Source organism: Kocuria dechangensis, from assembly GCF_014636775.1.
Lineage (GTDB): Bacteria > Actinomycetota > Actinomycetes > Actinomycetales > Micrococcaceae > Kocuria > Kocuria dechangensis.
In genome coordinates this window covers 1-57,671 of sequence record NZ_BMEQ01000018.1, presented here as the reverse complement: position 1 = coordinate 57,671, position 57,671 = coordinate 1, and the positions used below count along the sequence as shown (strand labels likewise).

Annotated in this window: 45 protein-coding genes (1 of these 45 running past the window's edge); 16 read left to right on the top strand and 29 right to left on the bottom strand. The window is 70.9% G+C overall.

The features are described 5' to 3' along the window. The 4 genes in view from IEW07_RS14745 to IEW07_RS14730 are tightly spaced (at most 38 nt apart) and all read left to right on the top strand, a layout consistent with a single transcriptional unit that may run on beyond the window. Positions 1-242, top strand: partial view of a polysaccharide pyruvyl transferase family protein gene (locus IEW07_RS14745; RefSeq protein WP_188538566.1) — the 3' portion only. 835 nt of this gene lie to the left of the window's left edge; 242 of the gene's 1,077 nt are visible here — the last part of the coding sequence; the start codon falls outside the window, past its left edge; its stop codon occupies positions 240-242. Positions 243-280: 38 nt separating this feature from the next. Continuing rightward, positions 281-2,062 (top strand): FAD-dependent oxidoreductase, encoded by a 1,782-nt coding sequence (locus IEW07_RS14740; RefSeq protein WP_188538564.1) that lies wholly within the window; start codon positions 281-283, stop codon positions 2,060-2,062. Then, positions 2,055-4,970, top strand: coding sequence for a polysaccharide pyruvyl transferase family protein (locus tag IEW07_RS14735; protein WP_188538563.1), 2,916 nt, complete (start codon positions 2,055-2,057; stop codon positions 4,968-4,970). Before IEW07_RS14740 ends, IEW07_RS14735 begins: the two co-directional genes overlap by 8 nt. Further along, positions 4,970-6,760 carry a hypothetical protein gene (locus tag IEW07_RS14730; RefSeq protein WP_188538561.1) on the top strand — a complete coding sequence of 597 codons (1,791 nt, stop codon included), beginning with the start codon at positions 4,970-4,972 and terminating at the stop codon, positions 6,758-6,760. The genes IEW07_RS14735 and IEW07_RS14730 overlap by 1 nt, the downstream gene beginning before the upstream one ends. Before the next feature lie 10 nt (positions 6,761-6,770). Here IEW07_RS14730 and IEW07_RS14725 read toward each other — a convergent pair whose 3' ends face one another. The 5 genes from IEW07_RS14725 to IEW07_RS14705 all read right to left on the bottom strand — a co-directional run bounded on the left by IEW07_RS14725 (position 6,771) and on the right by IEW07_RS14705 (position 11,712). Further along, positions 6,771-7,595: a hypothetical protein gene (locus IEW07_RS14725; protein ID WP_188538559.1), complete on the bottom strand. Its 825-nt coding sequence runs from the start codon at positions 7,593-7,595 to the stop codon at positions 6,771-6,773. Beyond that, entirely contained in the window at positions 7,589-8,773 is a 1,185-nt protein-coding gene (locus IEW07_RS14720; protein WP_188538557.1) for a glycosyltransferase, read from the bottom strand. The genes IEW07_RS14725 and IEW07_RS14720 overlap by 7 nt, the downstream gene beginning before the upstream one ends. Beyond that, a complete protein-coding gene (locus tag IEW07_RS14715) occupies positions 8,770-10,287 on the bottom strand; it encodes a glycosyltransferase family 4 protein (RefSeq protein WP_188538555.1) in 1,518 nt (505 codons plus the stop codon). Before IEW07_RS14715 ends, IEW07_RS14720 begins: the two co-directional genes overlap by 4 nt. A gap of 95 nt (positions 10,288-10,382) precedes the next feature. Next, positions 10,383-11,396: a polysaccharide pyruvyl transferase family protein gene (locus IEW07_RS14710; RefSeq protein ID WP_188538554.1), complete on the bottom strand. Its 1,014-nt coding sequence runs from the start codon at positions 11,394-11,396 to the stop codon at positions 10,383-10,385. Positions 11,397-11,442: 46 nt separating this feature from the next. Beyond that, positions 11,443-11,712, bottom strand: a complete 270-nt coding sequence (locus IEW07_RS14705) for a hypothetical protein (RefSeq protein WP_188538552.1) — start codon at positions 11,710-11,712, stop codon at positions 11,443-11,445. A gap of 401 nt (positions 11,713-12,113) precedes the next feature. Between IEW07_RS14705 and IEW07_RS14700 the strand changes: the two genes are divergently transcribed. After that, on the top strand, positions 12,114-12,869 hold the full coding sequence (locus IEW07_RS14700) for a DUF6270 domain-containing protein (RefSeq protein ID WP_188538550.1): 756 nt from the start codon (positions 12,114-12,116) through the stop codon (positions 12,867-12,869). 48 nt (positions 12,870-12,917) lie between these two features. Here IEW07_RS14700 and IEW07_RS14695 read toward each other — a convergent pair whose 3' ends face one another. The 18 genes from IEW07_RS14695 to IEW07_RS14610 form a co-directional block, all read right to left on the bottom strand. Then, positions 12,918-13,778, bottom strand: a complete 861-nt coding sequence (locus IEW07_RS14695; RefSeq protein ID WP_188538548.1) for a polysaccharide pyruvyl transferase family protein — start codon at positions 13,776-13,778, stop codon at positions 12,918-12,920. A 3-nt stretch (positions 13,779-13,781) separates the two neighbouring features. Next, positions 13,782-15,074 (bottom strand): hypothetical protein, encoded by a 1,293-nt coding sequence (locus tag IEW07_RS14690; protein ID WP_188538546.1) that lies wholly within the window; start codon positions 15,072-15,074, stop codon positions 13,782-13,784. Next, complete coding sequence (locus IEW07_RS14685; protein ID WP_188538545.1) at positions 15,067-16,233, bottom strand: hypothetical protein; 1,167 nt, start codon at positions 16,231-16,233, stop codon at positions 15,067-15,069. Before IEW07_RS14685 ends, IEW07_RS14690 begins: the two co-directional genes overlap by 8 nt. Beyond that, on the bottom strand, positions 16,230-18,908 hold the full coding sequence (locus IEW07_RS14680; RefSeq protein ID WP_188538543.1) for a glycosyltransferase: 2,679 nt from the start codon (positions 18,906-18,908) through the stop codon (positions 16,230-16,232). Before IEW07_RS14680 ends, IEW07_RS14685 begins: the two co-directional genes overlap by 4 nt. Further along, positions 18,905-19,306 (bottom strand): hypothetical protein, encoded by a 402-nt coding sequence (locus tag IEW07_RS14675; protein WP_188538541.1) that lies wholly within the window; start codon positions 19,304-19,306, stop codon positions 18,905-18,907. Before IEW07_RS14675 ends, IEW07_RS14680 begins: the two co-directional genes overlap by 4 nt. A 5-nt stretch (positions 19,307-19,311) precedes the next feature. Continuing rightward, a complete protein-coding gene (locus IEW07_RS14670) occupies positions 19,312-23,985 on the bottom strand; it encodes a glycosyltransferase (protein ID WP_188538539.1) in 4,674 nt (1,557 codons plus the stop codon). 107 nt (positions 23,986-24,092) lie between these two features. Continuing rightward, positions 24,093-25,403, bottom strand: a complete 1,311-nt coding sequence (gene wecC, locus IEW07_RS14665) for a UDP-N-acetyl-D-mannosamine dehydrogenase (protein ID WP_188538537.1) — start codon at positions 25,401-25,403, stop codon at positions 24,093-24,095. Between the two features lie 35 nt (positions 25,404-25,438). Next, positions 25,439-27,322 carry a glycosyltransferase family protein gene (locus IEW07_RS14660; RefSeq protein WP_188538536.1) on the bottom strand — a complete coding sequence of 628 codons (1,884 nt, stop codon included), beginning with the start codon at positions 27,320-27,322 and terminating at the stop codon, positions 25,439-25,441. Next, positions 27,319-28,239, bottom strand: a complete 921-nt coding sequence (locus tag IEW07_RS14655) for an ABC transporter ATP-binding protein (protein ID WP_188538534.1) — start codon at positions 28,237-28,239, stop codon at positions 27,319-27,321. The genes IEW07_RS14660 and IEW07_RS14655 overlap by 4 nt, the downstream gene beginning before the upstream one ends. Next, entirely contained in the window at positions 28,229-29,134 is a 906-nt protein-coding gene (locus tag IEW07_RS14650) for an ABC transporter permease (protein ID WP_229741881.1), read from the bottom strand. The genes IEW07_RS14655 and IEW07_RS14650 overlap by 11 nt, the downstream gene beginning before the upstream one ends. Beyond that, positions 29,131-30,978, bottom strand: coding sequence for a glycosyltransferase family 4 protein (locus IEW07_RS14645; protein ID WP_188538530.1), 1,848 nt, complete (start codon positions 30,976-30,978; stop codon positions 29,131-29,133). The genes IEW07_RS14650 and IEW07_RS14645 overlap by 4 nt, the downstream gene beginning before the upstream one ends. Beyond that, on the bottom strand, positions 30,968-32,287 hold the full coding sequence (locus IEW07_RS14640; protein ID WP_188538529.1) for a glycosyltransferase family 4 protein: 1,320 nt from the start codon (positions 32,285-32,287) through the stop codon (positions 30,968-30,970). Before IEW07_RS14640 ends, IEW07_RS14645 begins: the two co-directional genes overlap by 11 nt. A gap of 108 nt (positions 32,288-32,395) precedes the next feature. Next, the gene (locus IEW07_RS14635) at positions 32,396-33,442 is read right to left on the bottom strand and encodes an LCP family protein (protein WP_188538527.1); all 1,047 of its coding nucleotides are present in this window, start codon (positions 33,440-33,442) and stop codon (positions 32,396-32,398) included. Positions 33,443-33,566: 124 nt separating this feature from the next. Then, positions 33,567-34,634, bottom strand: a complete 1,068-nt coding sequence (lplAB, locus tag IEW07_RS14630) for a lipoate-protein ligase LplAB (protein ID WP_188538526.1) — start codon at positions 34,632-34,634, stop codon at positions 33,567-33,569. Positions 34,635-34,693: 59 nt separating this feature from the next. Beyond that, positions 34,694-36,448, bottom strand: coding sequence for a glycoside hydrolase family protein (locus IEW07_RS14625; protein ID WP_188538525.1), 1,755 nt, complete (start codon positions 36,446-36,448; stop codon positions 34,694-34,696). A 147-nt stretch (positions 36,449-36,595) separates the two neighbouring features. Then, on the bottom strand, positions 36,596-36,856 hold the full coding sequence (locus IEW07_RS14620) for a type B 50S ribosomal protein L31 (protein ID WP_188538523.1): 261 nt from the start codon (positions 36,854-36,856) through the stop codon (positions 36,596-36,598). A gap of 237 nt (positions 36,857-37,093) precedes the next feature. Beyond that, the gene (locus tag IEW07_RS14615; RefSeq protein ID WP_188538521.1) at positions 37,094-37,648 is read right to left on the bottom strand and encodes an AMIN-like domain-containing (lipo)protein; all 555 of its coding nucleotides are present in this window, start codon (positions 37,646-37,648) and stop codon (positions 37,094-37,096) included. Between the two features lie 184 nt (positions 37,649-37,832). Continuing rightward, entirely contained in the window at positions 37,833-38,405 is a 573-nt protein-coding gene (locus IEW07_RS14610; protein WP_188538519.1) for an AMIN-like domain-containing (lipo)protein, read from the bottom strand. A 388-nt stretch (positions 38,406-38,793) separates the two neighbouring features. On the opposite strand from IEW07_RS14610, the gene IEW07_RS14605 reads away from it, so the two are divergent. Beyond that, complete coding sequence (locus IEW07_RS14605; protein ID WP_188538518.1) at positions 38,794-40,077, top strand: MFS transporter; 1,284 nt, start codon at positions 38,794-38,796, stop codon at positions 40,075-40,077. Between the two features lie 544 nt (positions 40,078-40,621). Here the strand turns inward: IEW07_RS14605 and IEW07_RS14600 are convergent. Continuing rightward, positions 40,622-41,446, bottom strand: coding sequence for a TrmH family RNA methyltransferase (locus IEW07_RS14600; protein ID WP_188538516.1), 825 nt, complete (start codon positions 41,444-41,446; stop codon positions 40,622-40,624). Positions 41,447-41,627: 181 nt separating this feature from the next. Between IEW07_RS14600 and IEW07_RS14595 the strand changes: the two genes are divergently transcribed. Further along, positions 41,628-42,701 (top strand): alpha/beta fold hydrolase, encoded by a 1,074-nt coding sequence (locus IEW07_RS14595; RefSeq protein ID WP_188538515.1) that lies wholly within the window; start codon positions 41,628-41,630, stop codon positions 42,699-42,701. A gap of 28 nt (positions 42,702-42,729) precedes the next feature. Here IEW07_RS14595 and IEW07_RS14590 read toward each other — a convergent pair whose 3' ends face one another. The 5 genes from IEW07_RS14590 to IEW07_RS14570 form a co-directional block, all read right to left on the bottom strand. Continuing rightward, complete coding sequence (locus IEW07_RS14590; protein WP_188538513.1) at positions 42,730-43,602, bottom strand: sulfite exporter TauE/SafE family protein; 873 nt, start codon at positions 43,600-43,602, stop codon at positions 42,730-42,732. 6 nt (positions 43,603-43,608) lie between these two features. Further along, complete coding sequence (locus IEW07_RS14585; RefSeq protein WP_188538511.1) at positions 43,609-44,394, bottom strand: ABC transporter ATP-binding protein; 786 nt, start codon at positions 44,392-44,394, stop codon at positions 43,609-43,611. A 60-nt stretch (positions 44,395-44,454) separates the two neighbouring features. After that, entirely contained in the window at positions 44,455-45,372 is a 918-nt protein-coding gene (locus IEW07_RS14580; RefSeq protein WP_188538509.1) for an enoyl-CoA hydratase/isomerase family protein, read from the bottom strand. Then, on the bottom strand, positions 45,369-46,664 hold the full coding sequence (locus tag IEW07_RS14575) for a CaiB/BaiF CoA transferase family protein (RefSeq protein WP_229741880.1): 1,296 nt from the start codon (positions 46,662-46,664) through the stop codon (positions 45,369-45,371). Before IEW07_RS14575 ends, IEW07_RS14580 begins: the two co-directional genes overlap by 4 nt. Positions 46,665-46,732: 68 nt before the next feature. Next, positions 46,733-48,106 carry an SLC13 family permease gene (locus IEW07_RS14570; RefSeq protein ID WP_188538507.1) on the bottom strand — a complete coding sequence of 458 codons (1,374 nt, stop codon included), beginning with the start codon at positions 48,104-48,106 and terminating at the stop codon, positions 46,733-46,735. Positions 48,107-48,319: 213 nt separating this feature from the next. Between IEW07_RS14570 and IEW07_RS14565 the strand changes: the two genes are divergently transcribed. The 9 genes from IEW07_RS14565 (at position 48,320) to IEW07_RS14525 (ending at position 57,609) form a co-directional block, all read left to right on the top strand. Beyond that, the gene (locus tag IEW07_RS14565; protein ID WP_188538505.1) at positions 48,320-49,018 is read left to right on the top strand and encodes a FadR/GntR family transcriptional regulator; all 699 of its coding nucleotides are present in this window, start codon (positions 48,320-48,322) and stop codon (positions 49,016-49,018) included. A 67-nt stretch (positions 49,019-49,085) separates the two neighbouring features. Next, a complete protein-coding gene (gene serB / locus IEW07_RS14560) occupies positions 49,086-50,015 on the top strand; it encodes a phosphoserine phosphatase SerB (protein WP_188538503.1) in 930 nt (309 codons plus the stop codon). A gap of 146 nt (positions 50,016-50,161) precedes the next feature. Further along, complete coding sequence (locus tag IEW07_RS14555) at positions 50,162-51,955, top strand: sensor histidine kinase (RefSeq protein WP_371870235.1); 1,794 nt, start codon at positions 50,162-50,164, stop codon at positions 51,953-51,955. Then, complete coding sequence (locus tag IEW07_RS14550) at positions 51,952-52,617, top strand: response regulator (RefSeq protein ID WP_188538501.1); 666 nt, start codon at positions 51,952-51,954, stop codon at positions 52,615-52,617. Before IEW07_RS14555 ends, IEW07_RS14550 begins: the two co-directional genes overlap by 4 nt. Positions 52,618-52,905: 288 nt before the next feature. Beyond that, positions 52,906-54,375: an amidase family protein gene (locus tag IEW07_RS14545; protein ID WP_229741879.1), complete on the top strand. Its 1,470-nt coding sequence runs from the start codon at positions 52,906-52,908 to the stop codon at positions 54,373-54,375. 371 nt (positions 54,376-54,746) lie between these two features. Then, positions 54,747-55,211, top strand: coding sequence for an ester cyclase (locus tag IEW07_RS14540; protein WP_188538499.1), 465 nt, complete (start codon positions 54,747-54,749; stop codon positions 55,209-55,211). 265 nt (positions 55,212-55,476) lie between these two features. Continuing rightward, positions 55,477-55,785, top strand: coding sequence for a DUF4193 domain-containing protein (locus IEW07_RS14535; RefSeq protein ID WP_188538497.1), 309 nt, complete (start codon positions 55,477-55,479; stop codon positions 55,783-55,785). 260 nt (positions 55,786-56,045) lie between these two features. Next, positions 56,046-56,927, top strand: a complete 882-nt coding sequence (locus tag IEW07_RS14530; protein ID WP_188538495.1) for a PhnD/SsuA/transferrin family substrate-binding protein — start codon at positions 56,046-56,048, stop codon at positions 56,925-56,927. 439 nt (positions 56,928-57,366) lie between these two features. Continuing rightward, the gene (locus IEW07_RS14525; RefSeq protein WP_188538493.1) at positions 57,367-57,609 is read left to right on the top strand and encodes a hypothetical protein; all 243 of its coding nucleotides are present in this window, start codon (positions 57,367-57,369) and stop codon (positions 57,607-57,609) included. The last annotated feature ends 62 nt before the right edge of the window (positions 57,610-57,671 follow it).

Here is a 57,671-nt window from a genome sequence, read left to right as displayed (position 1 = left end):
ACGGCGCGGTGATCGCCGCCCGATACGGGATTCCCGCCCTTTCACTGCGACCGACCCACAAGATCGGTGCCTTGGCAGAACAACTGGGGGACGCCGGGCTCGTCCGGAATCCGCTGCACCTCACCGACGACCAGCTCTGGGAGACCGTCCACCGTCCAGTTCCCGCGGAAGCGGTCCGCTCCGCCGAACAGTCCGCCCGAGACACCGTCCGCCGAACCGTCACAGCGGTCATGTCCGTCTGAGCCTCATGTCGTTCATCTCCTCGCCAAGAAAGCAGTCCATGACCAGTTCCCTGGATTCCCCCGTCCACCGCAAGCTGTGGGCCACCGTGCCCACCAAACTCCCTCTCTACACCGAGCTGCTGGTGGTCGGCGGCGGGCTGTCGGGATGCGCGGCCGCGGTCGCCGCGGCCCGCCTCGGCGTCAAGGTCGTCGTGGTGGAGCCGACACACATGTTGGGCGGCCAGGCGGGTCCTGCCGGTGTCTCGGCGATGGACGTGACCATGTACTACGAGAACCAGATCAACGGCTACGGCCTCTGGTCGGAGTTCCGCGAGCGCGTCACCAACCTGTACCGGTACCGACTGCACAGGAGCGTCAACGTCTCCCAGTACCGCGACAACTCCTTCGCCCCCAATCCCGTGGTCGTGGACCGGGTACTCACACAGATGCTCACCGAATGCGGAGTCCGCGTTTTCCGCAACGTCCGGGTCGAAGGCGCCGAGGTCAGGCGCGGCAACGCGCAGGTGCAGACGTCCGCCGGCACCGTCACCGGCAAGATCGTCGTCGACGCGACCGAGGACGGGTCCGTCATCCGGCACTCCCGGCTCCCCCACCGGCTCGGCAACGCGGTCTTCGACGGCACCGCCTACAACCGCGCCGATCTCGACCGGATCGCGGTGCAGGACATCACGCAGACGGCCATGATCCGCCAGTACGCCCCGGGAACCCTTCCCCCGGAACTGCGTCTCACGGAGCCGCCGGAAGGCTACGAAAACTTCCTCCCCTTCATCCTGAACGGCTTCCCCCACGGCCCCGGCACCGCGCGGATCGGCCACATCAACGGTTTCGCCGGCTACCGCGCCGCCCCGGACCTCGCCGGAGACTCGGACTACACCGGCTCCCAGTGGGAGCTCATCACCCGGACCTCCTTGAACTTCCACAACGACCAGCCGGTCTGCGCCTCCTACTTCACTGACGAGTCCGAACGGATCCGCTTCGAGCGGGAAGCGATCGCCCGGACCCTGTCCATCCTCTACTACCTGCAGCACGACCTCGGCCTGGACTGGGGAGTCACCACGGACGAAGGCTTCGGCGAAGGACCGGTCCCGCGCGACCCACGGGTGACCGAAGGATTCCCCGAGGCTGTGGTCAGGCATCTCCCTCCGGTCCCCTACATCAGGGAGTCCGTCCGGCTCATCGGCCGGGAGACCATGACCGGCAAGACCATCTTCCGCCGCACCAACCGGAGCGTGGCCCCGTGGGACGTGACGGCCGTCGCCGTCGGCACCTACCCCCCGGATCTCCACGGCGGCCGGACCCAGCTGTTCCTCGAGGAGGACCTGGGCGAGTCCGTGTTCGACAAACCGCGGACCTGGCGCGAGGGCCCCTTCGCCATTCCCCTGGACTCCCTGCTCCCCCAGTCCCCCGTGCCGCTCATCGCCGCCGAGAAGAACCTCTCCGCCTCACGCGTGGCCGCCGCCGCCGTCCGGCTGCACCCGACCGTCACGGCCGTGGGCCAGGCGGCAGGAACCCTGGCGGCCCTGGCGCTCACACGCGGCGTCGCGCCTCACGACGTCCCCTCCGTGGTGGTCCAGGCGGCCCTTCTCCGGCAGGGCGCGCACCTGGTACCCCACGCGGTCCAGGACCTGTCACGGGACGACGACCGGTATGCCGCCGTCCAGCTCGCCGTTGCGCACCGGCTCGTGGACGTGACCGAGGTCAAGCAGCCGGACTCCGCCCCGTTGCTGAAGACGGACCTGGACCGCGCGCACCGCCTGGGCCAGGCCGTGCTCGCCGAGTACTCCCACTGGATCGACGCCTTGGAAACGCACCATGACTGACACCGCGAACGCCAACCACCCGACTCCGAAAGAGAACATGCAGACCATCGCTGAGCTCAAAGCCGACCTCGAGAACAAGGTCTTCGACCAGGGCGTCCACTGGCGGATCCTCTTCCTCGGCCGCTCCATCAACGGCACCACGGACATCGTCTCGTCGCTGTCGCGTTCGTTGCGCAACCTCGGGCACCACGTCCTCGACCTGGACATGAAGCACCACCGGATCACGGAGAACCCGGAGCGGGTCTCCGGCGGCAACGGTCCCATCTACGTCCAGGCCTATAAGCTGACCCCCATCGTCGAGCGCTTCCGCCCGCAGATGATCATCTGCTGCGCCGGTGGCCTCACGTTCACGGACGAGGACGCCGCCTGGCTCAAGGCGCAGGGCATCGTCCTGGTCGGCATCACGCTCAGCGACCCCGATGTCTTCCCCAGCGTCCACGCACACGCCCACGTGTTCGACGTGCACACGACCAACGCGGAGCTGTCCCTCCAGATGTACCGGGACAAAGAGGTGCACAACACTGTGTACTTCCCGTTCGGCATCGACCGCGGGTTCGTCACGCAAGAGGTGGACGACGAGCCCTCCATGGCGGCCGACGTCATCTGCCTGGGACACGCGAACAACAGGCCCGATCGCAACCAGACCATGACGGCGCTACACCGGCAGTTCGATGTCAAGACCTACGGCCGTGGATGGGACATCCCTGACAGCGAGCCTGTTGCCGGTGACAAGGCCCTGCAGGCGCTCAAGATGGGGCGCGTCCACGTCAACTTCCCGCTGACCCGGGCAGGGTTCATCAACATCAAGTGCGGCGTCTTCGAGTCCGTGGGAGCCGGCGCCGTCATCGCCACCGGCGAGTTCGACGAGATGGCACGCTTCTTCGACTACGGCGACGAGATCATCGGGTACAAGGACGACGAAGACCTGGCCACCAAGATCGCCGCCCTGCTCGACGACCCGGCCGAGTACGAGCGCATCAGGCTCAACGGCTTCCGCCGCCTGGTGGAGCACCACCTGTACGAGCACCGCTGGATGGAGCTCTTCGACACGGTCCGCCATGCCTCTCCCCACACCACTCCCTGGCTGAGCGAGTCCCGGGCGGAAGAGGTCCGCACCGTTCTCGGGGAGTCGGTGCCGCGAGCCCGGAAGGTGCTGCTGTCAGGGTTCTACGGTGCTGGCAATCTCGGTGACGAGCTCATCCTCCGCTCCATCGCCGCCGCGCTGCACCGCTCCGACCCCGCCGTCCAGGTGGTGGTCGCCGCAGAGAACCCACGTCATGTCGAGCTCCAGCACGGACTCCAGGCATTCAAGCGAGCCGACGTCTATGACTCGGCCTACCAGCTGCACACGGCGGACGCCGTGGTCGTCGGAGGCGGAGGGCTTTGGCACGACCTCACGTTCCACCGCGCAGGCGGTCTGGCGAGCCTGGTGAGCGGCTCGACGATGTCCATCGCGGGCTTCGGCAACCTCCCCCTCATGGGTCGAGTGCTCGGCATCCCGTACCACGTCATCGGGCTGGGGGCCGGTCCGCTCCACGACCAGGACGCCCGGGCCATGGTGCGTTTCCTCGCCCAGCAGACGGAGTCCATTCTCATCCGTGACCCGGAGTCGCGGGACCTGATCGTCGGCACCGGCGTCTCCCCCGAGAAGATCCGTCACGCCCCGGACGTGGTCTATGCCGTGGACCTCCCCGAGGGTGCCACGACGGCCGGGTCCACCGAAGAGCTGGAGCGGCTCAAGTCGGACGGATACCGGCTGGTGGGTGTGAACCTGCGCAAGTGGTCCCACGCCGACATGGACCAGGTCCTCGCGGAGGTCGAGAAGGCCCTCAACACGGTCGCCGGCTCCCAGCGCATCGCCGTCGTGGGAGTGCCCATGCAGGGCGGGGCCGCCCACGACCGCTCGATCCTCGCCTCCCTGCAGGAGCGGCTGTCGCCCCACGTGCCCTTCTACCTGATGCCCGACCCGCCCGCCTTGGACGCCTTCCACCAGTGCCTGGGGCTGCTCGACGCGCTCGTGACGATGCGCCTGCACGCGGCCCTCCTCGCGCATCGCTGCGCCGTCCCCACGGTGGGACTCGTCTACGACCCCAAGGTGGAGCGGCATTTCCAGGAGGTCCAGCGGTCACACTTCGCCGTCCCCCTGGAGAGTTCGTGGGAGACGATCCACGACCTCTTGACGACGGCGCTCGCCGAGGGAGAGATCGCGGATCGACGTACGCTCGACGCCGTGGGCGTCCTGGAACGGGACGCACGCGCGGCCCTCGAAGCTGCCGCACTGCGCGTCGCTGCTGCGGAGGTCCGCCCCGCCGTGTATGAGATCCCGGCGGAGAAGCCGGTGGCTCCGCCCAGCCCCGGTGCAGTGATCCAGAAGCCGACCGCCGCCTTCACCAAGGCCGAGTTCTCGGCCACGGGTGTCGAGCTGCCCGAACGTGCCCTCAACGTCCTGTTCGACTCTCCGCGCGCGCTGCACATCTCCCTGCCCACCACGGCTCCCGTGCCCGGACATGAGATCCACAACAGCTGCTCGTTGCAGCTCGACACCGCGGCGCCCGTCGAGGTGTCCCTGCTCGTGACCAGCAACTACGAGAGGCCGCAGAACGAAGGCAAGATCACCCTGGTCGTCAGGATCGGCGAGCACGAGTTCACCGACGACCTGGCCCGCTCCAAGGAGCCGGTCATGCTCCGGGTGCGCACCGCGGGTGTTCAGGAACTGCCCGTCGACGTGTCGCTGCGCGTCAACGGCCGCTGCTACCCCGCACAGTCCTGGCCCAGGTACAGCCGCGTCTCGGTGCGCATCACGGACGCTCACACGGTCACGGACCGGGGTCCCGTTCCGTCGATGTTCTCCTCCGCCGGCGAGCTCTCCGCCGTCCAGGAGCCGGCGGTCCTGGAACGCGCGCTCTAGTGGCGAACTACCTGCTCGTGGTCCGCCACGGACCGGTGGCACCGGCTGCCGAGGACATTCTCTCGGCCCTGTCACGCCGTCACCCCCGGGAGGTCCTGGACCGTCCTCTCGGGGGCGGGTGGGCACTGAGCTGGGTGGCCCGGGACGCTGCGGCCGACGTGGACGCCCGGGACGGGACGCTGTTCTCCGGATTCGCCGTGGACGACGAGAACGAGCGGATCGTCTTCGGGGCTTCCGGTCACAGCCGTCTTCCCGCCGAAGACCCCGGGGCCGAGGACCTCCCGGGCTGCTACACACGGGTCCGCTGGGACCAGCAGACGCTGTCCGTGAGCACCGACCTGTACCGCAGCATGTCGATGTTCGTGTCCACGGAGCCAGGACTCGTGCTGGTGTCGGACTCCGCATACGTGCTGATGTCCCTGCGCCGCCGGCTCGGTCTGCAGTGCACCGTCGACGCCACGGTGGCCGACTCGCTGCGGTGGGGCAACTCGATGTCGGCGCAGCTGATGGGTTCGCGCACTCTGGTCAAGGAGATCTCCTACGTCCCCGTCGGGCAACGAGTACGGCTGTCCCTCGCTCGTGGGCCGATCCGGTCGGAGGTCCAACGCCGTCCTCTGCGGGAGGTGTTCCAGGTGGGGTCCGACGACTACGCCGCTGAGGTACGGACGGCGGCGGTGCGCATCGCCTCGCTCGTGCACACCATCGCAGGTGGGGGACCGCAGCACGCCCGGCTCTCCCTGTCCGGGGGCAAGGACTCCCGCATCTGCCTGGCGGCCGCGCTGCTGTCCCCGGTCGCACGGGAAACCGCACGCTTCTCGTGCACGAACATGTCCGAGCAGCACCGTCGGGACTTCGAGGTGGTCTCTGCGCTCGCCGAGGAGTTCAGGTTCCCGCTGGGCACCACGGAGACCGCTGAGGACCGCAACCAGCAGCTGTGGCGCGTGGCGAACCCGGTGGGCCTCTGGTACTCGGACAACAGCCTGAACTACTACGCCCTGAAGCTGCAGGCCTACGGTCTCCGGGCCAAAGGACGGTTCGCCGTCGCCGGGTACGGTTCGGAGCTCTACAAGGGCAACTACGGGCTGCGGCCGGTGACGGCCGTGGTCGACTCCATCGCTCGCACCCAACCCGCCGTGGCCGAGAGCGTCCGAGCCGTCTGCGAGGAGGTGCTACACGAAATCGGCATCTCACCCAATGACCCCCTCAGCGCCGAATGGCACTACCTGGCACTGCGCAACGCCCTCCACGGCGGCCGGTTCACACCGGTGACCAAGTTCGGCCTGCGTCCCCTGCAGCAGCGGAATCTCGTGGGTCTGAGCAAGCTGACCCCGGACCGGTACCCCAACCGGATGACGGGGCCCCGGAACATCCCCGACGACCTGCTCCTGCTGCTCAGCCCGGCGCTGGCGACGCGGCCCTTCGACCGTGCGGAGAAGGACCGGAGCCCGCGCGAGGTCGTGGACCGGTTGCGCCGGCTGGGCGGCCCCGTGTCCTCGGCGGATCTGACGAGCTACCGGGTCTTCGGTGAGGCGGAGGACGTGGCCGACGGTCCGGTGCCGAGCCTGATGTCGTTCGTCGACCAGGACCGGCTGCGGGGCAGACTGACTCGCGCCGTCGTGGCCCCGCTCGTCGACGCCGCCGCGGACGTGGTGGAGGCGTCCGCGCTCGCGACAACGTGGGCTGCGCTCGTGGAGCAGGCGAGGAGCGACGTTCGGGACTCCGCTGTGCCGCTCGGGCAGGCCCGCGGGGTGCCCGGGAGAGTCCTGGCCCTGGCGGAGGTCCTGCGCTGAGCCCAGGGTGTCACCCCCTGCGCGGCAGCACCTTCGACAGGATCGTGCTGAGCTCCTCGGTCGGTGGCGCCTGGTGCCCCCGGCCCCAGTCGCCGCGGAGCACCTCGATCCGGTCCGGGGGAAGAGTGGCCAGGAACGGCTCCATGTGCTCCTGCAGGTGGGGATCACGCTCGTTCTGGACGTACAGGATGTCGTTCTCGTTGTGTCCCGCGAACGTCTCCCGGAGGTCGGCGTCCACCTCCGTGCCCCAGACTTCCTCGGGCGGGGCGTTCCACGCGGCGGCGCAGTAGGCGGCCTGCTGGTCGCGGTTGAAGCGCTCCAGGATGGTCTGCGGGTTCACCGGGACGATCACGGCGTCCGGGAAATGGCTCCCGTAGTAGAGAGCCGCGTACCCGCCGGCGGACGGGCCGAAGAAGACCTTGCGCGTTCCTCCGAGCTCCTCGAACAGGTGCCGGAGAACGACGACGAGCTCCTCCTGGATCGGGTGTGCGCGGGTCCCCGCGAACCACCCGATCTCCAGGTCGTCAGCGGCGTAGAGACCGGGGTCCGCGACCTGGATGAGGTTCACGGAGAACGGACGGAGCATCCGGGCCCCGGCGAAGACCGGCAGGGCTGTCCCATTGCCGGTGAGTGCGGCGTGGAAGACGACCACGGTGGTGTCCGCGCCCGCAGGACTGATGTGGATGTCCAGCGGGTGGATCCGGCCGAGGGACAGGATCTGGCGGCTCGATGCGCCGGTCTGGAGGAAGTCGGCGATCCCGGCGAACGCGGACCTCTTCCGGTCGTAGCGGTCGAGGTCGCGGCGCTGTCCTGTCATCTCTGCACTGATCACCATCCCAGGATGGTCCCCAGATCTGTGCAGAACCTGGTGCTGACCGCGGCGGAGTCGAGGTGCCCGATCGAGTCCAGGACGTCGCCCCTGTCGGTCGATGCGCCGACCTCACCGATGCTGCGAAGATGCTGAGCGAACTCTCCAGCGCTCAGCTCACCGGGCGAGTCGACGTAGCGGACGTGCTCTCCGGGCAGAGCCTCGCGGAAGACCGGGGTGTCGGTGGCCAGGACCGGCAGGCCGAAGCTCAGGTACAGCAGTGCGGCTCCGGAGTTGAGCGAGCGGGTGTAGGTGAGCAGCCCTGCGTCCGCGGCGTTGAGGTAGTACTGCGCCTTGTTGCCCGGGATCCTGTTGGGCTCGATGAGGACGTTCGGGTCCACGAGGCACCGATCGACGAACCGCCGGACCTCTGGGTCGTCGTCCGGGTGGCCGGCGACCACCAGCCGGTAGGCCGTTGCACGGTCCTGGGCGCACAGCGCCTGGAACGCGTCCAGAACGGGGTGCAAGCCCTTGTAGGCCTTGAGGGCCCCGAACAGCACGAAGACCACCTCGTCACCGTCGATCCCCAGGGCCGCCCGGGCGTCGGCGCGCGAGACGAAGTTCTCGTAGGCACCGACGTAGCTGGGGTGGGGTGCCACCACCGTGCGCTCCGTGGGGACGTCGAGGACGCCGTCCATGGCGGTGGTGGTGGCGGGCGACATCAGGTGCACCGCGTCCGACCGATCGGCCAGGCCCTGCTGGAGCATGAGCTCCTCCTCCACGAACGTCGCATCGTGGGGGTAGACGTTGTGGGCGGTCCAGAGCACCTTGCCTCCGGCTTCTCGGAACCGGTCCACCCGGCCCAGGAAGCCTCGTGCCTTGACGCCGGCGGTCTCGGCGTCCGGGGCGTTGCCGATGACCCAGTTGATCCAGTGGAAGTGGATCGTCTGCGTGGTCGTCAGCCGCCGGAACTCCGGCAGAACCTGGAAGTCGAAGCCGCTGAGGATGGGCGCGGTGGCCACCCCGTGCGAGGCGAAGGACCGGTACAGGAGAGCCTGGTAAGGATTCATGCGGGCGACGGCCGTGTACCCCAGCAGGTGCGGCGCGGGATCCGTTCCCACGGCACGGATGGCCTGGTGGATCTCCTGCACCGGTGTCGTGGCCGTCGCACGGAATCCGTTGAGATGGATGAGCACTGTGATCATGCCTCCGTTCGTGCCACGACACGTGCGAGATGCTCCCGGTACCGCGGTCCGTTGTGCGCCCACTGGCGTTCGGCACGGACCCAGTCCAGGCCGGCGCCCGCGCGGCGGACGCGCTCCTCGTCGTCGTCGAAGACCGACCGGAGCACGTCGGCGAGGCCGCGGGCGCTGTCCGCGGGGAAGTTCCACCCACGCTCGGGGGCCGGGGCGATCTCTGTCAGGGCAGGGAGATCGCTGACGACCACGGGCAGGCCCATGGCCATGGCCTCGAAGGGCTTCAGTGGGGTGACGTAGGTCGCGGCGCGCTCCCGGGTGCGCGGGACCACGAAGACGTCGATCAGCGAGTAGTAGGCCGTGATCTCGTCGTGGTCCACGCGGCCCGTGAAGTGCACGCGGTCGGCCACGCCCAGGGAGGCGGCCAGCTGTTCGAGCGACTTCCGGCGGGGGCCGTCCCCGACGAGGACACAGTGCTCCGGACGCCCGGCCCGGGCGAGGTGGGCGGCAGCCTTCACCAGGGTCTCCTGGGACTCACGGTAGTGGTCCATGTTGGAGACGTAGCCGAAGGTGGGCACGTCCCCCAGGCCCAGACGCGCCGCCAGGTCGCAGTCCCTGTCGCGCGGAGTGAAACGCTCCACGTCGACGCCGTTGGGAATGATCCCGATCTTGTCCTCCGGGAGGCCTCGCGCGACGATCTCGTCCTTCATCGACTGCCCGATCGTGAGGACGAGGTCCGCCCGCTCCATGCACTCCAGCTCCAGCCGGCAGCGCTCGTCGTAGATCTCGCCCTGCGCCTCGTACCGCACCTCACCGGTCCAGTTGCTCTCGAAGAAGGACCTGACCTCGTAGACCACCGGCAGTCCGGTCTTGTCCTTGATGGCCAGCGCGACGAGTGCGGTCTCGTATCCCCGGCGGCCTGAGCTCACGTGGATGGCAGCGGGTCGGATCTTGGCGATCCGCTCATACGCCATGTCGGCGAACAGCTGCAGGTAGCGGTCCAGGGGTAGGCTGCGGAGATCCACGTCCCCCAGATCCAGGTGGTAGTGGCCCACGCCGTCGAGCAGGATCTCCTTGCGCACCGGTCCCTTCGCCACCGACCGTGGGAACCCCGGCTCGGTCACCACGATCGGCTCGAGCCCAGCCTTCTTCTCGGCCACGAAGTTGTAGTGGCTCCGGGAGGTGAAGCCGTTGGACAGATAGGGACGGCTCTCCTTGACGAGGTGCACGATCCGCTGCGGTGAGACCGGATCCACGGGGCGGACGGGACCCTGCAGGCGCGGACCCCGCCCCTTCAGTTCCCGGATCCGGCCCTCCAGCCCTGCCACCGCGTCCGGGGAGACCTGTCGCAGTCCGATGAGCCTGTGGTTGGCGGTCAGCGCCGCGGAGAGTTCGCCGAGCTTGCCCAGCACCCCGCGGCGGGCCTTCAAATAGGCCGCGTCCCCGTCGAACCGGTCACCCCACCGAGCCATGAGATCCGCCGCCGCACTGTACTCGTGCTCCGCCAGAAGCCGCTGAACCATGGCAGTCGCCAGAGTTGCGTCGGCGGATTGCAGTGCCTCCGAGACTGCGTCGACATGCTCCTCCGGCAGACGCACGCCCGGAGCCGTGTGATGGCTCACGGGACAGGCCTCTGCGCGGGGGCGGGGAAGTCGTTGTCGATCCGCCGGACGAGCGCGCGGACGGCCGTGTTGGCCTCTGCTTCCAGTTCCTGGACTGCCAACCGGGAGACCGGGACCCGAGCCAGGTCGGCCTTGGCGAGCATGTCCGGGTCCTCGTTGGTGGAGAGCAGGGCCCGGCGGTCGAGCCGGGAGTAGAGGTTTCTGCTCTTGGTGGTCGCGGACAGCACCACGGACGACACTCCGTACATCGTGGCGACGACCGTGCCGTGGAACTTGTTGGACAGGAGCAGGTCCAGCCCGCCGAGGTACGAGCTGAGGTCGTGCATGTTCTCCGACTCCAGGACGATCTGGTCCTCGAAGGGGAACTGCCTGGCGACGTCGAGGTCCGCGGCCCGTGTCCGTCCCGTTCCCAGGACGATGTTGACGACGTCGTAGCCGCGGGAGCGCATCTCACGGCAGACGTTCACCAGCTGGGTGGGGTCCGAGTCGGCACGGTGGGTGCGGAGGTTGATGCCGACCGTCGGGTTCTCGAAGACCGTCGCCGGGGGCATGGTCATGTTGAAGACCAGATCGGCGTGGTCCTCCACGGGCACGGTCGGCTCGAGGTGGCGGCGGATCCACTCGGCGCTCTCCCGGTCGCGGGCACCGATGTGCCGCACGTTGGGGTGCTGGAAGAAGTGCCGCAACCTCTCCATCACGTCCGGAGCGTGGTGCTTGATCCACGTGGGCACACCGACGCCGCTGATGTAGATGGGACGCTGCAACCAGGCCCGGTTCCAGTAGAGCGGCGAGATCTTGTTGGGGATGACGAGGTCACCTCCGCCGATCACCAGAGCGTCGAACTCCTTGGCGACCTCGGTGGCCTGCCGCGAGAAGTACGGGGCGGACAGCTGGTCGTGGACCACGGAGACCTCGTGGTGGAGGCCGATGCTGTTCTTCCAGTTGTCCAGGAAGAGTTCGTCACCGTAGTTGCCCCAGCCGAAGAATCCGACCAGACCGATGCGAGCCATACGGGGGTGCTCCTATGAGGTGGGAGGTGGGGGGAAGTGTTCGAGACTAGCCGGTCACCTTGTCTAGGGTGGTCTGCGGGGCCACGACGACCCAGTTCTCGCCCTGGACGTAGGTGGACTGCTGCTTCTCGTAGGTTTCGATTCTCGCCTGCTTGTCCTCCGGGCCGTCGAAGACCGTGAGCCACACGTTGTCACCGCACTTGAGGGATTCCTTGTAGCCCTCGCCCCTCGAGATCTGGTCCGAGTCGCACGTCACGCCGGTTTCGGTGACCGCGCTCTTGAGGTCGACGACCGAGTCGAACGACTGCAGCGTCAAGGACTCACCGTTCGATCCGCCGCAGGCGGAGAGCAGGAGCACGGTTGCGGGAGCGGCCAAGAGGAAGGAGGGACGGCGCACGGAACAGCCTTCGGATCGGGGGATGTGGGGGACCCATGGGGAGTGGGCGCTGTCCATCCTACGTCGACCTGCCGGGTCGTGACGGCCTGGCACACCAGATGACTTGTCGTTGTCCGAGTTGGACGTCCTCAGCCTTCAAACCGACGTGCCGCGCCGGACCAAGACCGGCACCACCCGACCGATAAAGTATTCACAGTCTCCGGGCCGGGACATCCGACGAGCATTGTTAGGACATATCGGAATTTGCCCCCGCTCCGGCGGATCACATCACCGGGACGTCGAACAATGCACATCCCGTACAGCGCAGCCAAAGGAGCATTGTGTACCGCCTCTCCATATACGGCAGTTGTGTCTCTCGGGACACTTTCGAGTTCCTGGGTCCAGGATTCGAGCTGTCGACCTACGTGGCGCGGCAGTCGCTGATCAGTGCTACCACACCGGCCATCGAACTGCCCGGCGAGCTCGAGCTCACCTCGAACTTCCAGCGCCGGGCAGTCAGCGACGACTTCGCCTCCCGTGCGGTCGTGCGACTGCGGGGCAAGATCAAGGAGACCGACCTCTTGCTTTTGGACCTGGTGGATGAACGATTGGGAGTACTCTCCTGGCCGGGGAGCCGATGGGTGACCCGTTCCTCGGAGCTCAAGCACAGCGGCGTTCTGGGCTCACTGAGCCATCGCCCGGTGCACGTGGCCTTCGGAACTTCACGCCATCTTCAGTTGTGGTCGGTAGCCCTTCAGCGGTTCACGCACCGGCTTCGCCACGCCGGGCTTCTCGATCGCGTCGTTGTGGTGCGGGCGCCGTGGGCTGATGTGACGGTCCAGGGCGATGCTCTTCCGTCGTTTGCTGGACACACCATTGCCGAGGTGAACGCCATGTTCGAGAGGTACTACGCACTGCTCGAAAACCTCGGCTACCGATCTATTGAGCTCCCCTCCGAACTGGCGGTCTCGGACCGAGAGCACCGTTGGACTGCGGCCCCCTACCACTATCAGAAACCGGCCTACGAGTACCTGGCTCAGGAAATACGCCGGGTCGCCGAGATACTGCCCGACAGCCGGCAGCGCGACCGTTCTTGATCACCCGTCGGGGAACGGCTCCCCGACGGGTGACTTCACCGGATGGTGTCAGGTTGCGCTTCCGCCGCCACCGGAAGTGGCTCGTACTGGCTTGGCGCCCGTAGCCCGTCGATTTGCGGCAGCCAGCGCGTCCAGAATCGCGATGCGCTGCTTGTCCTGCAGGCCGGCCACTTGGTCTCGCGTCGGCTGGGGACAGGCCAGCACCGCAGCGCGGATCTGCTCAACGGTAGCCGGTAGATCGTCACGTCCGAGATCGATGCCGTACGACGAGTAGTAGTCGCGGAACTTGAAATCTCCGCCGAACACCTTGTCGGTCAGCACGAATGGCTTCACCGGAATTCCGTATGCGTGCGAGAAGACGCAGCCGTGCAGACTGGTAGAGGCGATGGCCTCATATTTGGAGAGCTGGTCGACGAATTCTGCCTCGGGGGCGTAGTTGTCGACGAGGCAGTCTTCCATGTGCGGATAGCGGGCCCGGAATTCGTCCCGGTCGACATCGTGGATGATGAAGCCCAAAGGCTTCCTGCGGCGCAGGGGCAAGGGGATCATTCGTGAGAGAAGCAGTCCGGGGTCACCGATGACCGGAGCGTGCTTGCCGCTGTCCCGGACAATCACTGCCTGGGTCAGGAAACCGCGCACGCCCCGGAAGTCGACATCGGGCGAGTATGTTCGCGCTGCGCCGTTGATGAGGCCACCGCCCACGACGGTGCCGGGCGTCGCACACATCGCAGCGACGAGAGAGCCCACGATGCCCACGGTGCCTGGACCGATGTCGTCCTTCTGACGCATGCCGAGCCTGCGATACGCGTTCTCGCCGAGCATCCGATCTGCGATGAGAAAGCCCATCCGATCCCCGAGGTTTCCCTTTTCTGCGTGGATCGGTGTCATGTGCGCATAGACGGAGACCACAGTTCAGCCTCCCTGGTTCAGGAATCGCGCGCTGAACAGCTCGTGGTCGAAACCGTCGAGCGCGCTGACGATAAGGTAATCCCAGTCGGCTTCGTCGGGCACGACGTAGGTGCTGCCCAGACCGCCGTACTTGGTCTCGCGCGCTGCCGTGGTGCCCACGAGTTCGTACTTGAAGCGCAGACCACCGAACTTCGAGTCGAGCTTTGCAGCCTTGGGCGTCAGTTTCTGGCCGTTGACGAAGACGAATTCGACAGCGGTCTGCAATGGCGACCGGAAGGGCCGCAGATCTCGGACGTACTGCTTCTCGAACTCGCGGGGGAAAATAGCCTGTGCGGCGGCCCACTTCGCCGTGGAAAGACTGGAAGAGTCGCTTCGGACCATGTCCGCCAGCAACGTCTGGACAGCTTCAGCGGGAGGCGGGGCGTGGCCCTCCCCTGCTTCTGTCATCCAGATAACGTGCTCGTCGTCGGAGCCGATCATCCCCGGCCACATCTCGCGGGTGCTCGACATGGCGTTGAGAAGGGGAATCATGTGGCTTCTGGTGTGCCAGTCGTTCCAGTTCTGCAACCAGATCAGGCGGCGCATGCGGAATCCATCGGCGAAGGTGGAGCCGAGTTCCGACTGCATGCCATTGGCATCCATCCGCTCCCGGGCGAGGTCCTTCCAGTCCGTTCCGCCGAGGCGGCCCGTGAGGGTGGGAAATGCTGCTTCCAGGTACAGCTTGACCAATCGAGGCGAGTACTCCAGAACGTCCGTCTGGGGATTCCAGACGAGCGCTGATGCCAGTTCGCCCAGGAGCTGCGCCTGGTGCAGTGCCGCGAACCCTCCACCGGAACCACCCACCAGCACAAGATGATTGCCACTGACCTCTGCCATGTGCCTTAGCAGTGCCGAGATGGGGCGTTGTGCGTTGGCGCCCTCACTCCCCATGTACCAGGCGAGGCCCAGTTCGGAGTTGAGCCTCAGGCTCGGGTCCGCCACGGAGATCAAGGGCACGTCCACGGCCTTCGAGACACCGGCTCCGGAGAGGAACGGGGCGGTCTTCTTCGCACGGTTGCCCACCGCCCCGTTGAAGAACACGCAGGCGGTGCCGTGCACCGGGTCCAGGGGCCGTCCTTTGAGCATGATGTCGAGGTGGGGGCCGGCCGGGAGGTGGATCGTGTGTAGTCCGTCCTCCACCGCACGACCTGCATCGACGAACGCCTCGACGCTCTCCCATTCGAAGTGCCGCAGATGCGGGGACTCGTGCTGGCACGGGGCATATGCGGCCCGCGTCTCGGTTGACGGGTCAGACAACGTTGGACACCTTTGACTCTCTGCGGCCGTCCTCGGCGCGCACGTAGATCTTGACGCGGCAGTTCGCAGGCGCATCCCGGAAGACCCCGGAAGTGCGGGCACCGTATCCCAGCTTCTGCACCGGTTCCACTCCCCGCAAGAGATGGAAGGCGAAGCGTGACTCCCCGCCGAAGACTTCCTGCACATTGGTCGAGAAGGACACGTCGCCGTTGGCTTGACGGCGCACCGAGATACGGTACTGCGCGGGGTCGATTCCGTAGTCGATCTCCATCGGCCGCGGCGGCATCATCCCGGACACGCGGTCTGCTGCAAGTGATTCGTACATGGCGGCCTCATCTGCGAAGTCCGCAGCCCCGTGCTCTGTCGTGACATAGCCGGTCTTCTGCTGCGCCGAGAGATTGTTCCCGCGCCGCATGTACACGAACCCAGGAACGTTGTGCTCCTGGATGCGCAGGTCCACCCCGGTTCTGCGGTAGCGCTCCCGGTAGTTGACCGTCATCAGCTCGGGCACGTTCCACGGTGAGAGGGTGCCGATCTGATCGAAAGCTGTCGGCGGATAGAAGTAGAACTTGTTGCCCGTCAGCATTCTGTTCATGGCGACGGACTGCGCCTTCACCCCGCCCTCGTCGGAGTATGCGATGAAGTTGTTTCGGAGGCCCACACCGACGACCTGATCCGCCGGCTCGGAGACAAGGTTCATGCACACGCGTCGGATCTCCTGCGCCTGCCAGGGCAACCACAGGTCGTCGTCGTCGAGGGTTGCCCGCGCGATGTATTCGTACGGGCGGTCGACGACGTCCTCACCCGTCGACCGGAACAGGTGGTTCCGGAGCGGGTGCTGCTTGTTGGGCCCTTTGACGGTGTCAGGGTGTGCCTGTCCCCCGCTGGAGTATCCGTTCGAGGGATGGCCGTAAGGGATCACCCTGAAGGACACGGCGGAGGTCCGGCTCAGCCGGCCGGTGAGAGTTTCCAGTTCCTGCAGCCAGCGCTTCTTGTCGACCGACACGTACAGCAGGTGCACCACGTCGAGATCTTCGGGAACTGTGATCCGGGACAGGGACAGCAGCGTCCGTTTTAGCCGGGCGAAGTAGGTCCGCTGCACCATGAGGTTCAGCTCGGCGTCGCAGAAGATCGTCTCGACAATGAGTTTGCCGGTCATGCGTCACCCTCCGTAGTGTCACGGGTCTGCACGACCAAGGGAGATCCGGCATCCGTCGGATCCTCGGGTGCCACTTGTACGTCGTAGAACGCCGCCAGCTCCAACAGCAGCGCTTGGCACTCGGCCCGGTTCTCCGGGGCCACGCTCTTGTTGAACTTGTTGACGAACCAGCCCTGGAAGTAGGCGTCGGCGCGCGTGCGGCAGTACTCCTCGTACAGGCCGTCGGCGTGGAGCCACGCGGAGCGGGCCTTCTCCAGCGGGAGGTACTTGCGGAAGAAGCCGGGCCCCACGGTGTTGACCACGGAGGTGGAGACGGCGCCGTAGTACACGTGGATGGGCATCTTCACCGTGTCGATCCGGCGGGCCCGGCCGAGCATCTGCTGGAACGCCATCGAGTCCTGGCCGAGGGCGCCGACGGGCTGGTGCAGACCGATGGCCCGCAGCCACGCGGTGTCCGCGACGAGGGCCTGGATGCTCATGGGCTGGAACCTGATCTGCTGCAGCACGTCCTCCGGCACCCGCTTGCCGCCCACGGGGTCGTCCTCGAGGACTGGATCGAGGAGGGCGACGTTGTGGACGTACCTGCGCCAGGTGGACAGCTTGAGCATGTCCCCGATGGCGAACTGCAGCCTGAGGTCCCGTGCCCGCTCGAGGAGGACGCGGAAGCCGTCGTTGATCGCCTCGTTGTCCGGGTCCAGGTAGGTGATGTACGGCGCGGTGGCCATGGCCAGGCCCTGGTTGCGGGGCCGGGACGCACTGCCCGAGCCCCCGCGCTCGTTGAAGTGCGCCCGCACGTTGGGGTGCCGCTCCGCCAGCTCCGCCACGATCTGGGGCGTGGTGCCGTCCGTCGAGCCGTCGTCGACGAGCAGGATCTCCATCCGGTCGAAGATGCTGGAGCGCTGGAGCGACCGGAAGCACTTGTGCTCCAGGTGCATGCCGTTGTTGTAGACCGGCACGACGACGGTCAGCTCCGGCTCCCGGACAGCGACCTTCACGCCGGTGCCGGGAGCGGTGTCGACGCCGAAGGGATCCACCGAGTAGCCCGAACCGGCGATGTCGGCGCCGTTCAGGTACTGGTCGAGGGCCGGTCCGTCCGCCCAGAGCGCGGTGCGGTGCCGGTCGTGGGCGAGGCCCACCGGCTCGTGGTCCTCGACGGACACCACGCGGCCGGGCTGTTCGTAGCCGTTCTTGACCACGAAGTCGACGTCCGCGTAGGCGAAGCCGTTGACCAGGTCCTGGACGTAGTGCCCCGCGTACGCGTAGCGGGGATCGACAGGGACGACGACGTCGAACTCCGCCCGCCGGCGCCGGAGCTCCTGCTTCGGCACGACCTCGATCCCGGGGAGCGACTGCCGCTGCGCCACCGCGTGGACGGCCGGGGTGATCTCCTCGGCGGTGACGGCCACCCGCTGCCGGCTCGAACGGGCCGGGAGGCCGACCGTGCGGAGGATGTCGCCCATCCGGTCGAAAGCGAGGTGGTCGGTGAAGACCCGGCGGAGTCCGCTCATCTGCGCCCGGTACAGCTCGGTGCCCTGAACGGCGTCGAGGATGCCGGGCACCTCTGCGGCGTCGTCGACGAGCTGCACCTCGGGGAAGAGGTCGTTGACGGCCAGGCTGTAGTTGGATACCACCAGAGCGCCCATGGCCTGCAGCTCCACCGCCCGGTTGGCGAACATCGTGGTGCTGTCGTTGACCGAGTTCAGATTCAGCTGCACGTCCACCATCCGCTGGATCCGCATGAGGTCGGCATGGTCTACACCGGGCCCGATGTGCGGCAGATAGGGCTCGGGATAGAAATACCTGGGGTCACCCAGCTGGCTGTTGCGATCCAGGATCAACAGGTCCCGTGAGGCCGCAAGCACACCGTCGAAGAGCGCGGCGGCGTCCTTCTGCCTGGTGGGGTACTTGTGACTGAGCCAGGACCCGGCGAAGAGCACTTCCTGCCGACGTGTCCGGCGGGAGCCCACAGGATTGTGCACGAGCGGATTGACTCCGAACGTCAAAGCCTGCACGTCGCGGGCGTCGGTGCAGTCTTCGAGATAGTCCCGGATCTTTTCGGCGGCCGACGTGAAGACGTAGTCGGCCTCCTGCGCAAGGGGGCGGAACCGGACATAGTTGGGCGGGTCCTCCTTGGAGTAGAAGGCGACCGGCACGCCCAGGGACCGGAAGTGCGGGATCACCTCGGTCCGTACTATGCCCGAGGACGTCGAGGTCCCGTGCCACTCCTCGAAGCGTCCCCGCCAGGTGGAGGCGATCAGCAGGAGGTCCATCTGCGGCGCCACCTCCCGGAAGTTCTCGGGCGTGAGGTAGGTGAGGTCGGCCGTCCCGTCGAAGGTCGACCAGAGGAACGCGTCCGCGATCACGGCGACCCGGGCGGGGTGGGGCGCGAGGCTGCGGGTGCCGAGGTGGTCGGGGAGCGACCGTGCCTGGGCGACGAGCTCCTCGACCAGGTCGGTGCGCAGGACCTCGGCGAGCCGGGCGCTGTAGTCCTCCGGCGACCGAGCACGGGTCCAGCGGACGGACGCCGGATCGGCGGCCAGCTGCGAGCGGAAGTACGCCGACCGGTAGTACGCCCGGTCCTGGCGCACCGCCTCCTCGCGCTCCTTCAGCTGTGCCAGCCGGTCGCGGACCTTGGCCTTGCGGTACTCGACGCCGGCCTTGTTCAGGGGGCTCATCGTCGTGCTCCTTGTCGCATCTTCCAGTACGAGCGCTGCACCCGGCCCATGGCCGAGTTCTGCAGGTTCCGCAGGGCGGCACGGGTCCGTGACAGCTCGGACTGCAGCCGGCCGGTCTCCTCCTTCAGGGAGTCGGCCTCCTGCTGCAGCCTGACGGTCTCGTCGCGCCGCGTGCGGAGCTCGGTCTCCAGCCACCAGATCTTCTTCAGGCGCGCGTTGTCGTGGGCCCTGGCCTGCCGATCACGCTTCTCGAGGTTCGCGAAGAACGCGAGCTCCTTCTCGTAGGACTTGATCAGCTCCTGGTGCAGGGCCGCCAGCTCGGCGGCCTGCGCCGCCAGGACGGCGGCGACGTCCTGGTCATCGGTGCCGGGCTGCGTCTCGGCGTCGTGCTCGGTCATGGTGATCACCTGTTCGTGGGAGCTGCAGAGGGGAGAGTGCGTCCCGCGAGGGCCTGGTCCAGCAGGTCGAAGACCGCCCCGCGGTCGAAGGCCGCCCGGGCGTGATCGCGGGCCTCCGTCACGAAGGACCCCCGCAGAGCCGGCTCCTCGGCCAGGGCCGCGATGCGCTCGGCCATTGCACGGACAGAGGGCACGAGCCAGTCGCGCGGATAGATCAGGTCCGATCCGGGCCAGGCCAGGGAGACGGGTGCGGCGCCCGACGCGGCCCCGTCCGGCAGTGTCAGGTGGAAGGACTCGAGGTCGCTGAGGGAGATCGCCGTGCCGACGCCCTGGTACCACTGCGGCATGTCGTCCCCGTGGCCGTCGAAGAACACGGCCTCGGCACCGAGGTTCCGGTTGAGCCGGTCAATGCGCTCGTAGGCCGCACGGTAGAAGGCCATCTCGTCCTCCCGCTTGGCCATCCAGGCGTAGTCCTCCGGGCGCTTGCCCTTCACGCGCAGGCGGAAACGGTCGTCCCGCTCCAGGAGGCTCTCGAGGAGCTCAGCGGCGAGGTCGATCCGCTTGATCTGCGGCACCATGCCCACCATGCCGAGCACGTGCTCGGCGCCGGGCTCCTTGGGCAGATCCAGGACGTCGGCCAGCACGAAGTTGGGGACCACGACGGTCTTCGCACGCGGCACCCCGTGGCTGCGCACGGCGGCGTCCCGCATGAGCTCACCCACGAACACGTACGCGGAGACCTTCGAGTGGTCGATGCGCCGGAGGTACGGACGACGCAACTCCTGGGCGTGCACCCGCACGACGAGCCGCTGGCCCGGACGCACGTTCTGCGAGTACCAGACGGCATTGCCGAGGCCCCACTCGCAGAACACGGTGTCCGCCTGCGCGAGCAGCTCCCGGGAGCGATCCTCGTCGTGGTGGGCGTGGTCGGCCCACTCGTCGAGCAGCACGGTGGCGCCCTGCTGCTGGAGGTGGTCGATCCAGGCTCGGGCGAACTTGAGGTCGTGACCGGCCACGAGGACCGTCCCGTGCCCAGCGACGTCGGGCACGTCGGCACCGGACGCGCGGTCCGGGACGGCGGGGGCGTGATCGGGGATGATGAGGAGCAGGCCGGAGACCGGCTCGGCGGCTCCTGCCGCCTCGAGGTCGCCTCCGCAGGAGGCCAGCACGTCGGCATGCACCAGCCCGTTGAGCCCGTCGGTACCGGCGCCGGAGGGGCCGTCGACCGGCAGGGCGAACGGCTGCCCCGTCTCGCCGTCGCGCAGCGGCCGGGACATCAGCCGGCCCCACTCGCCGTAGCGCGTGCCGGTGAGCAGGTCCTCGGCCCAGGTGCGCGAGACACCGGCGCGGGCCCGGCCCCACCACTCGACGTCGGAGTGACCGGACTCCCCCGGCGCCAGCACACGAGCCACCCCGGCCGTCTCGAGGCGGCGGGCGGTGGTGCCGTCCGGGTCCGATCCGGTCAGCAGCACGACCTCAGGAAGGACGGACTGGGCCGCGACGGTCTCGACCGCCGAGGCGTCGGCCGGGTCGAGCTCCAGGCCGTAGGACGGGAGGCGCAGACCCGCCACCGGGATGCCCGCGGTGCGGGCCAGGATCGTCAGGGCGGACTCGACCGTGTGGGAGCGGTAGACCGCACGCATCTGCAGCCAGGCCTCGGCCAGCCGCTCCTTGCGGTCGGTGCTCCAGGACCCGAGCAGGGCCTCCCAGTAGTCCTCGTTGTTGGTCGAGGGGATGAGCCCGTCGAACGTCTCGCTGACGCCGCGGCCCCAGGCCGAGAGCACCACGCCGCCGCAGGCAGCGATTTCCACGACCCTCCGGGAGAACATGGTGGGCGACTCCGCCACCGAGTTCACGTTGAGGTTGGCGGTGTGCGCCTTGTAGCTGTCGATGACCTCGTCGTAGGGCAGGGCGCCGCGCACGTCCTGCTGGAATTCGGCAGGGAACCGGTAGGGCGAGTCCGGCAGGGCGAGCTGCCGGTCGTAGACGGCCAGGCCGTGCCGCCGGGCGGCGTGCAGCAGCTTCGACAGCTGCGCGGAGCGGTCCTTGTACCGGTCCCCGTAGTACGTCCCGGCGTAGGCCACGGTGGACTCCACCGGACGGGCCCCCGGCAGCGGGTTGTGGATGGCCGGCTGCGCGTAGAACGGCAGGGAGGAGGCCGTGACCGCGCGACCGCCCTCGGTGCGTCGCGCGGTGTCCAGGTACGGGCCGATCATGTTGGCGTCCGTGGTGAACACGTGGTCGCACCGTGCCGCCGTGCGCTTGAACCGCTCGAAGTGGACCGGGTCCTCCTTGTTCCAGAAGACCGTGGGGAGGTTCAGGCTGCGGCACACCGCGAACAGGCGCGCGATGCGGGCGTCCTCCTCCTCGGAGTAGTACCCGACAGACCGGTGCCACTGGCCCCCGTTGCCGTTCCAGGCGGACTCGAGGAACACGAGGTCCAGCTTCTCGGCGCGCAGCTGCTCCTCGAAGCGCTCGCCGTCGAGGGGCACGACGGTCGCCGAGCGGCGCAGGGTCTCGGTGGTGAACTCGTCGGCGATCAGCCCGATGCGCAGGCCGGCGAGGGGCAGGCCCGGAGCGGACTCCCGAGCGGCGACCACACGGCGGTACACGGTGCGGACGGACTCCCCCAGCGACTTCCAGTTGCGCTCGTCGACCGTCCACAGCCGTCCGGCACGCCCCATGGCGGCACGCCGCTCGGGGTCCTCGATCAGCCGCTGCAGCGCGTCGGCCAGGGCCTTGGGGTTGTCCGGTGCTGCCAAGAGGCCGCGCTCCTCGTGCTCGCCCACGAGGGTGCGGTGGGGCGAGACGTCCGAGAGCACTACGGGCTTGGAGGCGGCGAACGCCTCGAGCGGTTTGAGCGGCGAGACCATCTCGGTCACGGGCAGGGACTTCCGGGGGCAGCAGACGATGTCGAAGCAGCTCAGGACGCGGGGCATCTCCTCGGAGGGCCGGCGTCCCAGGAAGCGGACCGACTGCCCGAGCTTCTGCTTCTCCTTGTACTCCTTGAGCTGGTTGTACACGCCGCCCTTGCCGGCGATGGCGATCTGGAAGTCGACCTTGCGGCCGCGCAGGATCCGGGCGGCCTGGAGGAGGACGTCCAGGCCCTCGTAGCCGATCAGGGAGCCGGCGAAGCCGATCACCGGGACGTCCTCGCGGATCCCCAGGGCCTTGCGGTGGGCGGTGTCCACGGGCAGGGGCTGGATGGCGCGGGGGTCCACGCCGTTGGGCAGGAGCTCGATCTTGGCGGCGTCCACGCCGCGGCGGACCAGTTCCTCCTTGACCTCCTGGGTGATGGCCAGGACCGCGTCCGCCTCCCGGCAGACGAAGGCCTCCATCTCGGACTGGGCCGCGTACCGGTCGGTGACCGTCCAGTTCTCCTTGGCGGAGGCCTCGGTGACCTCCCACAGCCCGCGCACCTCGTAGACGAACGGCACCCCGAGGCGCCGGGCCGCGACGAGGGCCGGCAGGCCGTTGAGGTAGTTGGACGCCGCGTGCAGGACCGACGGCCGGCGCAGGCGCGCTTCGCGGACGTAGGCGTCCGCGGCGGTGAGGACGTAGTCGTCCGGGGCGTCGGTGCCGAGGCTGCCCTCGGGCAGGTGCGTGTACTCGACGCCGTCGAGCCTGTTCACCCAGCGGCGCTGCTTGGGCTTGGTCGCCTCCGTGGTGACGTCCCAGGGATAGCCCGAGCGGCCGACCACGGAGACGTCGATCCCCGCCTGGCGCATGCCGGCCACGATGCCCTGGGTGCGCACGGAGTAGCCGTTGGAGTGGTACACCGGCGTGGAGTAGGCGCAGTACAGGACCCGGCGGCGCTCGGCGACGTAGGCGGCCCCGGCGGCCCGCGGCGGGACCAGCCGGGCGACACCGGTCCGCAGGGCGGCAGTGCCCCGCACCCGCTCCACGAGCTGCTGCTGCTTGGCAGTCATGCCGTCCACGAGATCCCGGTGGGCCTCGATCAGGTCGGCGGTCCGGTTGATGGCGCCGTGCTGGTACCAGAGGCGGTTCACGCACGCGGCGAGCATCGCCGGGGTGGGGTCCCCCTCGAACAGCGCCAGGAGTTCCTCGAGGGACAGCTCGGACAGCCGGGGACGCGACGGCTCGGCCCGTTGCCGTTCAGCTTCGTCCGTCGCCGTGACAGGGGCCGTCGCCGTGTGCGCGGACGCGTCCCCTGCGGCCCCGTCGGCGGGGTGTGTCGGCGGCTGCTCCATCAGTCCCACCGATGACGAGCCACGGGACCCGTCGGAAGCGTTCTCGGCCTCGGTGCGGCGGGAGGCGATGGGTGCGAGCACTGCCCGGCCGAGCCGGTAGCCCCTCGAACTCTCGACCTCGGTGAGCCGCTCGGTGAGGCGCTGGTTCTCCGCCCTGGCCGCGTCGAGATCCGCGCGGGCTGAGTCCCGGGCGCGGGCGAGCTGGCGGACCTCGGTCTGCAGCTGACGTTTTTCGACCTCGAGCTGCTGGTTCTGCCGCTGGAGCTCGCGCTCGTTGCGGGCTATCTGGCCGGTCTTCTTCGTCTGCCGGTCGAGATCCTGTCGGAGCGCGGCGGCCTGGGCTCGCCACTTTCTCTCCCCCGCGCGCGCCGCCTGGAGCTGCTCGTAGGTGCGCTCCGCGTTCGCCGCGACGTTGGCGACGATCTGCTGCTTGATGTGCTGAGGATCGCGACGTTCGTCGTGGTGCATGGGGGGACTCCTGGGGAGGGAGGGCAAGCGGGGGAAATCTGGGGGACCGAACGGGACGGGGCGGGCACGGCTGGGGAGGCCGGCCCGCCCCGCTCATCGGGCGGCGGTCAGCGCGCGGCGGCCACGATCGGGATGGAGGTGGTGTTCACGGTCAGGGCCGAGGACTTGCCCGGGCGCCACAGCCCCTTGGTGTCGACGATCTGCTTGCCGTCGAGGATGCCCTTGGGGAGAAGGCGGAACTGCTGGTGGTCGACCAGCAGCACCACGACGTCGGCGTGCTTGATGGCGTCCTGCGGCTCGGCGAACCGGACGTTCTTCCGTCCCTCCAGTGCCGGCGGGAGCTTGGCCACGTGCGGCTCCACGGCCAGGATCGTGCCGTGGGGGAACTCCTCGGCCAGGCGCTTGGTGATCTCCAGGGCCGGGGACTCGCGCAGGTCGTCGATGTCCGGCTTGAAGGCCAGGCCCAGCGCGGCGACCACGGGCGCGGCGATGCCCTCGGCGGCCTCCTTGACCTTGCTGATGACCCACTCGGGCTTGGCGTCGTTGACCTCCCGGGCCGTGCGGATCAGGCGGGACTCCTCCGGGGCGGAGGAGACGATGAACCACGGGTCCACCGCGATGCAGTGCCCGCCCACGCCGGGGCCGGGCTGGAGGATGTTCACGCGCGGGTGGTGGTTGGCCAGCTCGATGAGCTCCCACACGTCGATCCCGAGCTTGTCGGCGATCAGCGACAGCTCGTTGGCGAAGGCGATGTTGACGTCGCGGAAGGAGTTCTCGGTGAGCTTGGCCATCTCGGCGGTCACGTCGTCGGTCTCCAGCAGCTCGCCCACGCAGAAGGTCGCGTAGAGGGCCTTGGCCCGGCGGGTCGCCTCGCGGGTCATGCCGCCGATGATGCGGTCGTTGGTGATCAGCTCCTCCATCACCTTGCCCGGCAGCACGCGCTCGGGGCAGTGCGCCACGTGGATGGCCGGCTTGCCGTCGGCCCCGTCCAGGGACAGGTCCGGGCGCAGCTCGAGGATGTGCTCGGCCATCTTGCGCGTGGTCTGGGGCGGGGAGGTCGACTCCAGGATGATCAGCTCGTCCCCGTGCAGCTGCGGGGCGATGTTCGCCGAGGCGGCCCGGATGTAGGAGAGGTCCCCCTCGTAGTTGTCCTTGAACGGGGTCGGTACCGCCACGATGTACGCCTCGCCGTGAGGGGTCTCGGTGGTCGCGGAGAGAGTGCCCTCGGCCACCACGTGCGCCAGCTGCTCCTCCAGGCCCGGCTCCACGAACGGGATCTCGCCGCGGTTGATCCGCTCGACGTTGGCCTGGTTGATGTCCACGCCCACGACCCGGGAGCCGTGGTTGGCGAGGACGACGGCCGTCGGCAGGCCGATGTAGCCCAGGCCGACGACGACGACGTTGTTGTTCTCGGACATGTGCATCTCTTCCGGTAGGGGTCGGGGGTGGAGGATCAGACGACGACGTGGCTCAGGCTGTCCCCAAACATGACCACATTACCGCTGGCCAGGACGCCCGCGTCGCTCACGGACCACGTGTGCTCGCCGGTGCCCCGGTACTGGCGGAAGTTGAACCGGTCGCTGGAGTAGATCCGGTACCCCGCGTCCGTGGCGGCGGCGAGGAACGCGGAGTCCTCGCCGGTGGTGCGGGACTCGAAGGGGATCCGCTCGAAGACCTCGCGGCGGCCCATGATCGTGGGGCCCATGACGAAGTCCGTCCAGCGGTGCTCGCGGTGCCCGAAGCGCAGGAGCGTGGCGTCCCGGGACTCCACGTACATGTAGTGGGCCTGCTTGCCGACGATGTCCGCCCGGGAGTAGCGCAGCGCGTGCAGCTGGTCGCTGAGGTAGTGCGGGCCGTAGAAGTCGTCGTCGTCCATCTTGGTCAGCACGTCCCCGGTCGAGGCCCGGACGGCCCGGTTGAGGCACTCCCCCAGGCTGACCTCGGCGTTTGCTGTGAGAATCTTCACAGATGCAAGTCCGAGTGTGTCGACGAGGGACTCGACCGCGTGGGCCTCGGGGTCGAAGCCGTGGCAGAGCAGGACGACCTCCGGTGTCACCCGCACCTGGGACGCGATGGTCGTCAGGGCGTGCTCCAGCTGGTGGGGGCGGTTGGTGCACAGCAGCACGGAGACGGTGGGCTCCTCGGGGGCCCGGACCGGACCGGGGAGTGCGGCGGCCAGCACCTGGGCGACCCGGTGGGTGTAGGTGTGCTGCGCCCAGATGGTGCGCTGGGCGCGGTGCACCATGCGGTCGGCCAGCTCGGGGCTGCGGGCCAGGGCGCGCACGGCGTCCCCGGCGTGCTCGCGGGTCTGGGCGACCGGCAGCTCCTCGGGCGGGAAGAAGTTCCGGAGGGCGGCGCTGGGGGTGGAGACCACCGGCGTCCCTGACGCGGTGATCTCGAAGATCCGCCGGGCGCACATGCTGGGCGAGTCCACCACGGAGTTGACGTTGAGGAACACCTTGTACGCCTTGTAGGCGGTGAGCATCCGGTCGTAGGGCAGGGAGCCCACCACGCGCTCGTCGAGGGGGTGCGGGAACTGGTAGCGCTCGTCGTCCCCGAGGTAGCGGGAGAAGATCTCCAGACCCCGGCCCAGCTTGGGGCTGACGTCCAGGGCGCCGCCGAGCAGCAGGTCCATCTGCTCGCGCCGCTCCGGGTACTTGTGGGCGAAGTACATCCCGGCGAAGGCCACGTCCCGGGCGTGGAAGCCGTGCTGCGGCCGGACGGGGTTGTGGACCACGGGCTGGGCGGCGAACGGCAGCACGCCCACCCGGTCGTGGCCGAGGTCCCGGGCGTAGTGCTCCACCCGGTTGGCGTCCGAGGTGAAGACGTGGTCGAACAGGGCGGCGCACTCGAGGAAGTCGTCGTAGTGCGGCGGGTCCTCCTTGTTCCAGAAGACCGTGGGGATGCCCTGGTCGCGGCAGTGCGCCAGGAGGTCCTTGAACGGCTGCTTCACCCCGGAGGCGCCGGTGAGCTGGTACTGCCACTCGTCGTCGTTGCCGTGCCACGCGGACTCCACGAAGAGCAGGTCCACGGGCTGGGCGGCCAGCTCCTCGCGCCAGCCGCCGCGGGTCAAGGCGATCTGGTTCCACTCGTAGCGCAGGGCGCGCGCAGAGAAGTCGTCGAGGATCACGGCGGCAGTGACGTCGGCGAACACGGGCGGGGCGTCCGGCCACTGCGCCGGGGCGAAGGTGAGCTGCTTGTCCTGCTGCGAGGGCGCGGCGGTGATCGCGCGGGGCACGCGCAGCCGGCGCCGGTACCTGGCGACTGCGGACGGGCCGCCGTGGCGCAGGTGCCACAGGGCGGTGCGGACGTCGAAGACCTGGTCGGTCACGCTCATGCCGCGGTGCCTCCCGGCTGGGCCGCCGAGGGGCCAAGGTCCGCCACGACGGTGCGCACCAGGGCCTCCCTCGCCTCGTCGCGCATCGCCAGGGCGCTCTTGTTGTTGCCGGCGGCCAGATCCTTCATGAAGCGCTCGTAGACCGCGATCACGTCGCCGGGATCGCCGTCCATGACCAGCTCGCCCTCGTCGATCCACACGACGCGGGAGCACATGGTCCGCACCTCGGCCATCGAGTGGGAGACGAAGAGGATGCAGCCGGCCTGCTCCCGGATCTCCTGCATCCGGGCCTTGCCGCGGTCCTGGAACTGGGCGTCGCCCGTGCCCAGGGCCTCGTCGAGGATGAGGATGTGGGGGTCGGTGGCCGTGGCCACCGCGAAGCGCAGGCGGGCGGCCATGCCGGAGGAGTAGGCCTTCATGGGCCAGTGGATGGCCTTGTCCAGCGCGGCGATGTGGATCAGCTCGTCCATCTTCGCGTCGACCTCGGCGGGCGTCATGCCCTGGGCCAGGCAGCCCAGGCGCATGTTGCGCTCCCCGGACAGGGCGGGCACCAGCGACACGTTGACCCCGAGCTTGGCGGGGACGTCCGCGGCGTAGACCCGGCCGGAGGTGGGGTTGAGCTGGCCGGAGATCACGTTCATGAGCGTCGACTTGCCGGAGCCGTTGCGGCCGATGAAGCCGACCGACTCCCCCTCCTCCACGGCCAGGGTGATGTTCGTGAGGGCCTGGTTGCGCACGATGGGCGGCCGGCCCAGCGCCCGGCGGGCCAGGCGGACCGGCGCGGAGACGGGGACCTCGTCCCCGCCGCCGGTGCTCGTGACGGTGTAGACCACGGTCACGTCGTCGACGACGACAGCGGGGTTGCGCACGGTCGCCCGGCGGCGGCCGGACGGTGCGGTGCGGGGCTCAGCGCTCATTGGCGTAGCTCTCCTCGTTGCGCCAGAACACCCACAGGCCCAGCAGCCAGGTGCCGAAGGCCGCGACCACCAGGACCGTCCACTGCCACCACTCGGGGGTGATCCCGTAGATCAGGCAGTCGCGGGACATGGAGAGCACCTGGTACAGCGGGTTCGCCTCGAACAGGAGCATCCAGCGCTCGTCGGTGACGAAGCGGGAGGGGTCGTAGAAGATCCCGGAGGAGTACATCCAGATCCGCATGGCGAAGGACAGGAGGTTGCCCACGTCCGGGATCCGGTGCACCAGGGGCGCCATGAGCATGCCGAAGCCCCAGTTGAAGATCGTCTGCAGCGCCACGATGGGGATCAGCAGCAGCCAGCGCCAGCTGATGGGCTCCAGCGGCGGGATGGCGAGCACCATCACGATCATGGCCACGAGCACGAAGCCCTGGCTCATGAGGTCCCGCACGTTGATCGACAGCGGCAGCGCCGCCCGCGGGAAGCTGAAGCCCCGGATGAGGGCCCGGCCGGAGGCCATGGACCGCGCCCCCGCCACGATCGCGCGGGAGGAGTAGGTGAACATCATGATGCCGACGAGCAGGAACGCGATGAAGTTCTCCACGCCGTCCCGCGTCCCCAGCAGCAGGCCGAAGATCAGCAGGAAGGTCAGGCCCAGCAGCGCCGGGTTGAGCACCAGCCACGCCTTGCCGAGCATCGTGTGCTCCTGGCTGACGGACAGCCGCACCCGGGCGTCGTAGAGGACGAAGTGCCGGCTGCCCCAGAGCTGGACCAGGTACTCGGTCAGCGGGGGGCGGGTGCCCACCGCCTGCAGCCTCGAGGAGTCGAACACGACCGTGCGGGGCGGGGGCCCGGAGCTGAACCATTCCGCTCGCTCCGGCGTCTGGCGCACGATCACGCGCTGGCCTCCTGGGGATGTTCTCGTCGGGTCAGGAATTCGTAAGTGTCCACCGTACCGCGCGCCACGACGTCCCATGTGCGCCGTGACAGGACACGATGCCGCCCCTCGGCCCCCAGGCACTGCCGCACCGCGGGGCACTCGAGCATCATCTGCAGGACTGTGGCGAGCGTCTCGGGGTCCTCCGGGGGCACGAGCATCCCGGTGATCCCGTCCGCGACGAGCTCCGCCAGAGCGGGCAGCCGGCTGGCGACGACGGGGGTGCCGGTGGCCAGCGCCTCGACCGGCTTCAGCGGCGTCACGGCGCGGGTCACGGTCCGGTCCTTGCGCGGGACCACGAAGACGTCGAAGGCCTGGTGGTAGAGCACGGCCTGCTCGCGCGGCACCCGGCCGGTGAAGCGGACGCGATGCGCGATGCCGAGCTCGCCGGCGAGGGTCTCCAGGCCCGGGCGGGCGGCGCCGTCGCCGACGATCACCACGAGCAGATCGGCCACGTTCGGAGCCATCCGCGCAGCGGCGCGCAGCAGGTCGTCGAGGCCCTCGTAGTCCACGACGCTCGTGACGGTGCCCAGGATCCGGGCGTTCTGCGGCAGCCCCACGGCGCGCCGGGCCTCGGCGACGGGGAGGGGCTCCTCGAGGTAGGCCCCGCCGACGGCGTTGGGCGCCTGGCGGGACGGCACGGGACCGGAGGGCAGCCCCCGGGTGAGCTCGCGGACGCGGCGGCTCATGGCCGCGCCGAGGGTCACGACGTCGTCGGCGGCCGCCATGGCCTCGGCCTCCCGAGCGGTGAAGAGGCGGTAGCGCTCGCTCTCGGCGGCCTCGGCGGGGCGGCTGCCCGCCCAGGTGTCGGCGAGCTGGCCGCGGACCTCGTAGACCCACGGGATGCCGAGCACCTCGGCGACGGCCCGGGTCACCACGGCGTTCACGAAGTGGGTGGTGGTGTGCAGCACGGCGGGCCGGGTGCGCAGGGCGAGGTCCAGCACGGCCTCGGCCTCCTGCTGGAGCCGGCCGGTGGCCGTGCGGGCCAGCCGGGCCGGGAGGATGCGGTGGTACGGGATGCCGTCGACGACGTCGAGGGCGCGGGCGCCGAGCTTGCCGACCTGCACGGGGTAGCCCGGGCGGGTCACGGCGTGCACGTCCCAGCCCCGGGCGGCGGTGGCGGTGAGCAGGGAGTGGGTGCGCTGGGCGTAGCCGCTCTGGGTGTGCGGCAGGGAGTTGGTCAGCACGTGCAGCACGGAGGTGGGCTCGGGGCGGTAGCCGGCCACGGGCGGGAGGTCGGGGGTCCAGCCGGAGAAGAGCTCCAGCTCGTCCTCGAGGCGCCGCAGCTGGCGCCGCTCCCCCGGCGTGGCATGTCCGGCGGTCACCGCACGGCGCAGGCACTCCACGGCCTCGGTCATCCGGCCCAGGTGCCAGTGCCGGCGCGCCTCCGTCCCGGCGCGGCCGCGGGTGCCGGCGGGGACCTGTTCGAGCAGGCGGTCGGCCTGCTCCACCTGCCCCATGCCCAGGGCGACGTCGGCGAGCCGGCGCGTGGTCTGCGGGTCGAAGTCCCCGGCCTCGCCGCGGGCCAGGGCGTCCTCCGCCTCGGACCGGCGGCCGAGGACGTGGGCGGCGGCGGCGCCGGCGGCCGGCCAGGTGGCCTCGCCTCCGGTCAGCGCCCGGGCCGCGGGGCGGACGGCGCGGGACGGGAGCCGGCGGGAGACCTGGGACCAGAACACCACCGGGTCGTCGCCGAGGTGCTCGGCCACCGTGGAGGCCGTCACCGCGAGGTTGGCGCCCAGCTGGCGGTACGAGCGCCCGGCCCGGCCCGTGGTGCGGGCCGGACGGGCCTCCCGTTCACGCAGCATGGTGCTTGACCCTCGCCGCGGCCCGGGCGCGCCGCACCCCGGCGACCTCCAGGTCCGCGAACTCCAGCTCGGCGAGCTCCAGCTCCTCGCGGACCGGGACGGCGATGCCGGGCAGCAGCGTGCGCAGGACGGCGTCGTAGCTCGCGGCGAGGTCCCGGTAGTCCGCGTTCGCGGCCACCCAGGCGCGCCCGGTCGAGCGCTGGCGCAGCCGGGAGCGGTCGGCGATCAGCCCCTGCCACAGCGCGGCGATCTCCTCCGGGCGGCTGCCCACCACGCTGCCCTCCCCGGCGTCGGCGAGCACGCGGGCCGCCTCGCCGCGGACGATGGCGGTGATGTGCCGGCCGACCGAGAGCACCTCGTAGGTCTTGGACGGGATGGTGTCCTCGAAGGACTTCCAGTCGTCCCGCAGGGAGATCACCACGCTGTCCGCCTCGGCGTAGCGCTCGAAGACGGCTGAGCCGTACTCCGGCGGCAGGAACCGGACGGGGGCGCGCAGGCGAGCCGCGAGGGCCTCGAGGGCGGGCTTGCGGCTGCCCTGGCCCACCAGCGTCAGGCGCATCCTGTCCCCCACGAGGGCGGCGGCCTCCACGAGCCGCTCCAGGGACTGGCTCTCCCCGTGGTTGCCGAGGTAGAGCACCTCCAGCCGCTCGCGCTCCACCGGCGGGGGCAGCAGGCGCGGGGTCCGGGCGAGGATGACGCCGTTGCGGATCGTCACGACGTTGCGCACGCCGCGCTCCCGCAGGGTCTCGGCGAAGCCCTCCGTCACGGTGACCACCAGGTCGGCGTGGTTCTGCACGAACTCGACCACCTGGTTGATCATGCTCTTGCCGCCGCCGCGGACGAGGTTCGCGTCCTCGGCGAGGTTCGGCCAGGCGTCGCGCATCTCGACCACGAACGGGACCTTCTTGGCCCGGGCCAGCGCCCAGCCGGAGGCCAGGAGCGGCAGCGACGGGGCCGTGACGAGCACGAGGTCGTGCTCCCCCGTGCCCATCCCGCGCACGGCGGACGCCGCGGCGGTGAACATCTGGTCCGCCAGCTTCCAGCCGCGGTTGTGCCGGGCGCTGAGGAACGGCACCCGGTGGATGGTCTCGCCGACCGGCCCGGTGCACGTGGGCCGGCCGTGGCCGGTGGTGTCGGTGCCGGGCTCGGTGCCCCGGAACCGCGGCACGGGTGCCAGGAAGGAGACGTCCCAGCCGGTGTGACGGAGATAACGGGTCAGCGACGACCAGCGGCGCTGGGGCGGTGAGTGCTCGGGCCAGTACGAGTGGGTGAGCACGAGCAGGCGGAGTGGACGGGGGGTGGGCTGCATGGGCTCTCGCGGGGGTCAAGAGGCGCCCGTCCCAGCCGATCAAGGGGCGAGCTGGGGGGTGGGGGTTCACGCCGCCCAGCGCACCGAGGGGGTGTGTGCGAGGGCGAATTACTGATCGGCTGGGTTCAGGTTAGCAACATATTCGCTGAGAGTGTCCCCCGAAATGGCCTCGCCGATCTCTTCCATTGCTGTGTAGTCGGCCACTACGATCGACTGGCCGTCCGCCGAATAGCCCACACCCTGGTTCGGAACGGTGAACATCTGGATGTTCTCGGAGGATACGCCGACCAGATCGGGGGTCACTCCGGCGATCCAGCCGGCGTCGAGGCCGTCGCTGACCTCGAGGTAGGGCGAGAACTGCGTCACGACGTCCTGGATCCGGGCGGGGTTGGTCAGCGTCTCCCGGTTGAGGGTCTTGTCCATCACGGCCTTGACGTAGGCGCGCTGGTTCGCCACCCGCTGGTAGTCGCCGTCGGCGAAGGCGTAGCGCTCGCGCACGAACTCCAGGGCGGTCTCCCCGTCCATGAGCTGCGGGCCCTGCTCGAAGGCCACGCCGTCGTGGGAGACGAAGTCCTGCGGGACGTCGATGGTGACGCCGCCCAGGGCGTCGGTGAGGCCCTGGAAGCCGGCGAAGTCCACCGAGGCCACCTGGTCCACGCGCAGCCCGAACAGCTCCTCGACCGTCCGGACCATCAGCGGCATGCCGCCGATGTCGAGCGCCTGGTTGACCTTCGCCTCGCCCACGCCGGGGATCTCCACCCAGGTGTCGCGCATGATGGACATCACGTACACCTCGCCGCCGTCCTCGGGGACGTGGACGAGCATGATCGAGTCCGCCCGCTCCCCCTCCACGCCGGCGTCCTCCTGGCCCTCGGGGCGCTCGTCGGCGCCCAGGAGCAGGACGTTGGTGCCGCGGTCCTGCGCCGAGTCCACCGCCGGGCGGGTCGACTCCTCGGGGAAGGCGCTCTCCATGGTCTGCTTCCGGTCGTCGAACGTCCGGCCGAGGTTCCACACGTAGAACCCCACGATGAGGGCCGCGACCAGCACGAGCGCCAGGAAGGTCAGCAGCACGTTGCGGGTGGTGTGCCGCTTCCGCCGGGCCGGGGGGACGGCTCCGTAGGCGGTGGCGGTCTGGTCGCGGTCGTCGAATGACATGGGTGCTCCGGGGTCGGGGGCGGCGGGGGTCACGATCCCGGCCCGCCCTCGGACGGGGATCACTGCGGGACATCCTACGTCGCCACAGCTCAACGCATGCTGAGAACAGCCGTGACGGGCCTGGTCAGGGCACGCGGGCGATCCACTCCGGGGTGCCGAACTTGGTCTCCACGAGCCGGCGGGCCGCGGCGAGCTCGTGCTCGCCCACCGACCCCTCGAGGGCGTCGTAGCGCCCGGTGAAGACCTCCAGGAGCTTGTCGACGACGTCGGCCCGCGGCATGCCGGTCTGGCGGCGCAGCGGGTCCACGCGCTTCTTGGCCGAGCGGTGGCCCTTGTCGGAGAGCTTCTCCTTGCCGATCCGCAGGACCTCGGTCATCTTCTCCGCGTCGATGTCGTAGCTCATGGTCACGTGGTGGACCATGCCGCCGCCGGCGAAGCGCTTCTGCGCCGCGCCGCCGATCTTGCCGTGCTCGGTGGCGATGTCGTTGAGCGGGACGTAGAACGCCTGCAGACCCATCTCCTGGAAGGCCTGCATCACCCACTGGTCCAGGAACGGGTAGGACTCCTCGAAGCTGAGCCCGTCCACCAGCGTCTGCGGCAGGTACAGCGAGTAGGTGATGCAGTTGCCGGCCTCCATGAACATGGCGCCGCCGCCCGAGACGCGGCGGACCACCGAGATCCCGTGCCGCTGCGCGCCGGCGGGGTCCACCTCGTTGCGCAGCGACTGGAACGAGCCGATCACCACGGACGGCTCCTCCCAGTCCCACAGCCGCAGGGCGGGTCGGCGCCGGCCGGCGCCGACCTCCCGGGCGAGCACCTCGTCGAGGGCCAGGTTCTCCAGGGTGGGGCGGACCACCGGCGGGATGACCTCCCACTCGTGGTCGCTCCAGGTGGTGGCCTTCGCCAGGGCCCGTCGGACCGCCGTGGCGACCGACTCCGCGGAGAAGCCGAAGAGCACGGTGCCGGGGTCCAGCGCGGCGTTGACGGCCGCGACGATCTCCGCCTGAGACGCGTCCTCGCTCAGGCCGGTGAGGGCGGCGTTGATGTCGTCGAGCGCCTCGTCCGGCTCCAGGAAGAAGTCGCCGTTGATCGAGACCTCGGCCAGCCGGCCGTCGACCACGCTCAGGTCCGCGACCACGAGCTTGCCGCCGAGCACCTTGAACTCCCCGTGCCGCCGCGCCTGCTCGCCCATCGTTGTCCTCCCCGCTCCGTGCTGGTCCTGCTCTCCGGACCCGCTGCTCCGGTGCCAGGTTACTCCTGGGTCAGGGTCACGACCGTGACGGTGCCGGGGTTCAGCGACAGGCGAAGCTCGTCCGTGCTGGGCTCCGCGCCGGGGACCTTCGGTCGCTCGCTGACCGGGGTGAGGGGCAGCCCCCAGCCGTCCACGGACACATGGTCGTCGCCGATGGGGGTCAGGGCGGCGTCGACGGTCTGGGCGCGCCCGTCGGTGTCCTCGGTGCGCCGCTCCCCGTCCTCGGGCGCCACGTCGAACAGGCTCGCCTTGGGGAACTGGGCGTCCCAGTCGGGCCCGCCGAGCTGCGCCATGACGGCCTCCGCGTAGGCGAAGGGCAGGTCCACCGTGACGGGGGTGCGCCCGTCGCCCGCGGGGTCGGCGAACGTCGTGAGGGCGAGGGTGACCTGCCGCCTCCCCTGCGGGTCCTCGCCGTGGTCGATCGTGTAGGCGGTGACGTCCTCGTTGCCTGCCACCGCCGTGCCGAGGAAGTCGCCGTCAGGGATCTGGCCCACCAGGGTCATGCCCAGGTGGTTGGCGCGCAGGGAGTAGGCCCCGCTCGGGTCCTCACGGGTGCCGGAGGAGCACACCGGGGACATGGGCGGGCCGCCGGCGCACTGGTCCAGCGACGAGTGGTAGACGAGCCGCTCCACGCCCAGGGACTGGGCGCGCAGGGAGTACTCGGCGGAGAACACGGCCGAGCCCAGGCTCTCGGTGACGTCGTTGCTGCCGGTGCAGGCCGAGACGGAGGTCTCGCTGAGCCACACCGGGAGGCCGGCCTCCTTTCCCTGGTCCACCGCCAGGCCCAGGAAGCGGTCGACGTTGTCCCGGGTGTGCTCCGCGACCAGGTTCCGCATGGTGGGCTCCTGGTGCGGGGTCGAGCCGTCGCACGAGGACAGGGGGTACTGGTGGGCCGCCAGGACGACGTCCTCGATCCCGGACTCCGCCACGGCCGCCCACCAGTCCGGGGCGTACGCGCCGGGGCCGGTGATCGTCAGGTCCGGCACCGCGGCGCGCACGGCCGCCGTGTACTGCTCCAGGTCGGCGAGGTACTGCGGGATGTCCCAGTTCTCGTCCTTGACGGTGAGCCGGTGGTCCTCGCCCTTGTAGAAGCCGTTGGGCTCGTTGCCGACCATCAGGGCGATGAGGTCGTCCCCGAAGGCCGCGCGGCCGTGCTCGGCGAGCTCCGCCGCCCGCCGGGGGTCGTCCGCGGCGAGGTTGGCGCCGAGGATCACCTTGGAGCCGGTGGCCTCCGCGAAACCGGCCACGCGCTCGAGGTCCTCGGGCGTGACCGTGGTGATCTGCTCCCCCTTCTGCAGGGGCCAGTCCGTGGGCGGCTGCTCGTCCTCGGCGGTGAAGAAGAACCGGCGGTCCACGGAGTTGCCGCCGAAGCGCAGGGTGGGCTGGTCCATCTGCCGGACCAGGTGCACGAGGTCCGTGTTCTCGGCGCTGAGCCGCTCGTCCGCGAGCTCGGTGGCCTCGAAGGACAGCCCCACGCCGCCGTGGGCGTAGTCCTCCCCCGTGGGCTCCGCGTCCACGGCCACGGTGGCCGCGGGCTGGGCGGTGCCGTCCACGGCGGGCTGCCGGTAGGTCTCGGGGAGATCGCGCTGCTCGGCGATCTCGGCGGGGTCGATCTCGGTGAGCGGGGTGTCCCCGGCCGTGGCCGGGGTCGTCGCGGCGGGGTCCGGCATCGTCGTGCCGTCGCCGCACCCGCTCAGGGCGAGGGCGAGGCTCACGGCGAGCGCGGGGACGGCACGGCGGGCAGGACGGTGCACGGAGGGGCTCCTGGGGGGCGGAGGGGGAAGGCCGTCCCTACTGTATCGGCCCGGGATCCGCGGGGGCCCCGGCGCCCGGGGACGGCTCAGGCCCGGACCGATGCGGTCCGGGCCTGAGCACGTGGGTCCCGTGGACGGGAGGGAACCTCAGGCGTTCGACTTGCCGAAGTTCTTGAAGCGGGCGTTGAAGCGCTCCACGCGGCCGGCGGAGTCCATGATGCGCTGCTTGCCGGTGTAGAACGGGTGGGACTCCGAGGAGATCTCGACCTCGATGATCGGGTACTCGTTGCCGTCCTCCCACGTCTCGGTCTTCTGCGAGGTGGCGGTGGACCGGGTGAGGATGGTCTTGCCGGAGGCCAGGTCGCGGAAGAGGACCGGGTGGTAGTCCGGGTGGATGTCAGTCTTCATGGGTTCAAACCTTCTGTTGGTGCCTGGATTTTGCCAGGCACGGCTTCGCTCGGTGGATGGTGCGTCGCCGTCGTGCGGTCCCGCGGTCCGGGGAGGGCGGGGGCGTCGGGCACCAGCGGTCCAGCGTACCGGAGAACGGCCCGCAGGTCACGTGCGCCGCGGCGTGCCGAGGGGCCCGGTGCGCACCGGGCCCCTCGGCTGTGGTCTTCTCCTGTTCGCTCCCTGTCTCTCGCCGGGTCACCACCGGTGCGCGACGTCGACGACGAGCCGCGAGCCGCTGCCCGGGCCGTTGAGGATGAACGCGCGGAAGGGCAGCCGCGCGCGCACGCCGAGGCCGACGGAGGTCTGGGCCTCGAAGCTGCCGCCCCAGGCGACCTGCCGGAAGGTCCGGTAGTCCCGCACGTCCACCAGCTCACGCGGGTTGCCGAACTTGTAGGTGGCCTCCCCCTCGTCGTCGTAGGCGGGGGCGTCGACGGTGATCACCAGGTCGGTCCCGCGCAGCGGGATGGGCTCCCCGGAGCCGATGCCCGTGAACTGCCGGTAGCCGACGGAGTAGCCCCTCACCTTGCCGTCGAGGTCCACCACGAGCCGGTCGAAGCAGCGGTGCTGTCCCGCCCGGATGTCGGTGACGTGGGGGATGTGGGGCGGCGTGACGTTGCCTTCCCTGCTCTTGGGTCCGGAACCCCACGTGATGCCGCAGTACGGGGCCGCGGCACTGGCGCTGCCGGGGACGATCAGCCCCAGCCCCATGGCCAGCACCAGTGCCGCCAGCCATGAGATCAGCTTCTTCATGACGCACCTTCTCGATGACCCCTCGGGCCCCTGTTGTGCCCGATCGGGTGCTCCCATGATCCGCCTTCTCGAACGTTAAGTCTCCAGATGAGACTGAAGTGTGGTCGCAATCGTTACGGCGCCGAGCAACCAGGGACTCCCCGCCCTCCGGCCCGCGGCGACCAGGGCGTCCTGCGCGTCGCCGTCAGCGGTCGTGCGCGACGTCGATCACCACGTGGCGGGTCTCGTCCCGGCCGTTGAGCAGCAGGACCCGGAAGGGCAGCTGCGTGCGCACGCCCACGCCGATCGTCGACCACCCCTCGAAGTGCCCGGCCCAGGCGACCTGGCGGAAGCTGCGGTAGCCCTCGACGTCCACGAGCTCCCGGGGGTCGGTGGCCGCCCAGGTCTCGTTGCCGAGGTGGTCGTGGCGCGCGGCGTGGACGAGCACCTGGAGGGCGGCGCGGCCCATGAGCTGGACGCGGCCGCCCGAGCCCTGCGCCACGACCGCGGCTACGTACTCGACGTCGTAGGCGGGCTCGCCGCCGCGCACGTCCACCACGAGCCGGTCGAAGTCCTCGTGGCGACCGGCCCGGACGTTGGTGATGACCCTGCCGTCGGGAGCGCCGCCCCATCTCTGCAGCGCGGGGCGGAACAGGATGCCGGCGAGCGGGGAGCCGGGGGAAGGGGGCCGGGAAATCGTCGCGCCACGGGCCGGGGCGGTGAGTCCCAGGCCCACGACCGCCGCCATCAGGGGCGGCCCCAGAATGAGCATGCTCATGATGCACCTGCGGGGATCGGTACTCCTGGAAGCCTCCAGGGTACGCCCGGTGCGCGGCGTGGGCACCGGTGGGAGACCGCTTGACCGCCGAACCGTTATCCGCCGCCGGCCCCCTCTCCGCATCCGGCCCCTCGCCGCCGCCCCCTCGCCGCCGCCCCCTTGCCGCCGACCCCTTGCCGCCGATCCCTTGCCGCCCGACGGATCAAGTTCTGCTCAGACCTCCCGCGAGGGGTCGCCACCTGCCTCCATCAGTCGCTGATTCCGTGAGGACGAGCCCCCTCGCCCAGGGGAGCCCGCAGAACGCGACCCGCCGACCCCACTCCGCGTCCGGCCTCCGGGGCAGACATGTGTGCACGCCGCATTCCGATCCAATACCCTGGGGGGTATTATGACTCCTCGAGCCGCATCCCGTCCCCTCCGTCTGGGCCTGCGGGCCAACGCCGCCCAGTTCGCCCTGCTGGTGGCGATCAACGCCCTGGTCGGCGGCATGGTCGGCCAGCAGCAGACCGTGCTGCCCCTGCTGGCGGAGTCCGAGTTCGGGCTGACCGGCTACACCTTCATCTTCACCTACGTGGCGGCGTTCGGGGTCACCAAGGCGATCGCCAACTGGTTCGCCGGGACGTTCTCCGACCGCTTCGGCCGCAAGCCGGTGCTGGTCGCGGGCTGGCTGTTCGCCGTGCCGGTCCCGCTGATGCTGATCTGGGCCCCGGACTGGTGGTGGGTCGTGGCCGCCAACGTCCTGCTGGGCATCAACCAGGGGCTGACCTGGTCCACCACGGTGGTGATGAAGATCGACCTCGTGGGCCCCAAGCAGCGCGGCCTGGCCATGGGGCTCAACGAGGCCGCCGGCTACGGCGCCGTGGCCGTCACCTCCCTGCTGGCCGGCTACCTGGCCGCCCAGTACGGCCTGCGCCCGGCACCGTTCCTGCTGGGGCTCTTCTACACGGCCCTGGCGCTGCTGCTGTCGGGCGCCTTCGTGAAGGAGACCCGGGAGCACGCCCGGCTGGAGGCCGCCCAGCACGTGGGGCGCGCCGACGGGATCCACGACCACCTCCACGCCGGGCTCACCGACCGCCAGATCCTCGCCCAGACCAGCCTCAAGGAGCCCGCCCTGTCCTCGGCCAGCCAGGCGGGGCTGGTCAACAACCTCAACTTCGGGCTCTCCTGGGGCCTGTTCCCCCTGCTCTTCGCCACCGCGGAGCTCTCCGTGGACCAGATCGGGCTCCTGTTCGCCCTCTACCCGGCCGTGTGGGGCCTCGGGCAGCTGGTCACCGGGGCGCTCTCGGACCGGATCGGGCGCAAGCACCTGATCACCGCCGGCATGACCACCCAGGCCGCGGCCCTGGTGCTGATCGCCCTGGGCGACGGCTTCGGCGGCTGGGCCCTCGGCACGATGCTGCTGGGGGCGGGCACCGCGATGGTCTACCCGACGCTGCTGGCCGTGGTCGGCGACGTCGCCCACCCGGCCTGGCGCGGCCGGGCCGTGGGCGTCTACCGGGTGTGGCGGGACCTGGGCTACGCGGTCGGGGCGGTGCTCGGCGGGATCGTGGCCGATCTCCTGGGCCTGCACGCCGCCGTCTGGGCGGCCGCCGGCATCAGCGCCGTCTCGGCCCTGGTCGTGGCGGTGCGCATGTACGAGACCCACCGCCCGGAGCCGACCCCTGCCGCCTGACCGATCGCGTTCTGCTCAAGCCTGCCGCGAGGGGTCATCTTCTACTCGGGCCTCCCGCGAGGGGTCATCATCTGCTCGGGCCTGCCGCGAGGGGTCATCACCTGCTCGGGCCTCCCGCGAGGGGTCATCACCTGCTCGGGCCTCCCGCGAGGGGTCATCACCTGCTCGGGCCTCCCGCGAGGGGTCATCACCTTCCGCAATCAGTCTCTGATTCCGTGGGAACAAGACCCCTCGCTGAGGGGGGTGCAGAACGAGACTCCTCACTGAGGGAGGGTGCAGCACGCGACCCCTCGCTGAGGGAGGGTGCAGCACGCGACCCCTCGCTGAGGGAAGCTCGCAGAACACGACCCCTCACGCAGGGAAGCTCGCAGAACACGACCCCTCACGCAGGGAAGCTCGCAGAACACGACCCCTCACGCAGGGAAGCTCGCAGAACACGACCCCTCGCAGAGGGAAGCTCGCAGAACGCGACCCCTCGCGCAGGGAGGCTCACAGAACACGACCCCTCGCGCCGCGGGTCGGACCAGCAGTTCAGCCCATCAGCTCAGCCGCGGCCCGGGCGCGTCTCCCAGAACGCCACCGCGGAGGCGGCCGCCACGTTGAGCGAGTCCACGCCGTGGGACATCGGGATCCGCACCACCAGGTCCGCGTGGTGCACGGTCGCCGCGCTGAGCCCGTCGCCTTCGGTGCCGAGCACCAGCGCGAGCTTCTCGTCCCGGCGCGCGGAGAGCTCCTCGAGGGTGATCGAGTCGTCGCTCAGGGCCAGCGCCGCCGTCGTGAACCCCGCGTCCTTGACCCGCTGGAGGTCGGCGGTCCAGTGCTCGAGCCGGGCCCACGGGACCTGGAACACGGTGCCCATGGACACCCGGATGGAGCGCCGGTAGAGCGGGTCGGCGCAGCGGGGGGTGACGAGCACGGCGTCGACGTCCAGGGCCGCCGCGGAGCGGAAGATCGCCCCGACGTTGGTGTGGTCCACGATGTCCTCGAGGACCGCCACGCGCCGCGCCGACGCCAGCAGCTGCTCCAGGTCCACCGGCTCGGGCCGCTGCATCGCCGCGAGCGCCCCGCGGTGCAGGTGGAAGCCGGTGATCTGCGTCAGCACCTCGTCCTCGCCCACGTAGAGCGGCACCTCCGGGTGCTCGGCGAGGACGTCGGCGAGGTCCTCCAACCACTTCTCGGCCATGAAGAAGGAGCGCGGCCTGTGGCCGGCGGCGAGCGCCCGGCGCAGCACCTTGGAGGACTCGGCGATGTACATCCCCCGCTCCGGCTCGAGCTTGCGGCGCAGCTTCACGTCGGTGAGCCGGGCGTAGTCGGCCACCCGGGGGTCGTCGGCGCTGTCGAGGTGGACGAGGTGGGGGAAGTCGGTCACGGGAGCTCTCGGGGGTCGGGATCGGGGTCGCCCTGATCGTAGCCGGTGCACCGGAGCCGCTGCCGGGTCCCGCCCCGTCCGTCACGCAGGCGTGATCCGTTGTGCCGCGCCGGGCCCGGATTTACGATCGCACGACATGGTCGCCCGCTCGACCCGTCGAGACAGACAGCTGGAGGCAGCAATGAGGCGGCACCCGAGCGACGTCGACCACCCCGGCGACAGCCCCGGGCCGACCCGCCGTCGCCGTCCCTGGTGGGGGCGGCTCGGTCGCCTCACGGGGTTCGCGATGCTCACCCTCGTGGTGCTGCTGATCGTGTCGACGGTGCTCAACTACGGGCTGGTGCAGTACGAGCGCTCCACCGCCGAGCCCTACGGCGAGCGGGTCGAGATCGGCAACGGGTCGGTCAACGTCGTGGACAACGGGCGGGACGGGCCCACGGTCGTGCTGCTCAGCGGCCTGGGCACCCCGGCGCCGGCGCCGGACTTCGGCCCGCTGGTCCGGGAGCTCGGCGACTACCGCGTGGTGGTCGTGGAGGGCTTCGGCTACGGCTACAGCGACCTGACCGCCCCGGAGCGGACGGTGCAGAACGTCTCGGAGGAGCTCCACGCCGCGCTGGCGGCCACCGGGGTCGAGGAGCCCTACGTCCTGGCGGGGCACTCCCTGGCCGGCTTCTACATCCTGGACTACGTCAACCGGTATCCCGGGGAGGTCTCGGCGGTGGTCGGCATCGACACCACGGTCCCCGCCGTCGTCGAGGACGATGACGGGACGGCGGCCGAGGACGGCAGGGGGATCCCGTGGGAGCGGCTGCCGTCGATCACGGGCCTGCTCCGCTGGGTCCTGCTGGTCGCCCCGGACCTCGCGCTGCCCGAGGGGACGGCGCACACGGCGGAGGAGCGGGACCGGATCCTCCGGATGACCGTGTGGAACAACGCCAACGCGGCGGTCACGGACGAGACCCGCCGGATGGGGGACAACGCGCGCGACCTGGAGGGCGTGGGCTTCCCGGCGGAGCTTCCGGTGCTGCTCCTCCTGGCCCAGGACACGATGGACCAGATGCCCGAGTGGCTCCCCCGCCACGAGGAGCAGCTGCGCGGGGTGCGCGACCACGAGCTGGTCGTGCTCGACGGCGGGCACTACCTGCACTGGACCCGCTCCCCCGAGATCGCCGCGACGGCCACCGGGTTCCTCGAGCGCCACGGCGTCGTGCGGCGGGAGGGGTCCGGGCTCACCACCCCGTCCCCGGCCGGCTGAGTCCGGCGCGGCGGCACCCGGCGGGGGCTCAGACCAGCCGCGACACCAGGCTCACCAGGGCCACGACACCGAGCACCACGATCACCGTGCGCAGGGCCACCGGGGAGAGCCGGCGGCCGATCTTGGCCCCGGCCCAGGAGCCCACGGTCGAGCTCAGGGCGATGAGCAGCACGACCCACCAGTCGATCCGGTCGAACGCGAAGAGGATGTAGGAGACGGCGGCGACGATGTTCACCGCGGCCACCAGGACCACCTTGACGGCGTTGGCCGCCTGCAGGGAGGCCAGCAGGAACACCCCGAGGATGCCCAGCAGCAGCACGCCCTGGGCGGCCACGAAGTAGCCGCCGTAGATGCCGGCGAGGAACACCAGCACGTACAGCGAGAGGGGCTGGGCCGCGCGGTCGGGGTCGATCGGCCGCGGCCGCTCGCCGCGGGCCTCGGCCGCCGCGGCGGCGGCCTCGGCCTGCGCGTCCTTGCGACGGCGCACCACGGCCTGGAGCCGGGGCTGGAGGACGACGAAGCCCAGGGCGACGACGATCAGCGCCGGCGCGGCGTAGCCGAAGACCTCCTCGGGCAGGTGCAGCAGCAGCCACGCGCCGATCACCCCGCCCAGCGCGGAGCAGGGGATCAGCTTGAGCAGGGTCCGCTCCACGCCCCTGAGCTCGGCGCGGTAGTGCCACGCGCCCGTGAGGTTGCCCGCGATCAGGCCCATCGCGTTGGACATGGACGCGGTCACGGGCGGGACGCCCATGGTCACGAGCACGGGGAAGGTCACGAGCGTGCCCGAGCCCACGATGGTGTTGATCAGCCCGGCGGCGACGCCTGCGAGCAGGATGAGGGCGGCCTGCCACCACTCGAAGGGGAAGTCGGCGGCGAGGTCGGCGAAAGTCTCCAGCAGCACAGCGGGTCAGGACCGGCCGAACGCGGCGTAGCGGTTGCCGACCTTCACCAGCTTCAGCGGGAGGCCGAAGGTCTCGGAGAGGTTCTTCTGCGTCATCACCTTCCGGACCGGGCCCGAGGCCACCACGCGGCCCTCGCGCAGCAGCAGCGCGTGGGTGAAGGCGTCGGGCACCTCCTCGAGGTGGTGGGTGACCATGACGATCGCCGGGGACGCATCGTCCCGGGCCAGCTCGTCCAGCCGGGCCACGAGGTCCTCGCGGCCGCCGACGTCCAGGCCGGCCGCGGGCTCGTCGAGCAGCAGCAGCTCCGGGTCGGTCATCAGGGCGCGGGCGATCAGGACGCGCTTGCGCTCGCCCTCCGAGAGCGAGCCGAAGCGGCGCTCGGCCAGCGGCTCGAGCCCCCAGTCGGCCATGAGCTCCCGCGCCTGGGCCTCGTCGGCCTCGTCGTAGCGCTCGATCCACCGCCCGGTCACCCCGTACGCGGCGGTGACCACGCAGTTGAGCACGGTCTCCCCCTCGGGGATCTGGGTGGCGAGCACGGCGGAGCTGAGCCCGATGCGGGGGCGCAGCTCGAAGACGTCCACCGCGCCGAGGATCTCGTCGAGGATGTCGACCATGCCGCGGGAGGGGTGCAGGCGGGCGGCGGCGATGGACAGCAGCGTCGTCTTGCCGGCGCCGTTGGGGCCCAGGATGACCCACCGCTCGCCCTCGTTGACGACCCAGTCCACGGAATCCAGCAGGGTCTTCTGCCCGCGGACCACGCTGACGTCCACCATCTCCACCACAGCACTCATACCCGCCACTCTAGGACACCCCGTGCACCGGTCCGGCGCACCGGCCCGGCGGGGGCGTCGTCAGGAGCGGGGGGCACGGCGCGGCCAGCGGCCCCTGATGATCGAGGCGCGGTGCTCCTTCCCCGCCCCGGCCGCGCCGCTGCGGGCGGCCCAGAACCCCTCCCCGGCCCACGCGAAGCGCGGGGCCTTCTTGGCCAGGAACGCCTGCTGGCCGATGCGGGCGTCGGGCCCGTCGAGGACCTGGCGGAAGAGGGCCTCCGAGACCTCGTCCGCGCCGAGGGTGCCGGGCGCGGCCTCGGGGGCGAGCCGGAGGAGGTGCTTGTGGGCCTGCATCGACAGCTGCGAGCGCTGGGCGAGGCCCGTCACGACCTCCGCCAGGGCCGTCTCGAAGCCGGCGTCGTCGACCACGCGGGTGAGCATGCCCCACCGCTCGGCGTCGGCGGCGGGAACGGTGTCGCCGGTGAGCAGCAGGTAGGAGGCCGTGCCGGGCCCGACCAGCCGGACCAGCGCCTCGACGCCGGAGGCGGGGAAGACGATGCCGATGCGGGCCGGGGTCAGCCCGATGCGCAGCGAGGTAGTGCCGATCCGCAGGTCGCAGGCCCCGGCCAGCATCCAGGCCCCGCCCATGCAGTACCCCTCCAGCGCGGCGACGGTGGGCTTGTGCACGCCCGCCAGGGCCGCCTCCGCCTCGGTGAGCAGCCCGCCGCGGGGCAGGCCGGTGCCGGGCTCGCCCAGGCACTCGAAGACCTCGGCGATGTCGGCCCCGGCGGAGAACACGCCGCCGGCACCGCGCAGGCCGATCACGCGCACCTGCGGGTCGGCGTCGAGCCCGCGCAGCAGCTCCGGCAGGGCGGCCCACATGGCCGGGGACAGGGCGTTGCGCCGGTCGGGGCGGTCGAGGACCACCCAGGCCACGGGGCCGTCGTGCCTCACCTCCAGGGCGCCGGACGGGGCTTCGGGCAGGGGCTGGGCGGTCATCGCAGGGGCTCCTTCTGCTGGGTGGTCGTGCCGGATCCGTCGCCGGCTCCGGTGCCGGCGGCCCCGAGCCAGGCGCGCACGGCGCCGCCGTGCTGGTCGAGGACCGGCGGGGCGGCGTGGACCCGCCGCGTGGTCTCGCCGCCGTCGCCGGGGGTGAAGAAGCGCACCGCGGGGCCGGGCAGCTCGACGGGCCCGAGGACCGCGTGGTCGACGCCGACGACGAGGCCCTGCCAGCGCACCTGCTCCCAGGCGTAGACCTCGTCCAGGGTGCGCACCTTCCCGGCCGGGATGCCGATCTGCGCCAGCCGCTCCAGCAGCTCCTCGGGGCCGTGCGCGGCGAAGGCGGCCTCGACCGCGCCGATCACGGCCTGCCGGTTGCGGACGCGGTCGGCGTTGGTCGCGAACTCCGGCCGCTCGGGGTCGATCCCGAAGGCGGTGGCGAAGGTGCGCCAGAGCTTCTCGCTGCCCACGCTGATCTGCACCTTCCCGCCGAGGCAGGAGAACAGGCCGTAGGGCGCGATGGAGGGGTGGTGGTTGCCCTGGGCCCGGGGCACCTCGTGGGCCACGGTGGTGCGGGTGCCCTGGAAGGCGTGCACCCCGACCACCGAGGACAGCAGGGACGTGCGCACCACCTTCCCGGCCCCGGTGTGCTCGCGCTCGTAGAGGGCGGCCAGGACGCCGTAGGCGCCGTTCATCCCGGCCAGCAGGTCCGCGATGGGCACGCCCACCCGCTGCGGGTCCTCCGGCCCGGACCCGGTCAGCGACATCAGCCCGGCCTCGCCCTGCACGATCTGGTCGTAGCCGGAGCGCCGGCTCTCCGGCCCGTCGTGGCCGAAGCCGGTGATGGACAGCACCACCAGGCGGGGGTTGAGCCGGTGCAGCTCCTCGACGGAGAAGCCTAGGCGGTCCAGCACCCCGGGCCGGAAGTTCTCCACCAGGACGTCGGCGCGCTCCACGAGGGCCCGGAGCACCTGCACGCCGTCGTCGGACTTGAGGTCCACGGCCACGGACTCCTTGTTGCGGTTGCAGGACAGGAAGTAGGTGGCCTGCGGGTTCTCGGCCGGGCCCACGAAGGGCGGGCCCCAGCCGCGGGTGTCGTCGCCGGTGCCGGGGTTCTCGATCTTGATCACCCGCGCCCCCAGGTCGGCGAGCATCATGGCCGCGTGCGGGCCGGCCAGGGCCCGGGAGAGGTCGACGACGAGGGTCCCGGCGAGGGGCCCGTCGCCGGCCGGCGCGCCGCTGCGGGGAGCGGCCTGGGGGTCGTGGCGGCTGTCGGCGTGGATGTCGGTCATGGCGGGTTCCTCCGGGGGTCGGGGCGAAGCGGCGGGTGGTCGGGCGGCCGGCGCGAGGCGCGGGGCGGCTACAGCCAGCCGGGCGCGACCATCACGGCCCAGGCCAGCAGCGGGCCGATCACCACGACGCCGGTGGCGTAGACGAGGATCTGCTTGTAGAAGCGGTCCCGGTCCATGGACTCCGGGGCGTTGGCGAGCACCAGGGCGCCGTTGGTGGAGAACGGGGAGACGTCGACGATGGTCGAGGAGACGGCGAGCGCGCAGATCAGCCCGGCCGCGCCGATCTCGCCGCTGAGCAGGAACGGGACCGCGAGCGGGATGAGCGCGGCCAGGATGGCGGTCGAGGACGCGAACGCGGAGACGACGGCGCCGATGTAGCAGATCAGCAGTGCGGCCAGCAGGGGCACGCCCATCCCGGCCACACCGTTGGAGACGAACTCGATGGTCCCCGCCTCCTGCAGCACGCCGACGAAGGTGAGCATGCCGCCGAGCAGCAGCACGGTGGACCAGTCGATCTTGTTGACCGCGCCCTTCTGCGCCTTCGGGGAGACGAGGGCCAGCAGGACCGCGATGGTGATGGCCACGAAGCCGACGTCCACGCCGAAGCCGAGGGCCACGACGGCCAGGACGACCAGCCCGAGGACGGTGACGACCTGCGGGCCCAGGCCCTCGCGGCGGGCCGGCGGCTCGGAGGCGCCGGCCGGGTCGCGCGGGCCGTACATGCCGGAGCCGAAGCCCTTGAAGTCGACGTCCTTGTCCCCGACGTGGCCGGCGGCGACCTTGCTGCGGGACAGGCGGGCCTCGGCGGCCCGCTCCACGAAGTCCTCCGCCCGGGCCGAGAACAGGCCCTTGCCGCCCAGCACCAGGAACAGCCCGGCGGCGATCAGGGTGTTGAAGACCAGGCTGGAGAGGAACACGGCCAGGGGGCTGACGTCCAGGCCGGCCTGGGCGACGATGCCGTTGACGGTCACGCCGTAGACGGAGATGGGCGAGAACCCGCCGCCCTGGGCACCGTGGATGACCATCATGCCCATCATCAGCGGGTTGATCCGGTACTTCGCCGCGAAGCTCAGCGCGATGGGGGCGATGATCGCCACGGCCGCCGGGGAGAGGGCGCCCACGGCGGTGATCACGGCGGTGACGAAGAACATGATCCAGGGGATCAGCGCGACGCGGCTGCCCACCAGCTTCACGGCGCCCTGCACCAGCAGGTCCACCGTGCCGTTCTTCTGGGCGATGGCGAACAGGTAGGTGACGCCCACGATGGTGAGGAACAGCCCGCCCGGGAAGGCGTCGAGGATCTGGTCGGTGTCCATCCCCAGGACGAACACCCCCAGCACGAACGCGCCCACGAAGGCGAGGGCGCCCATGTTGACGGGCAGGACGGTGGCCACGACGAACATCGCGGCCAGGATGACGATCGAGAGGACTTCAGGGCCCATGGGACTGCTTTCTGACGAAGGCGGGACGTGCCCCGCGTGTCGGACCGGGGACGATGGGTGTGATCCGTGCCACAGGTTTTGGACTAGCCAATAGGACACCTGTCCCTTTGTCAACAGGTGCGGGTAGCATGGCCGTGCACGGTGCGGGGCAACGGCGCCGCGCGACGACGATCCGGGCGGCCCGCCCGGCGCAGAACGACGGGGAGACCGGAGATGGCAGTGGCCCGGGGGCTGGACCGCGTGGAGCGGCCGCGGCTGTACGAGCAGGTGGTGGAGCGGCTGCTGGACCACGTCATCGAGGGGCAGCTGCGGCCGGGCGACCGGCTGCCCCCCGAGCGGGACCTGGCCGAGCGGCTCGGCGTCTCCCGCGCCACCGTCGCGCAGGCGCTCGTGGCCCTCGAGGTGCTCGGCGTGATCGACGTCCAGCACGGCAACGGCGCCGTCCTGCTCTACCGGCCCAGCAGCGCCGCCGTCCTGCGGGGGCTGCGGGAGCACGCCGACCGGCTGCCGGACATCGTCGACGCCCGCATCGCCGTGGAGACCAGGCTCGCCGCGCTCGCCGCCGCACGCCGGACCCCCGAGGACCTCGCCGCGGTGGAGTCCGCGCTCGAGGTCATGGCCGAGGACATCGCCCGGGGCGGGCGCGGGCTGGAGGGGGACGAGCTCTTCCACGCCGCCGTCACCGCCGCCGCCCACTCGGCCGTGCTCGCCCGCCTCATGGCGCAGATCTCCGACCTGGTGCGGGAGACCCGCATCGAGTCGCTGAGCCAGGAGGGCCGCCCGGAGCGCTCCCTCGAGTCCCACCGCGCCATCGCCCGGGCCATCCGCGACCAGGATCCCGACGAGGCCTCCCAGGCCATGGTCGAGCACCTCCACCTGGTCTCCGACGTCGCCGTCCTCAAGCCCGAGTGAGGGCCGGGAGGGGCCCGCGCCGCGCCCGGGTCGGCCGTCGTCGGGCCGGGCCGATAAACTGGCGCACATGACCACCGACCTCGCCGTGATCGCGTTCGCCCAGAATCCGGACCCGGAGGCGCGCGAGCGCATCCTCACCATGGTCCGCGACGCCGGCGCCGAGGTCGAGCGCTTCTCCGCCGTCCGCGTCACGGGCTCCGGCTCCGCGGGCCCCGATGCCCAGGTCCCTGGCTACAACGCCTTCACCGCCTACGTGGCCGGAGGCGACGCCACCGCTCTGCTCGCGGCCCTGCGCCCCGACCCCCTGAGCCAGCTGCTGCCGGGCGTGGACGTCAACGTGGTGCCCACCCGCCTGTTCGACCCCGAGCGCCGGAAGTTGCTGATCGTGGACGTGGACTCCACGCTCATCCAGCAGGAGGTCGTCGAGATGCTCGCCGCCCACGCCGGGCGCGAGGCCGAGGTCGCCGCCGTGACGGAGGCGGCCATGCGCGGGGAGCTGGACTTCGCCCAGTCCCTGCACGCCCGGGTGGAGACCCTGGCCGGACTGCCGGCCTCCGTGATCGACGAGGTCCGGGCCGCGGTGCGCCTCTCCCCCGGCGCCGACGTGCTCGTGAAGGCCTTCCTGCGGGAGGGCCACGCCGTGGCGGCCGTCTCCGGCGGCTTCCTCGGCATCCTCACCCCGCTCGCCGAGCAGCTCCAGCTCACCCGGCACATCGCCAACACCCTCGAGGTCGTCGACGGGAAGCTCACCGGCAGGGTCCTCGGGGAGGTCGTGGACCGCGCCGTCAAGGAGCGCTCCCTGCGCACCTGGGCGGAGGAGCTCGGCATCGCCCTCGAGGACGTCATCGCCGTGGGCGACGGCGCCAACGACATCGACATGCTCACCGCCGCCGGCCTGGGCGTGGCCTACAACGGCAAGCCCGCCCTGCGCGCCGCCGCCGACGCCCAGATCAACCTCCCCAACCTGGACGCCGTCCGCTTCTTCGCCGACCTCTGAGCCCGGACCGCTCGCCCCGGCCACCCGTCCGGTCCGCCCACCCGGTCCGCCGTCCGGGACGGAGCCCCGCCACGCCCGGACGTCGTAGAGTGGTCGGGATCACGCGCGGCCACCGCGCACGGACGTTCCCGCCGGAGGAGAAGACAGTGACGGCACCCGGTGCGCGCCACGAGCGCCCCGGCTTCCTGGCCCGGATGACGCTGCTGCACCTGGCCGTGGTGGCGCTCGTCGTCGTCCTCTGCGGCGGCGTCTACGGCTGGCTGACCTACGAGCGCCTGGGCCGGGACGCGCAGAACCAGGCCCTGTCCATCGCCCGCTCCGTGGCCGCCGGGGCCGACGTCCGGGCCGTCGCGGCCGCCCTCAAGGACGCCGGCCCTGCCGACCTGGACCCCGAGGTCCTGGCCGCCGGTCCCCTGCAGTCCTCCGCCGAGGAGGTCCGGCGCCGCACGCAGTCGCTGTTCGTCGTCGTCACCGACGACGAGGGGCTGCGGCTGAGCCACCCGAACCCGGAGCTGCTGGGCAGGCGCGTCAGCACCGACCCCAGCGCGGCGCTGGCCGGGCGGGAGGAGACCAGTCAGGAGCGCGGCACGCTGGGCCACTCCGCCCGCGCCAAGGTCCCCGTCTACGCCCCCGGCTCGGACACCGAGGTGGTCGGCGAGGTCAGCGTGGGCATCTCCCGCGACGACGTGCTGGCCAGCCTGCGCGAGGACATCACCCCCGTGGCCGCCACCGCCCTCGGCGCGCTGGGGATCGGCGCGGCCGCCTCCACGGCGATCGCCCGCCGCCTCAAGCGCCTCACCCTGGGGCTGGAGCCCGAGGAGATCGCCACGCTCGCCCAGGACCAGGAGGCGGTGCTGCGCGGGGTCGACGAGGGCGTGATCGGCGTCTCCGCCGACCACCGGATCACCGTGTTCAACCGCGAGGCCGGGCGCCTGCTGGGCGTGGCGGACCCCACCGCACTGGTGGGCACGCCCCTGGCGGAGGCCGGCCTGCCCGTCCCCTTCCCCGCGCTGCTGGCCCAGGCCGCCCCGGAGTCCCCCGCGCTCGAGCTCGTCGTCGGGCCGCGCGTGCTCATCGTCTCCGCCCGGACGGTCCGGCCCACGGGGACGGGCGTGCCCGAGCTCGGCTGGGTGGTGCTGGTCCGCGACCGCACCGAGCTGCAGTCCCTGACCCGCCAGCTCGACGCCGTGGGCGCCCTCACCACCGCCCTGCGCGCCCAGCGGCACGAGTTCGCCAACCGCCTGCACACCATCTCCGGGCTGCTGGGCATCGGCGACGCCGAGGAGGCCCGCCGCTACGTCGCCGAGGTCACCGCCACCGGCCCCCTCACCTACCCCGCCGAGCAGGCCGAGCTGCTGCGCGACCCCTACCTCCAGGCGTTCCTCGGCGCCAAGAGCGTCGAGGCCGCCGAGCGCGGGGTGACCCTGCGGATCGGCGCCGACACCCTGATCCGCGGCGCCGTCACCGACCCCCAGGACGTCACGACCGTCCTCGGCAACCTGGTGGACAACGCCGTGCGCGCGGCCGTCCAGGGCGCCGACGAGGAGCGGTGGGTCGAGGTCGAGCTGCTGGACGAGTGGACGGGCGACGGCGGGACGCTGCACGTCGTCGTCGCCGACTCCGGGGACGGGCTGCCCGCCGCGGACGCCGAGCGCATCTTCGCCCAGGGCTGGTCCACCGCCGGCGGCCCCCTCGGGGCCGTGCCCGCCTCCCTGCCGGACGCGCACGGGCAGGGCTTCGGCCTGTCCCTGAGCCGCGAGCTCGCCCGGCGCCGCGGCGGGGACGTGTGGGTGGCGGACCCCGGCCGCCCCGGCGGACCGGGCGCCGTGTTCTGCGCCCGCCTGCCCGGTACGGTGGCCGAGCGCACCGCCGACGACGGCGCGCCCCGCGACGACCGGCCCGGGGCGGACGTGCGAGAGCTTTCAGGAGGAGAGGCATGAGCGACGACCTGGTGGTCCTCGTGGTCGACGACGACTTCCACGTGGGCCGGCTGCACGCCGGGTACGTCGACGCGGTGCCCGGGTTCCGGGCCCTGCCCCCGGTCGGCACCGCCGAGCAGGCCCGCCGGGCCGTGCACACGCACCGCCCGGACCTCGTACTGCTGGACGTCTACCTGCCCGACGCCCTCGGCCTGGACCTGCTCCGCACCCTCGACGTCGACGCCGTGATGCTCACCGCGGCCGCCGACCCCGCCGCCGTGCGGGCCGCCGTGCGGCGCGGCGCCCTGGGCTACCTCATCAAGCCGTTCACCGGCGAGCAGCTGGCCCGCACGCTGCGCGCCTACGCGCGCTACCGCCGGCTGCTCGCGGACCGGACCGCCCTGACCCAGGAGGGCGTGGACCGCGCGCTCAACGCCCTGCGCACGGGCGACGCCCCCGCCGGCGGCGAGCGCGCCCGCTCCGCGACGGAGTCGGCGGTGCTCGCGGCCCTCGTGCCCGGCGAGCCGCGCTCCGCGGCCGAGATCGCCCAGGCGGTGGGCATCTCCCGCGCCACGGCGCAGCGCTACCTCTCCGCCCTGGCCGACGACGGGGCCGTGGAGATCCAGCTGCGCTACGGCACCACCGGCCGCCCGGAGCACCGCTACGGGCCCGTGGGACGGTAGCGCCGCGCGGCCGGGCGTCCCCGCAAAGGCCTCCGGCCGGACCTCGTGGAGGGCGGAGCTGGGAGCCGGAGCGGAACGCCACGGGCGGCCTCGAGCTGGAACGGAGCCACGCACCGCGGGCATTTCCCCGCACTGATATCCGACAGCGATGAATGAGATTGCTTCTTGTCATAGTCGCCTATTGATCCGGGCCAGACAGTGCGATTCACTGACGTCAGTGCGACATTGCGTGACCTAGCTCACGCATGTCGCCACCGGACGCCCCGCACCCCCTCGAGGAGATCCACCGTGAACGCTGCCCACCCCATGCCGAGCTCGACGACCCTCGGCTCCCCGAGCCTCCCCGACGAGCTGTGGCGCTGGAGCGCGACGGAGATGGCGCACTCCGTGGCCACGGGGCTGGTCTCCAGCCGCGAGGTCGTCGAGAGCTGCCTGGGACGGATCGAGGAGGTCAACCCGCAGCTCAACGCCCTGGTGGAGGTCCGGCCCGAGGAGGCGCTGTCCCTGGCCGACGACGCGGACCGCCGGCGCTCCGCCGGCGAGGAGCTCGGGCCCCTCCACGGGGTGCCGGTGTCGATCAAGGTGAACTCCGACCAGGCCGGCTACGCCACCACCCAGGGCGTGTCCGCGTTCCAGGACGCGATGGCCAACGAGGACAGCCCCCATGTCGCCAGCCTGCGCCGCGCCGGGGCCGTGCTGATGGGCCGGAGCAACTCCCCGGCCTTCGCCTACCGCTGGTTCACCAACAACGACCTGCACGGGAGCACCCTCAACCCGTGGGACGCCTCCCGCACCCCGGGCGGCTCCAGCGGCGGGGCGAGCTCGGCCGTGGCCTCGGGCATGGTGCCGATCGCCGGCGGCAACGACATCGGCGGCTCGGTGCGCTACCCCGCCTACGCCTGCGGCGTGGTCGGCCTGCGGCCCACCGTCGGGAGGGTGGCCCAGACCTACCACCCCGACGACGTCGACGCCTCGCTGTCGGTGCAGACCATGCTCGTTCAGGGGCCGCTCGCCCGCAGCGTCGCCGACATCCGGCTGGCGATGCGGGCGCTCAACGACTTCAGCCACCGGGACCCTGCCTTCGTCCCCGGGGCACAGGCTGCCGCACGTCCCGACCGGCCCCTGCGGGTGGGCCTGGTCCGTGACCTCGGGGTGGCCGCCCCCACCGCGGAGGTGAACGCCTCCCTGGACCAGGCCGCCGGCTACCTGCGCGACGTCGGCTGTGTCGTGGAGGAGATCGAGCTGCCCGTCCTGGCGGAGGCCTACCGGCTGTGGTACCTGCTGTGCATGGAGGAGTTCCGCCTCGCCATGCCCATGGTCGAGGAGGTCGGCGACGCGGGGATGAAGAAGGCCGCCGAGCACTACTACGCCGTCGCGGCCGACTGGTGGGGCGAGAAGCCGACGCTGGAGCAGTTCATCGCCGGATACGCCCGCCGGGGCACGCTCATCCGCCGGCTCGGCGAGATCCTCGAGACCTACCCGCTGATCGTCCTGCCGGTCTCGGCCGAGCAGGCCTTCGAGCAGAACGCCGACATCGCGAGCGTGGAGCGGATGCGCCAGGTCATGGCCGCCCAGGCGTCGATGATGGCGATCCCCGTCCTCGGGTTCCCGGCCATGTCGGTGCCCACCGGCGTGGCCGGGGGCCTGCCGACCGGGGTGCAGCTGCTCGGCCGGCGCTTCGACGAGGAGACGCTGCTCGAGGCGGCGACCGTCATCGAGGCGCGCGCCGGGACGTTCACGCCGATCGACCCGCGCTGAGCGGCCCCAGGGGCCCGGTCGGCACGCTCGACGGGGGCCAACTGCCGCCCACCGGACGGGTGCTGCGCCTGCCCCTGGCCGTCTTCAGCCGCTTCGACGACTCGGGCCGGATCGTCGAGGAGCGTCGCTACTTCGACGTGGCCGGCCTCTTCCGCCAGCTCGGCATGGCCTGACGGGCGACGATCGACCCGGCCACCACCGCCCGGTGCCGGGGCGCCCACGCCGCCGCGCCAGCGTCATGAAGCCGCCCCGGATCACGGACCTGGAACGATCCGGCCGGAACCCTTGGTTCCCTCACGGGCCGCTGGCTACCGTCGGGGGCCGGCCCTGCCGCGAGGGACGGGGCCGGACCCACAGGAGCGGAGACCACCATGAGCGATACCCACGCGTCCGTCGTCGGACCCGTGCCCGGCGAGGGCGGGGACCGCAGGGAAGAGGTCGAGCGGGCCCTCGCGGCCCTCAACGCCCACGATCCCGCGGCCTTCGCCGCGCTCTACAGCCAGGACGCCATCGTCTACACCCCGGCCAGCCCGGAGCCGCTGCGCGGCAGGGCCGCCATCCAGCAGGACGCCCAGCAGTGGAGGACCGCGATGCCGGACATGATGGTGGAGCTGGAGGAGCTGGTCGTGGAGGGCTCCACGGCTGCGATGCGGCTCCTGTTCGTGGGCACCCACACCGGACCGCTGACCACCCCCTCCGGTCAGGTCCCGCCCACCGGGAGACGCGTGTCCGTGCCCATGGCCGTCTTCACCCGCCGGGGCGAGGGCGGGACGAACGACCTGGAGCACCGCTACCTCGACATGGTGGGCATGGCCCAGCAGCTCGGACTCGTCTGACCCGGCACGGTCCAGGGCCTGGCTCTCCACCGTGGGGGCGGGGCCTTCGCCGGTCACGGCGGCCCGTCCCCGCCGCTCTGCCCTGCACCGGGGTCCCCGGCGCCTTGGCGCTCGAGGCGGTCCAGCATGGATCGAGCGCCCTCGGCTCCCCCGCTGCCCTGGGCGCGGACGACGACCGCGGCTGGGACCTGGAATACCCGGATGACCGGCCGCGTTGAGGCCGTGCAAGCCACCTCCCCACTTACCCAGGAGCGCGCACCCCACCATGGCCACCACCGACTACGACGCCCCGCGCACCCGCGCCGAGGACGAACCGGCCAACGAGTCCCTCGAGGCGCTGAGGGCACGGACCAACACCGCCACCCGCGCGCCGGGGATCGACCTGGAGGACGCCGACACCGCCGAGGGCATCGACCTCCCCGGGGCCGACCTCTCCCACGAGGAGCTCACCGTGGCGGTCATCCCGGAGCAGCAGGACGAGTTCACCTGCGCCTCCTGCTTCCTGGTCCGCCACCGCTCCCAGCTCGCCCGCCAGAAGGGCGACATGACGTACTGCACCGACTGCGAGGGCTGACACCCGAGATCGGCAGCCGGCGCACGCCCCCAGCGCACCAGGCGCTGGGGCCACGCGCCGTACCGTGGCCGGATCCACCCGGCTGGTCGCCCGCAGGCCCGGCCAGGACGCGACAGCAGCGTCCCGGTGAAACCTCTGGTCGGCGGCACCGTGCCGGCTCTGGCGCATCCCGGGCGACGGTCGGCGGCCGTGGCGCCCCACGGCTCGTCCCCACAGTGGCCCTGGCATGACGAATGCAAACAGGCGAGTCTGGGGAGACAATGGCGGCGTACCTGACCGAGGAGCTCGACCTCGCGGTGGAGTATGTCCCGGTCAGTGACAACGCGGCTTCGGTGAGCCTGTTCGGCACCGGTGACCTGGACCTGGTCTTCTATGGGGGCCTGGCCCGGGTACAGGCCAGGTTGCGCACCGAGGGGGCAAGCGTGCTGGCGCAGCGAGACATCGACGAACGCTTCCGCAGCGTCTTCATCGCCCATCGCGATGCCGGGATGGAGCCGATCGAAGACGTCACCGGCCTGTCGGGGCTGGAGGGCTCCCGGTTGACCTTCGGCAACGAGTCCTCCAGCGTCTCCGCCCAGGCCGCCCGAGCACGTCGGAGAACGGCCCGAGGCCACCGCGACCGCCGCTATCGTTACCGGATGGACGTGACCAGCGCCAGTGGCACCTTTCTCCACGAGCTGTCCGCGGTGGAACGGGCGCAGCCGCAGGGCCTCGTCACCGGCGTCACGATGGCCGATGAGACCGCCCGCGTGCAGTGCATGACGGGTCCGCCTGCGACGATTCCGTTGACCGCGGGGCGGACTCGCATTGCGCAACTACTGGCTCGGCTCGCCGGTCCGGTCACCCCGCCTGTGACCGAGGACCCGGAAACCTATCCGGAGGCACCGGACCCGCAACAGCTCTGGAGTGAGCTCCTGGACGACCTGGGCGCCTACCTCCCGGACCTCTCCCACGCCGACCCCGCCCTCCGGCTGGTGGCTGTGCATCGGGAGGGGCTGATCGCCCGCATCCAGGTCACCAACGGCGTACGGGACCTCACCTACGAGGTACGCCTGGACAGCCACCAGATGCCGGCTGCGGTGACGGTCGACATCGCCCGCATCTTCCCCTCGGCCCCTGACCCGAAGCCGAAGCCGAGATGACCCTGCCGTAGCCCACGCCCCTCGTGCCATGCTGTCGCCATGACGGAGAACTCGACGACCAGTCCGACCCGGCCGGCTCTGGAGGAGCAGCTGCGCGTACCGTTCTGGATCGTGCTTGCCGGGGTGGGTGCCGGTGCGGTCTGGGCTCTGGCCGGTGTGGGTGTCGGAGCATGGGTCCGCGGGCGTCGCGGCCCCGCCGGGCATCACGACCACCGCCGACGCTGCTGCCACTGACCCGCCCCTGGAGACACCATCCGGCGCACTGGGCTCAGTCGATCCGCATCAGCTGAGCCCCCGCACCCCGTGCCCCTGGCTACGAGCGCCATGAATCCCCGAAAACACGGGGGCCGAGGGGGGCCATTCTCAGCGCTTCACGTGGCCGGCGCTGCTGCGCGAGCAGAACCCAGCCGCCGCCCCTGCGCAGCTCGAGCAGCGCTTGGTGAGCACGGCTGTCCAGTTCGCCGACGGCCGGCGCCTGGACATCGGCGCGGCCCTGGGCGTCGCCCGCTCCCCGTTCACCGGCATCGGCCACCCGCAGGAGGACTACCCGGAGATGGCCCGGCTGGCCTCGACCGGGATCGTCACCGGAGGGAGAGAACGTCGGGTCGCTGCAGGACGGGTTGGCGATGGCGAAGACGGCCTGAGCGCCGGGCCCTCCCCCATGCCGCCGACCCGCACATAGATATCCCACGGTCGTATGGTGTCAAGCGGCGTCGGCCAGACGGATGGGTTCGGACCGCTTCT

Coding starts and splice junctions, on each gene's coding strand:
- IEW07_RS14740 (WP_188538564.1), top strand. CDS start 281: ATGACCAGTTCCCTGGATTCCCCCGTCCACCGCAAGCTGTGGGCCACC.
- IEW07_RS14735 (WP_188538563.1), top strand. CDS start 2,055: ATGACTGACACCGCGAACGCCAACCACCCGACTCCGAAAGAGAACATG.
- IEW07_RS14725 (WP_188538559.1), bottom strand. CDS start 7,595: ATGGTGATCAGTGCAGAGATGACAGGACAGCGCCGCGACCTCGACCGC.
- IEW07_RS14720 (WP_188538557.1), bottom strand. CDS start 8,773: ATGATCACAGTGCTCATCCATCTCAACGGATTCCGTGCGACGGCCACG.
- IEW07_RS14715 (WP_188538555.1), bottom strand. CDS start 10,287: ATGGTTCAGCGGCTTCTGGCGGAGCACGAGTACAGTGCGGCGGCGGAT.
- IEW07_RS14710 (WP_188538554.1), bottom strand. CDS start 11,396: ATGGCTCGCATCGGTCTGGTCGGATTCTTCGGCTGGGGCAACTACGGT.
- IEW07_RS14685 (WP_188538545.1), bottom strand. CDS start 16,233: ATGACCGGCAAACTCATTGTCGAGACGATCTTCTGCGACGCCGAGCTG.
- IEW07_RS14680 (WP_188538543.1), bottom strand. CDS start 18,908: ATGAGCCCCCTGAACAAGGCCGGCGTCGAGTACCGCAAGGCCAAGGTC.
- IEW07_RS14675 (WP_188538541.1), bottom strand. CDS start 19,306: ATGACCGAGCACGACGCCGAGACGCAGCCCGGCACCGATGACCAGGAC.
- IEW07_RS14670 (WP_188538539.1), bottom strand. CDS start 23,985: ATGCACCACGACGAACGTCGCGATCCTCAGCACATCAAGCAGCAGATC.
- wecC (WP_188538537.1), bottom strand. CDS start 25,403: ATGTCCGAGAACAACAACGTCGTCGTCGTCGGCCTGGGCTACATCGGC.
- IEW07_RS14660 (WP_188538536.1), bottom strand. CDS start 27,322: ATGAGCGTGACCGACCAGGTCTTCGACGTCCGCACCGCCCTGTGGCAC.
- IEW07_RS14655 (WP_188538534.1), bottom strand. CDS start 28,239: ATGAGCGCTGAGCCCCGCACCGCACCGTCCGGCCGCCGCCGGGCGACC.
- IEW07_RS14645 (WP_188538530.1), bottom strand. CDS start 30,978: ATGCTGCGTGAACGGGAGGCCCGTCCGGCCCGCACCACGGGCCGGGCC.
- IEW07_RS14640 (WP_188538529.1), bottom strand. CDS start 32,287: ATGCAGCCCACCCCCCGTCCACTCCGCCTGCTCGTGCTCACCCACTCG.
- IEW07_RS14635 (WP_188538527.1), bottom strand. CDS start 33,442: ATGTCATTCGACGACCGCGACCAGACCGCCACCGCCTACGGAGCCGTC.
- lplAB (WP_188538526.1), bottom strand. CDS start 34,634: ATGGGCGAGCAGGCGCGGCGGCACGGGGAGTTCAAGGTGCTCGGCGGC.
- IEW07_RS14620 (WP_188538523.1), bottom strand. CDS start 36,856: ATGAAGACTGACATCCACCCGGACTACCACCCGGTCCTCTTCCGCGAC.
- IEW07_RS14615 (WP_188538521.1), bottom strand. CDS start 37,648: ATGAAGAAGCTGATCTCATGGCTGGCGGCACTGGTGCTGGCCATGGGG.
- IEW07_RS14610 (WP_188538519.1), bottom strand. CDS start 38,405: ATGAGCATGCTCATTCTGGGGCCGCCCCTGATGGCGGCGGTCGTGGGC.
- IEW07_RS14605 (WP_188538518.1), top strand. CDS start 38,794: ATGACTCCTCGAGCCGCATCCCGTCCCCTCCGTCTGGGCCTGCGGGCC.
- IEW07_RS14595 (WP_188538515.1), top strand. CDS start 41,628: ATGAGGCGGCACCCGAGCGACGTCGACCACCCCGGCGACAGCCCCGGG.
- IEW07_RS14585 (WP_188538511.1), bottom strand. CDS start 44,394: ATGAGTGCTGTGGTGGAGATGGTGGACGTCAGCGTGGTCCGCGGGCAG.
- IEW07_RS14580 (WP_188538509.1), bottom strand. CDS start 45,372: ATGACCGCCCAGCCCCTGCCCGAAGCCCCGTCCGGCGCCCTGGAGGTG.
- IEW07_RS14575 (WP_229741880.1), bottom strand. CDS start 46,664: ATGACCGACATCCACGCCGACAGCCGCCACGACCCCCAGGCCGCTCCC.
- IEW07_RS14570 (WP_188538507.1), bottom strand. CDS start 48,106: ATGGGCCCTGAAGTCCTCTCGATCGTCATCCTGGCCGCGATGTTCGTC.
- IEW07_RS14565 (WP_188538505.1), top strand. CDS start 48,320: ATGGCAGTGGCCCGGGGGCTGGACCGCGTGGAGCGGCCGCGGCTGTAC.
- serB (WP_188538503.1), top strand. CDS start 49,086: ATGACCACCGACCTCGCCGTGATCGCGTTCGCCCAGAATCCGGACCCG.
- IEW07_RS14550 (WP_188538501.1), top strand. CDS start 51,952: ATGAGCGACGACCTGGTGGTCCTCGTGGTCGACGACGACTTCCACGTG.
- IEW07_RS14540 (WP_188538499.1), top strand. CDS start 54,747: ATGAGCGATACCCACGCGTCCGTCGTCGGACCCGTGCCCGGCGAGGGC.
- IEW07_RS14535 (WP_188538497.1), top strand. CDS start 55,477: ATGGCCACCACCGACTACGACGCCCCGCGCACCCGCGCCGAGGACGAA.
- IEW07_RS14530 (WP_188538495.1), top strand. CDS start 56,046: ATGGCGGCGTACCTGACCGAGGAGCTCGACCTCGCGGTGGAGTATGTC.